The organism is Pseudonocardia sp. 73-21 (assembly GCF_001899645.1).
GTDB lineage: Bacteria > Actinomycetota > Actinomycetes > Mycobacteriales > Pseudonocardiaceae > Pseudonocardia.
Window position 1 is genome coordinate 62,258 of the sequence record NZ_MKVV01000044.1, and the last position, 54,487, is coordinate 116,744.

At 72.7% G+C, this 54,487-nt stretch carries 64 protein-coding genes and 1 pseudogene (1 of these 65 only partly in view); 18 read left to right on the forward strand and 47 right to left on the reverse strand.

Translation table 11 applies throughout. The features are described from left to right. Both BGP03_RS12625 and lysS read right to left on the reverse strand, forming a co-directional pair. On the reverse strand, positions 1-334 hold a 334-nt coding region (locus BGP03_RS12625), incomplete at its 3' end, for an Lsr2 family protein (protein ID WP_299736372.1). A gap of 117 nt (positions 335-451) precedes the next feature. Beyond that, the gene (gene lysS / locus BGP03_RS12630) at positions 452-1,906 is read right to left on the reverse strand and encodes a lysine--tRNA ligase (RefSeq protein WP_296373614.1); all 1,455 of its coding nucleotides are present in this window, start codon (positions 1,904-1,906) and stop codon (positions 452-454) included. A gap of 105 nt (positions 1,907-2,011) precedes the next feature. Here lysS and BGP03_RS12635 point away from each other — a divergent pair, with 105 nt between their 5' ends. Beyond that, a complete protein-coding gene (locus tag BGP03_RS12635) occupies positions 2,012-2,188 on the forward strand; it encodes a hypothetical protein (RefSeq protein ID WP_298800015.1) in 177 nt (58 codons plus the stop codon). A 52-nt stretch (positions 2,189-2,240) separates the two neighbouring features. On the opposite strand, the gene BGP03_RS12640 is transcribed toward BGP03_RS12635, so the two are convergent. From BGP03_RS12640 to ftsH, 11 genes are all read right to left on the reverse strand, one after another. Continuing rightward, positions 2,241-3,089, reverse strand: coding sequence for a type III pantothenate kinase (locus BGP03_RS12640; protein WP_296373358.1), 849 nt, complete (start codon positions 3,087-3,089; stop codon positions 2,241-2,243). After that, positions 3,089-3,496, reverse strand: a complete 408-nt coding sequence (panD, locus tag BGP03_RS12645; RefSeq protein WP_296373360.1) for an aspartate 1-decarboxylase — start codon at positions 3,494-3,496, stop codon at positions 3,089-3,091. Before panD ends, BGP03_RS12640 begins: the two co-directional genes overlap by 1 nt. A gap of 11 nt (positions 3,497-3,507) precedes the next feature. Next, the gene (gene panC, locus BGP03_RS12650; protein WP_296373362.1) at positions 3,508-4,398 is read right to left on the reverse strand and encodes a pantoate--beta-alanine ligase; all 891 of its coding nucleotides are present in this window, start codon (positions 4,396-4,398) and stop codon (positions 3,508-3,510) included. Positions 4,399-4,429: 31 nt separating this feature from the next. Next, the gene (locus BGP03_RS12655) at positions 4,430-5,320 is read right to left on the reverse strand and encodes a DUF2520 domain-containing protein (RefSeq protein WP_296373364.1); all 891 of its coding nucleotides are present in this window, start codon (positions 5,318-5,320) and stop codon (positions 4,430-4,432) included. A gap of 156 nt (positions 5,321-5,476) precedes the next feature. After that, complete coding sequence (locus tag BGP03_RS12660; protein WP_298800013.1) at positions 5,477-6,745, reverse strand: PrsW family intramembrane metalloprotease; 1,269 nt, start codon at positions 6,743-6,745, stop codon at positions 5,477-5,479. 53 nt (positions 6,746-6,798) lie between these two features. Beyond that, positions 6,799-7,254, reverse strand: coding sequence for a DUF3180 domain-containing protein (locus BGP03_RS12665; RefSeq protein WP_296373367.1), 456 nt, complete (start codon positions 7,252-7,254; stop codon positions 6,799-6,801). A 37-nt stretch (positions 7,255-7,291) separates the two neighbouring features. After that, the gene (gene folK, locus BGP03_RS12670) at positions 7,292-7,786 is read right to left on the reverse strand and encodes a 2-amino-4-hydroxy-6-hydroxymethyldihydropteridine diphosphokinase (RefSeq protein WP_298800012.1); all 495 of its coding nucleotides are present in this window, start codon (positions 7,784-7,786) and stop codon (positions 7,292-7,294) included. 64 nt (positions 7,787-7,850) lie between these two features. Further along, positions 7,851-8,246, reverse strand: a complete 396-nt coding sequence (folB, locus tag BGP03_RS12675; RefSeq protein ID WP_296373372.1) for a dihydroneopterin aldolase — start codon at positions 8,244-8,246, stop codon at positions 7,851-7,853. Positions 8,247-8,256: 10 nt separating this feature from the next. Further along, complete coding sequence (gene folP, locus BGP03_RS12680; RefSeq protein ID WP_298800022.1) at positions 8,257-9,096, reverse strand: dihydropteroate synthase; 840 nt, start codon at positions 9,094-9,096, stop codon at positions 8,257-8,259. Positions 9,097-9,146: 50 nt separating this feature from the next. Next, positions 9,147-9,734, reverse strand: coding sequence for a GTP cyclohydrolase I FolE (folE, locus tag BGP03_RS12685; protein WP_298800011.1), 588 nt, complete (start codon positions 9,732-9,734; stop codon positions 9,147-9,149). A 35-nt stretch (positions 9,735-9,769) separates the two neighbouring features. Continuing rightward, positions 9,770-12,133: an ATP-dependent zinc metalloprotease FtsH gene (ftsH, locus tag BGP03_RS12690; RefSeq protein WP_296373375.1), complete on the reverse strand. Its 2,364-nt coding sequence runs from the start codon at positions 12,131-12,133 to the stop codon at positions 9,770-9,772. Between the two features lie 281 nt (positions 12,134-12,414). Here ftsH and BGP03_RS12695 point away from each other — a divergent pair, with 281 nt between their 5' ends. Beyond that, positions 12,415-13,389: a serine protease gene (locus BGP03_RS12695; protein WP_296373378.1), complete on the forward strand. Its 975-nt coding sequence runs from the start codon at positions 12,415-12,417 to the stop codon at positions 13,387-13,389. Here BGP03_RS12695 and hpt read toward each other — a convergent pair. The 4 genes from hpt to dacB form a co-directional block, all read right to left on the reverse strand. Continuing rightward, positions 13,380-13,925: a hypoxanthine phosphoribosyltransferase gene (gene hpt, locus BGP03_RS12700; protein WP_296373380.1), complete on the reverse strand. Its 546-nt coding sequence runs from the start codon at positions 13,923-13,925 to the stop codon at positions 13,380-13,382. The two genes, BGP03_RS12695 and hpt, sit on opposite strands and share 10 nt — an antisense overlap. A 23-nt stretch (positions 13,926-13,948) precedes the next feature. Continuing rightward, positions 13,949-14,911 carry a tRNA lysidine(34) synthetase TilS gene (gene tilS / locus BGP03_RS12705; RefSeq protein WP_298800010.1) on the reverse strand — a complete coding sequence of 321 codons (963 nt, stop codon included), beginning with the start codon at positions 14,909-14,911 and terminating at the stop codon, positions 13,949-13,951. Positions 14,912-15,096: 185 nt separating this feature from the next. After that, positions 15,097-16,164: a zinc-dependent metalloprotease gene (locus BGP03_RS12710; RefSeq protein WP_298800009.1), complete on the reverse strand. Its 1,068-nt coding sequence runs from the start codon at positions 16,162-16,164 to the stop codon at positions 15,097-15,099. An 82-nt stretch (positions 16,165-16,246) separates the two neighbouring features. Further along, entirely contained in the window at positions 16,247-17,668 is a 1,422-nt protein-coding gene (gene dacB / locus BGP03_RS12715; RefSeq protein WP_298800008.1) for a D-alanyl-D-alanine carboxypeptidase/D-alanyl-D-alanine-endopeptidase, read from the reverse strand. Positions 17,669-17,803: 135 nt separating this feature from the next. Between dacB and BGP03_RS12720 the strand changes: the two genes are divergently transcribed. Next, a complete protein-coding gene (locus tag BGP03_RS12720; RefSeq protein WP_296373388.1) occupies positions 17,804-18,292 on the forward strand; it encodes an inorganic diphosphatase in 489 nt (162 codons plus the stop codon). Between the two features lie 4 nt (positions 18,293-18,296). Here the strand turns inward: BGP03_RS12720 and BGP03_RS12725 are convergent, their stop codons facing one another. The 4 genes from BGP03_RS12725 to BGP03_RS12740 all read right to left on the reverse strand — a co-directional run bounded on the left by BGP03_RS12725 (position 18,297) and on the right by BGP03_RS12740 (position 20,935). After that, positions 18,297-18,785, reverse strand: a complete 489-nt coding sequence (locus tag BGP03_RS12725) for a MarR family transcriptional regulator (RefSeq protein ID WP_296373389.1) — start codon at positions 18,783-18,785, stop codon at positions 18,297-18,299. 112 nt (positions 18,786-18,897) lie between these two features. Then, positions 18,898-19,152, reverse strand: a complete 255-nt coding sequence (locus BGP03_RS12730; protein WP_296373390.1) for a hypothetical protein — start codon at positions 19,150-19,152, stop codon at positions 18,898-18,900. Between the two features lie 97 nt (positions 19,153-19,249). Further along, positions 19,250-20,461, reverse strand: coding sequence for an acetyl-CoA C-acetyltransferase (locus BGP03_RS12735; protein ID WP_296373392.1), 1,212 nt, complete (start codon positions 20,459-20,461; stop codon positions 19,250-19,252). Between the two features lie 21 nt (positions 20,462-20,482). Beyond that, on the reverse strand, positions 20,483-20,935 hold the full coding sequence (locus tag BGP03_RS12740; RefSeq protein ID WP_296373616.1) for a MaoC family dehydratase: 453 nt from the start codon (positions 20,933-20,935) through the stop codon (positions 20,483-20,485). Between the two features lie 127 nt (positions 20,936-21,062). Between BGP03_RS12740 and BGP03_RS12745 the strand changes: the two genes are divergently transcribed. Then, complete coding sequence (locus tag BGP03_RS12745) at positions 21,063-21,971, forward strand: ATP-binding protein (RefSeq protein WP_296373394.1); 909 nt, start codon at positions 21,063-21,065, stop codon at positions 21,969-21,971. Here BGP03_RS12745 and BGP03_RS12750 read toward each other — a convergent pair. Further along, positions 21,964-22,986: an NADP-dependent oxidoreductase gene (locus tag BGP03_RS12750; protein ID WP_298800007.1), complete on the reverse strand. Its 1,023-nt coding sequence runs from the start codon at positions 22,984-22,986 to the stop codon at positions 21,964-21,966. The two genes, BGP03_RS12745 and BGP03_RS12750, sit on opposite strands and share 8 nt — an antisense overlap. A gap of 60 nt (positions 22,987-23,046) precedes the next feature. Here BGP03_RS12750 and BGP03_RS12755 point away from each other — a divergent pair, with 60 nt between their 5' ends. Further along, positions 23,047-23,829 carry a transglutaminase-like domain-containing protein gene (locus tag BGP03_RS12755; RefSeq protein ID WP_298800005.1) on the forward strand — a complete coding sequence of 261 codons (783 nt, stop codon included), beginning with the start codon at positions 23,047-23,049 and terminating at the stop codon, positions 23,827-23,829. Here the strand turns inward: BGP03_RS12755 and BGP03_RS12760 are convergent. The 3 genes from BGP03_RS12760 to BGP03_RS12770 are packed head-to-tail and all read right to left on the reverse strand — an operon-like array spanning position 23,826 to position 26,492. Beyond that, complete coding sequence (locus BGP03_RS12760; RefSeq protein ID WP_298800020.1) at positions 23,826-24,725, reverse strand: aldose 1-epimerase family protein; 900 nt, start codon at positions 24,723-24,725, stop codon at positions 23,826-23,828. The two genes, BGP03_RS12755 and BGP03_RS12760, sit on opposite strands and share 4 nt — an antisense overlap. A gap of 23 nt (positions 24,726-24,748) precedes the next feature. Further along, the gene (locus BGP03_RS12765; RefSeq protein ID WP_298800004.1) at positions 24,749-26,068 is read right to left on the reverse strand and encodes an alpha/beta hydrolase-fold protein; all 1,320 of its coding nucleotides are present in this window, start codon (positions 26,066-26,068) and stop codon (positions 24,749-24,751) included. Between the two features lie 34 nt (positions 26,069-26,102). Further along, positions 26,103-26,492: a VOC family protein gene (locus BGP03_RS12770; RefSeq protein ID WP_296373402.1), complete on the reverse strand. Its 390-nt coding sequence runs from the start codon at positions 26,490-26,492 to the stop codon at positions 26,103-26,105. Positions 26,493-26,543: 51 nt separating this feature from the next. On the opposite strand from BGP03_RS12770, the gene BGP03_RS12775 reads away from it, so the two are divergent. Further along, positions 26,544-27,338 carry a 5'/3'-nucleotidase SurE gene (locus BGP03_RS12775; RefSeq protein ID WP_296373404.1) on the forward strand — a complete coding sequence of 265 codons (795 nt, stop codon included), beginning with the start codon at positions 26,544-26,546 and terminating at the stop codon, positions 27,336-27,338. A 61-nt stretch (positions 27,339-27,399) separates the two neighbouring features. After that, on the forward strand, positions 27,400-27,576 hold the full coding sequence (locus BGP03_RS12780; RefSeq protein ID WP_296373405.1) for a hypothetical protein: 177 nt from the start codon (positions 27,400-27,402) through the stop codon (positions 27,574-27,576). 6 nt (positions 27,577-27,582) lie between these two features. Here the strand turns inward: BGP03_RS12780 and BGP03_RS12785 are convergent, their stop codons facing one another. The 7 genes and pseudogenes from BGP03_RS12785 to BGP03_RS12805 form a co-directional block, all read right to left on the reverse strand. Then, positions 27,583-27,972, reverse strand: a complete 390-nt coding sequence (locus BGP03_RS12785; protein ID WP_296373411.1) for a hypothetical protein — start codon at positions 27,970-27,972, stop codon at positions 27,583-27,585. Continuing rightward, positions 27,872-28,375, reverse strand: a complete 504-nt coding sequence (locus tag BGP03_RS35890) for a fused MFS/spermidine synthase (protein WP_363093735.1) — start codon at positions 28,373-28,375, stop codon at positions 27,872-27,874. The genes BGP03_RS12785 and BGP03_RS35890 overlap by 101 nt, the downstream gene beginning before the upstream one ends. A gap of 8 nt (positions 28,376-28,383) precedes the next feature. Next, positions 28,384-28,557: pseudogene (locus BGP03_RS35895) on the reverse strand (hypothetical protein); the annotation flags it as partial. Positions 28,558-28,609: 52 nt separating this feature from the next. Further along, positions 28,610-29,230 carry an HtaA domain-containing protein gene (locus BGP03_RS12790; RefSeq protein WP_296373414.1) on the reverse strand — a complete coding sequence of 207 codons (621 nt, stop codon included), beginning with the start codon at positions 29,228-29,230 and terminating at the stop codon, positions 28,610-28,612. Between the two features lie 79 nt (positions 29,231-29,309). Further along, entirely contained in the window at positions 29,310-30,446 is a 1,137-nt protein-coding gene (locus BGP03_RS12795) for an acyl-CoA dehydrogenase family protein (protein WP_296373415.1), read from the reverse strand. Continuing rightward, entirely contained in the window at positions 30,436-32,418 is a 1,983-nt protein-coding gene (locus BGP03_RS12800; RefSeq protein WP_298800002.1) for a biotin carboxylase N-terminal domain-containing protein, read from the reverse strand. Before BGP03_RS12800 ends, BGP03_RS12795 begins: the two co-directional genes overlap by 11 nt. Before the next feature lie 96 nt (positions 32,419-32,514). After that, a complete protein-coding gene (locus tag BGP03_RS12805) occupies positions 32,515-34,056 on the reverse strand; it encodes a carboxyl transferase domain-containing protein (RefSeq protein ID WP_298800001.1) in 1,542 nt (513 codons plus the stop codon). A 235-nt stretch (positions 34,057-34,291) separates the two neighbouring features. Here BGP03_RS12805 and BGP03_RS12810 point away from each other — a divergent pair, with 235 nt between their 5' ends. Continuing rightward, complete coding sequence (locus BGP03_RS12810; RefSeq protein ID WP_298800000.1) at positions 34,292-35,161, forward strand: site-specific integrase; 870 nt, start codon at positions 34,292-34,294, stop codon at positions 35,159-35,161. Between the two features lie 2 nt (positions 35,162-35,163). Here BGP03_RS12810 and BGP03_RS12815 read toward each other — a convergent pair whose 3' ends face one another. Next, complete coding sequence (locus tag BGP03_RS12815) at positions 35,164-35,352, reverse strand: MerR family transcriptional regulator (protein ID WP_298799999.1); 189 nt, start codon at positions 35,350-35,352, stop codon at positions 35,164-35,166. A gap of 122 nt (positions 35,353-35,474) precedes the next feature. Between BGP03_RS12815 and BGP03_RS12820 the strand changes: the two genes are divergently transcribed. The 4 genes from BGP03_RS12820 (at position 35,475) to BGP03_RS12835 (ending at position 36,654) form a co-directional block, all read left to right on the forward strand. Beyond that, entirely contained in the window at positions 35,475-35,687 is a 213-nt protein-coding gene (locus BGP03_RS12820) for a hypothetical protein (protein WP_298799998.1), read from the forward strand. 65 nt (positions 35,688-35,752) lie between these two features. Next, the gene (locus BGP03_RS12825) at positions 35,753-35,974 is read left to right on the forward strand and encodes a hypothetical protein (protein WP_298799997.1); all 222 of its coding nucleotides are present in this window, start codon (positions 35,753-35,755) and stop codon (positions 35,972-35,974) included. Continuing rightward, a complete protein-coding gene (locus tag BGP03_RS12830) occupies positions 35,971-36,150 on the forward strand; it encodes a hypothetical protein (RefSeq protein WP_298799996.1) in 180 nt (59 codons plus the stop codon). Before BGP03_RS12825 ends, BGP03_RS12830 begins: the two co-directional genes overlap by 4 nt. A gap of 177 nt (positions 36,151-36,327) precedes the next feature. Continuing rightward, positions 36,328-36,654 carry a hypothetical protein gene (locus BGP03_RS12835; protein ID WP_298799995.1) on the forward strand — a complete coding sequence of 109 codons (327 nt, stop codon included), beginning with the start codon at positions 36,328-36,330 and terminating at the stop codon, positions 36,652-36,654. A gap of 5 nt (positions 36,655-36,659) precedes the next feature. On the opposite strand, the gene BGP03_RS12840 is transcribed toward BGP03_RS12835, so the two are convergent. Beyond that, positions 36,660-37,142 carry a hypothetical protein gene (locus BGP03_RS12840; protein WP_298799994.1) on the reverse strand — a complete coding sequence of 161 codons (483 nt, stop codon included), beginning with the start codon at positions 37,140-37,142 and terminating at the stop codon, positions 36,660-36,662. Next, the gene (locus tag BGP03_RS12845) at positions 37,139-37,438 is read right to left on the reverse strand and encodes a helix-turn-helix domain-containing protein (protein WP_298799993.1); all 300 of its coding nucleotides are present in this window, start codon (positions 37,436-37,438) and stop codon (positions 37,139-37,141) included. The genes BGP03_RS12840 and BGP03_RS12845 overlap by 4 nt, the downstream gene beginning before the upstream one ends. A 220-nt stretch (positions 37,439-37,658) precedes the next feature. On the opposite strand from BGP03_RS12845, the gene BGP03_RS12850 reads away from it, so the two are divergent. From BGP03_RS12850 to BGP03_RS12875, 6 genes are all read left to right on the forward strand, one after another. Next, entirely contained in the window at positions 37,659-37,853 is a 195-nt protein-coding gene (locus tag BGP03_RS12850) for a DUF4236 domain-containing protein (RefSeq protein WP_298799992.1), read from the forward strand. Next, complete coding sequence (locus BGP03_RS12855) at positions 37,853-38,161, forward strand: ParB-like protein (protein WP_298799991.1); 309 nt, start codon at positions 37,853-37,855, stop codon at positions 38,159-38,161. The genes BGP03_RS12850 and BGP03_RS12855 overlap by 1 nt, the downstream gene beginning before the upstream one ends. Next, positions 38,158-38,940: a DUF2637 domain-containing protein gene (locus BGP03_RS12860; protein ID WP_298799990.1), complete on the forward strand. Its 783-nt coding sequence runs from the start codon at positions 38,158-38,160 to the stop codon at positions 38,938-38,940. The genes BGP03_RS12855 and BGP03_RS12860 overlap by 4 nt, the downstream gene beginning before the upstream one ends. After that, positions 38,937-41,153 (forward strand): FtsK/SpoIIIE domain-containing protein, encoded by a 2,217-nt coding sequence (locus tag BGP03_RS12865; RefSeq protein ID WP_298799989.1) that lies wholly within the window; start codon positions 38,937-38,939, stop codon positions 41,151-41,153. Before BGP03_RS12860 ends, BGP03_RS12865 begins: the two co-directional genes overlap by 4 nt. 157 nt (positions 41,154-41,310) lie before the next feature. Continuing rightward, positions 41,311-42,207, forward strand: a complete 897-nt coding sequence (locus BGP03_RS12870) for a tyrosine-type recombinase/integrase (RefSeq protein WP_298800018.1) — start codon at positions 41,311-41,313, stop codon at positions 42,205-42,207. Then, positions 42,204-42,710, forward strand: coding sequence for a hypothetical protein (locus tag BGP03_RS12875; protein WP_298799988.1), 507 nt, complete (start codon positions 42,204-42,206; stop codon positions 42,708-42,710). The genes BGP03_RS12870 and BGP03_RS12875 overlap by 4 nt, the downstream gene beginning before the upstream one ends. A 64-nt stretch (positions 42,711-42,774) precedes the next feature. Here the strand turns inward: BGP03_RS12875 and BGP03_RS12880 are convergent, their stop codons facing one another. The 12 genes from BGP03_RS12880 to BGP03_RS12935 all read right to left on the reverse strand — a co-directional run. After that, positions 42,775-43,434, reverse strand: a complete 660-nt coding sequence (locus tag BGP03_RS12880) for an HNH endonuclease family protein (protein ID WP_298799987.1) — start codon at positions 43,432-43,434, stop codon at positions 42,775-42,777. Further along, positions 43,431-43,757 (reverse strand): hypothetical protein, encoded by a 327-nt coding sequence (locus BGP03_RS12885; protein WP_298799986.1) that lies wholly within the window; start codon positions 43,755-43,757, stop codon positions 43,431-43,433. The genes BGP03_RS12880 and BGP03_RS12885 overlap by 4 nt, the downstream gene beginning before the upstream one ends. A gap of 33 nt (positions 43,758-43,790) precedes the next feature. Next, the gene (locus BGP03_RS12890; protein ID WP_298799985.1) at positions 43,791-44,648 is read right to left on the reverse strand and encodes a hypothetical protein; all 858 of its coding nucleotides are present in this window, start codon (positions 44,646-44,648) and stop codon (positions 43,791-43,793) included. A gap of 3 nt (positions 44,649-44,651) precedes the next feature. Beyond that, positions 44,652-44,933, reverse strand: a complete 282-nt coding sequence (locus tag BGP03_RS12895; RefSeq protein WP_298799984.1) for a hypothetical protein — start codon at positions 44,931-44,933, stop codon at positions 44,652-44,654. Positions 44,934-44,944: 11 nt separating this feature from the next. Continuing rightward, entirely contained in the window at positions 44,945-45,568 is a 624-nt protein-coding gene (locus BGP03_RS12900; RefSeq protein ID WP_298799983.1) for a hypothetical protein, read from the reverse strand. Then, positions 45,568-45,786: a hypothetical protein gene (locus tag BGP03_RS12905; RefSeq protein WP_298799982.1), complete on the reverse strand. Its 219-nt coding sequence runs from the start codon at positions 45,784-45,786 to the stop codon at positions 45,568-45,570. The genes BGP03_RS12900 and BGP03_RS12905 overlap by 1 nt, the downstream gene beginning before the upstream one ends. Before the next feature lie 26 nt (positions 45,787-45,812). Next, the gene (locus BGP03_RS12910) at positions 45,813-46,484 is read right to left on the reverse strand and encodes a tail fiber protein (RefSeq protein WP_298799981.1); all 672 of its coding nucleotides are present in this window, start codon (positions 46,482-46,484) and stop codon (positions 45,813-45,815) included. A 9-nt stretch (positions 46,485-46,493) separates the two neighbouring features. Next, the gene (locus BGP03_RS12915; protein ID WP_298799980.1) at positions 46,494-48,599 is read right to left on the reverse strand and encodes a hypothetical protein; all 2,106 of its coding nucleotides are present in this window, start codon (positions 48,597-48,599) and stop codon (positions 46,494-46,496) included. Positions 48,600-48,664: 65 nt separating this feature from the next. Next, positions 48,665-49,195, reverse strand: a complete 531-nt coding sequence (locus BGP03_RS12920) for a hypothetical protein (RefSeq protein WP_298799979.1) — start codon at positions 49,193-49,195, stop codon at positions 48,665-48,667. Positions 49,196-49,223: 28 nt separating this feature from the next. Beyond that, complete coding sequence (locus BGP03_RS12925; RefSeq protein ID WP_298799978.1) at positions 49,224-50,864, reverse strand: hypothetical protein; 1,641 nt, start codon at positions 50,862-50,864, stop codon at positions 49,224-49,226. A gap of 3 nt (positions 50,865-50,867) precedes the next feature. Beyond that, complete coding sequence (locus tag BGP03_RS12930) at positions 50,868-51,290, reverse strand: hypothetical protein (protein ID WP_298799977.1); 423 nt, start codon at positions 51,288-51,290, stop codon at positions 50,868-50,870. Between the two features lie 36 nt (positions 51,291-51,326). Then, positions 51,327-54,487: the 3' portion of a hypothetical protein gene (locus BGP03_RS12935; RefSeq protein WP_298799975.1), read on the reverse strand. It continues 958 nt past the right edge of the window; the window shows 3,161 of its 4,119 coding nt (coding positions 959-4,119); the start codon falls outside the window, past its right edge; its stop codon occupies positions 51,327-51,329.

Here is a 54,487-nt window from a genome sequence, read left to right on the forward strand (position 1 = left end):
GGTGGTAGGCCTCGAGCACCTCGGCCGGAATGCGGCCGCGGTCGGAGACCTTCATGCCACGCTTGCGGGCCCATTCCCGGATGGCCTGGTTCTGCTCACGGTCGATCGTGGGACGACGGGCCGGAGCAGCCGATGCGGCGGGCCGACGGCCGCGGCCGCCACTGAGGCGACGGGCGGAGGCGATGAACTCCGCGAGGGCGTCGCGCAGCTTACCGGCGTTATCCTCCGACAGGTCGATCTCGTAGGTCTTGCCGTCGATACCGAACTCGAGGGTCTCGTCGGCCTCGTTGCCGTCGAGGTCGTCGACCAGTCGAATCTCCTGGATCTGCGCCACCGTCGCAGCCCTCCGTCACTTCTCTCGCAGTAGTTGTGCGGCGACGCCGCATGGCCGCACGATATAACTATTACAGCGACACTGTCGAGTCGATCGGGATGTGTCACCCCGGCGTAGCTACTCGGAACGTACCAGTGGGAACAGAATGGTGTCGCGGATTCCGAGACCGGTGAGTGTCATGAGCAGGCGGTCCACTCCCATGCCCATCCCACCGGTGGGCGGCATGCCGTACTCGAGGGCCCGGATGAAGTCGTCGTCGAGCTGCATCGCCTCGGGGTCGCCGGCCGCCGCCTTCAACGACTGCGCGGTGAGCCGCTCCCGCTGGACCACGGGATCCACCAGCTCGGAGTAGCCCGTGGCCAGCTCCGTGCCGAACACGTAGAGGTCCCAGGCCTCGGCGAGCCGCGGGTCGTCGCGGTGCTGGCGGGTGAGCGGCCGCACCTCGACGGGATAGTCCCGGACGAACGTCGGAGCCACCAGAGTGTGCTCGACCAACTCCTCGAACAGTTCGAGGACGATCTCGCCCGCGGTCAGGCCGTCCTTGAGCTCGATGTCGTTCTTGACGGCGATCTCGCGCAGATCGGCAATCGGTGTATCCGGCGTCACATCCGTTCCGATCGTGTCGGACAGGACACCGTGCAATGTCACCGAACGCCACTCCCCGCCGAGATCGTGTACCGATCCGTCGACATGGTGCACGGTGGTGGAACCGAACACCGCGCACGCCGCCGCCTGAATCATCGCGCGGGTGACGTCGGCGATGTCGTCGTAGGTGGCGTAGGTCTGGTAGGCCTCGATCATCGTGAACTCGGGCGAGTGGGTGGAGTCGATGCCCTCGTTCCGGAACACCCGGTTGATCTCGAAGACCCGCTCGACTCCGCCGACCACCGCGCGCTTCAGGTAGAGCTCGAGCGCAATACGCAGGTACAACTCCTGATCCAGCGCATTCGCCCGGGTCACGAACGGGCGGGCGGTGGCCCCGCCGTGCAGCAACTGCAGGATCGGCGTCTCGATCTCGACGTAGTCGCGGCCGTGCAGGACATCACGCAGGGCCCGGAGCACCTGGGCCCGGCGGCGCACCATTTCGCGGGTCTGGGGGCGCACGATGAGGTCGACGTAGCGCTGGCGGACGCGCATCTCCTCGGACAGCTCGGTGTGGGTGTTGGGCAGCGGCCGGACCGCCTTCGACGCCATCTGCCACGCGTCGGCCATCACCGACAGCTCACCGCGGCGCGAGGTGATCACCTCGCCGTGCACGAACACCTGGTCGCCGAGGTCGACGGAGGCCTTCCAGCGGGCGAGCTCGTCCTCACCGACCAGGGCCAGGCTCAGCATCGCCTGCAGCTCGGTGCCGTCGCCCTCGCGCAGGGTGGCGAAGCACAGCTTGCCGGTGTTGCGCAGGAACATCACGCGCCCGGCGACCCCGACCAGCTCACCGGTGGCGACGTCCACGGCGAGGTCGGGATGGGCCTCCCGCACCTCGCGGAGGGTGTGGGTGCGCTCGACCGACACCGGGTAGGGCTCGACGCCCGCGGCGAGCATGTCCGCGCGCTTGGCCAGGCGGACCCGCATCTGCTCGGGAAGCTCGGACTCGGGCGGCTGCGGAGTTTCGGTGCTCACGCACAGAGGTTAGTAATGGCGTCGAAGCCATTCGTCGGCGGCCATAGGGTCGGGGTCGTGCTGATCGCCCGGATGTGCACGCAGTCCTGGGCGCTGGTCGCCGACCCCGCCGACCGCGACGCCGCGATCGGGGCCGTCCGCACCTACCCGGTGACCCGCCCCGAGACGTCGTCGGGCGCGTTCGACCTGCCGCTCCGGATCGAGGTCCTCAGGGCCGTACGGTCGAGCCCGTGATCTGGTCGGCGACCCGGCCGACCGCGACGCCGCACCCGGGCGCGATGCGCGACTACCTGGCCGCCCGGCCCGAGACCTCGGCCGGGGAGTTCGAGCTGCCGCTCGTCACCGACGTGCTGCGCTCGTTGCGCAGGTAGACCAGGCGCAGCCCGAGCAGCGTCAGGTCGGGCACGTACTCGGTGATCGTCTCCGACTCGCCCATCATCAGCGGGGCCAGCCCACCGGTGCCCAGCACCGTGACGGGCCCGGCCTTCGGCCCGAGCTCGCCGCGGATGCGGTTGACCAGGCCGTCCACCTGCCCGGCGAAGCCGTAGAGCACGCCGGCCTGCAGGCACTCGACGGTGTTCTTCCCGATCACCGACCGCGGCCGCACGAGCTCGACGCTGCGCAGCGCGGCCGCCCGGGTGGCCAGCGCGTCCATGGAGATCTCGATGCCGGGCGCGAGCGCCCCGCCGAGGAACTCACCCTTGGCCGAGACCACGTCGATGTTGGTGGAGGTTCCGAAGTCGACGACGATGCAGGCCGTGTCGAACAGCCGGTGCGCGGCGAGCGTGTTGACCACGCGGTCGGCGCCGACCTCACGGGGGTTGTCCACGAGCAGCGGCACACCCGTGCGCACCCCCGGGCCGACGATCACGTTCGGGTCGCCGCGGCGCTCGATGAGCAGCTTCAGCTCGCGCAGCAGGCTCGGCACCGTCGAGAGCGCGGCCACGCCCGTGACCTTGTCGGCGTAACGGCCCAGCAGCCCCCCGAACGCCACCTCCAGCTCGTCGGCGGTGATGCGCCGGTCGGTGCGCATCCGCCAGTCCCGGACCAGCGGCGGGTGGGGGTCGTCGGGCGCGGTCTCCTCGTAGAGGCCCAGCGCGATCTGGGTGTTGCCGACGTCGACGCAGAGCAGCACTAGGCCGCACCGGACAGGAGCCCGGAGCCCTCGGGGGCGTGGGCCGGGTCCGACCCCAGCTCGACCACGCGGTTCCGGTCGTCGACGAACACGACGTGCGGCGCGTAGGAGGCGAGCTCGGCCTCGTCGAGCTGGCCGTAGGCGATGAGGATGACCAGGTCACCGGGGTGCACGAGGTGCGCGGCTGCCCCGTTGATGCCGATGACGCCGCTGCCGCGGGCCCCGGGGATCACGTAGGTCTCCAGGCGGGCGCCGTTGGTGATGTCGACGATGGCCACCTGCTCGCCCTCCAGCAGGTCGGCGGCGTCCATCAGGTCGCGGTCGACGGTGACGGAGCCGACGTAGTTCAGGTCGGCCTGCGTCACGGTCGCGCGGTGGATCTTGGACGTCATCATGGTGCGCAGCATCGTTGCTCCTGTCAGAACCGGACGGCGACGTTGTCGATCAGGCGGGTGGTGCCGAGCCGGGCCGCGACGAGCAGCCGCGCCGGGCCCTCGGCCGGCACCGGCCCCAGGTCGGGATCGCGCAGCTCCAGGTACTCGACGTCGATCGTGGGCTCCTGCGCGAGGACGTCGCGGGCCGCGGCGAGCACCGCCTGCGGCCCGCGCACCGACACCGACGCCCCGGCGGCCAGAGCCCGCTGCAGCGTGGCGGCCCGCACCCGGTCCTCGGGTGAGAGGTAGACGTTGCGCGACGACAGCGCCAGCCCGTCGGCCTCCCGGACGGTGGGCACGCCGACCACGTGCACGGGGAAGTCCAGGTCCCGCGCCATCTTCTTGACGAGGATGAGCTGCTGGTAGTCCTTCTCGCCGAAGAACGCGACGTCGGGCCCGATGATGTGGAACAGCTTCGCCACCACCGTCAGCACACCGGCGAAGTGGCCGGGCCGGACCGTTCCCTCGAGCTGGTCGGCGAGGCGTCCGGGCACGATCGTGGTGCCTGAATCGGCTCCGGCGCCGTCGGGGTACATGTCTTCGACCTGCGGGGTGAACACCAGCTCCACGCCCTCCTCGCGGCAGGCCTCGAGATCGGCCTCCAGCGGGCGGGGATAGCGGGAGAGGTCCTCGCTCGGCCCGAACTGCAGCGGGTTCACGAAGATCGATACCGCGATCACGGTGGAGCCCGGCGTCATCCGGGCGTGCCGGATCAGCTCGCGGTGTCCCTCGTGCAGCGCGCCCATCGTCGGGATGAGCAGCACGCGCCGCCCCGCGGCCCGCAGCGCCCGGGTGACCGGAGCGATGGCGGCGGGCGAGGAATGCACCTTGAGCGCCCCGGTGGCGAATCCCCCGCGGGTCCGGGAGGCGGTCACGAGACACCCCGACGGACGACGTCGGTGGGGATCATATTTCCTCCAGGAGTGCGCGCACATCTTTGTGGCCTTGTTCGGGCAACAGGCCCGCCGCCGCCGCCCGGTCCGCGGTGCGGGCGGCCAGCACGCGGTAGGTGTGCCCCAGGTCGGGGTCGACCGCGTCCAGCTCGCGCAGGTGCGTGCGGACCGTGCCGACGTCACCGCGGGCGACGGGGCCGGTGAGGGCGCGGTCGCCGTGGCGCAGGGCGTTGTCCAGCGCCGCCGACAGCAGGGGCGCGACGAGCTGTTCGGCCGGGCTGATCCCGGCCCGTTCCAGGGTGTCGACGCAGTCGCGCACGAGCGTGACCAGGTGGTTCGCCCCGTGGGCGAGCGCCGCGTGGTAGAGCGGGCGGACCGCCTCGGGCACCCGGACGGGATCGGATCCCATCTCGACGACGAGCGCCTCGCCGACGCTCCAGGCGGCCTCGTCGCCCTCCGCGGCGGTGACGCCGACCGAGGCCCCGGCCAGCCGGGCGACGTCCTCGATCCGCCCGGTGAACGTCATCACCGGGTGCAGGGCCAGGGGCAGCACGCCGAGCCCGGTGGCGGGGGCGAGGACGGCGACGCCGTGGGCGCCGGAGGTGTGCACGACGATCTGGCCCGGGCGGAAGCTGCCGGCGGCGGCGAGTCCGCGTACGAGGCCGGGCAGCACGTCGTCGGGGACGGCGAGCAGGGCGAGGTCCGCGCCGGCCACGACCTCGTCGGGCGGCAGCAGCGGCACGTCCGGGAGGAGGGCGGCGGCGCGCTTGAGGGACTCGCGGGAGACGCCCGATGTGGCGACGACGTGGTGGCCGGCCGCGGCCCACGACGCGCCGACGACGGCCCCGACCCGCCCCGCGGACACCACGCCCACGGCGAGCCGGGCAGGCCTGGCGGCGTTCATGCCGCCTCCGCGGGACCGAACACGTCGGCGGTACTCATGCGATCTCCTCGCTCGTTCCAGTCCTGCCGGGCAGGTACCGGACGATGGCCACCCTCGTCGGTGACCCGCACAGGCTAGGTCCACGCCCGCCGCGACCGCGACCACGCGTGACACGGTTCACCGTGGTGGGGGCCAGCTCTGCGGCGGCTGGTCGCGACCCGGGGCCTGCATCGGGCGCGGCGGCGGCCCGGCCGGCGGCGGCGTCCATCCGCCGGGGGTCGGTCCGTGGTGGCGCAGCGCCACCGTCAGCGCCTCGGGGTGGCCGACGGCCTTGTGGCGGGCGCGGACCAGCTCGTCGAGGGCTTCCTTGCGCCAGATCAGCCCGGTGTCGCCGACGGCGCCGCGCGCCATCCGCGACTGCAGGAACGCCAGCTCCGTGACGGCGGCCTGGTAGTCGGTGACGGCCTTGGCCACCTGCGGGCCCGACCGGCGCCGCACCGCCGTCCGCCAGCCGCGCCGCCCGGCCAGGCTGGAGAGCAGCGTGATCTCGCTCGGGGCGATCCAGCCGGCCTGCGCGAAGCCGGGCAGCTGGTCGGCGATCACCCGCTGCTCGCGTCGGCGCTGGTAGAGCACGAGCGCCACCATGCCGGCGAACACCGGGACCATGACGAACCCGTAGATCCCCTGGAAACCGGTTCCGCCGAACAGCGACGCCGAGGAGTTCCACAGCGCGTGCAGCAGCACGGCCCCGGCGTAGCCGATCAGCACCGCCACCACCCGGACCCCGACGTTGCGGTTGTTGGCCGCGATGCCCGCCCCGATGCCCGTCATGGCCGTGAACAGCGGATGCGCGAACGGCGAGAGCAGCCCGCGCAGCACCAGGACCGCCAGCACACCGCTGCTCGCGCCGTTGCCGGCGTCGTCGACGAAGGCGCTGCCGAAGTAGAGGATGTTCTCGGTGAAGGCGAACCCCGCTGCCACGAGCCCGGCGTAGACGATGCCGTCGATGATGCCGTCGAACTCGCGGCGCCGGAAGATCAGGATGAGCACGAGGAACGCGCCCTTGAGCCCCTCCTCGACGAGCGGCGCGATCACGACCGAACCGACGAGGTCGCCGCTGCCGCGGCCGAGCAGCTGGTCCACCACGAGCGACGCGCTGGAGTTGATCAGCAGCGCCGACAGCGCGGCGAAACCGGCGCCCCAGAGGAACGCTAACAGCAGCAGCCGTGGCGGCTCGGGCTCCCACCGGTCGATCCAGAGGAACGTGGCCACGACGGGCCCGACGGGCAGCAGCGCGCACAGTGCGCCGACCAGCACCCCGCCGAACCCGATGCTGCTGCCCAGCAACCCGATCGCGACCAGCGCGCACATCCCGAGGAGCACGAGCCCGATGACGGGCAGGAGCACCCCGCGGCGCTGCCGCTTCTGCGTCGGCAGGAGCATCATGGTCCTGCTCCCCGGTCCCCACCCACCCGTGAGCTGCGCCATGGGCAGTGAGCCTAAGGGTGGCGGGGATCCCCGTCGTCCGGGGCACGGCAGCAGTGCTCCAGCCACAACGCACCGCCGACCAGCGCGAGCGCGCACACGAGGCCGACCGCACCGGACGCGGTGTCGCTCGCCGCGGCCGAGACGGTGGACGCGCGGGGCAGCACGTAGGCCAGCAGCCCCGCCCACGCGCCCGCGACGACCGCACCGCCGAGCGACGAGGCCTTCGCCAGCACGACGGCCCGGGCGGCCACCAGCGGCTCGACGGGGCGGGTGCCGGGCTTGCGCCGGATGCGTGCCCGCAGCAGGTTGCCACCGACCAGCTCGGCCACCCCGAGCACGCCCAGCGTCACGCCGGCGAGCAGCGGGAACCCGGGCAGCGACTCGTAGGACAGCCGCACCGCCAGGTTGGCCAGCACCGCGACGACCAGAGCGACGACGAGCAGGTCGCGAGGCCTGGTGGCGGTCATGCCGGGTTCTCCTCGACCGGTGCTGCGGCCGGCCCGATCACCACAGCCCCAGGTCGTCGCGGCGCCGCATCCCGTCCTGCGCGTCGGGGCCCAGCGCGGCCAGCAGGGCGGCCACCGGCCCGTGGCCGGGCAGGACCGCGTCGGGGTCGACGTCGAGCCAGGGGCGCAGCACGGTGGCCCGCTCGACGGTGCCGGGATGCGGGAGCAGCAGGTCGGGGTGCTCGCTGCGGACCCCGTCGACACAGACCACGTCGACGTCGAGGGTGCGGGGGCCCCAGCGCACCTCGCGCACCCGGCCCGACGCGTCCTCGAGGGCCTGGCCGCGGTGCAGCCAGCCCCACTCGTCGGTGCCGGGATCCTCCACGATCAGCACGGCGTTGAGGAAGTCGGCCTGCTCGACCCCGCCCCACGGCGCCGTCTCGTAGACCGGCGACGCGGCGACGAGGACGTCGGCGAACCCGGCGACGGCCCCGCGGAGGTGGCCGATCCGGTCGCCGAGGTTGGAGCCGAGCGACAGCACCGCCCGGGTCATGCGACTCGGCCTCCGGAAAGCGCCGACTCGCGCATCCGAAACTGCCGACTCGCGGGGGTGGGGGTCATGCCGGCACGATCCTTCCCCGTTCGTCGGCGCCCTTCCGGGAGCGGCGGGCCACCACGGCGACGTCGCGGAACTCCAGCGGGATCGGAGCGTGGGGCTTGTGCAGAACCACCTCGACGGCCTGGACGCGGGCGTCGGTCATGACGTCCTCGGCCACCAGCGCGGCGACCGTCTCGATGAGGTCGTAGGGCTTCCCTCCGACGATCCCGGCGACGTTCTGCGCCAGCTCGCCGTAGTGCAGGGTGTCGGCCAGGTCGTCCGACGCGGCGGCGGGAGCCAGGTCCATCCAGACCGTCACGTCGACGACGAAGTCCTGGCCGTCGCGGCGCTCGTGCTCGAACACGCCGTGGTGGCCCCGGACCTTGAGGCCGCGGAGCTCGATCCTGTCCGTCATTGCGCCGTCCTCACTGCGGGTCCCCCAGCCACGGCCCGGCCACCCGGGCCTTCGACGCCCCCAGCTGCAGACCCGTGGCCACCGCCACCGCGTCCATGGAGGTCGGCACGTCGTGCACCCGCACCCCCCACGCGCCGGCGTGGGCGACCATCGCGGTGATCGCCGCGGTGGCGATGTCACGGTCGCGGGCGGGGCGGACCGTGCCGTCGGCGTCGGCGAGCAGGGCCCCGAGGAACCGCTTACGCGACGCCCCGACCAGCACCGGGAAGCCCAGCGCGATGAGCACGTCGAGGCGGCGCAGCAGCGCCCAGTTGTGGGAGGCGGTCTTGGCGAACCCGAGCCCGGGGTCCAGCACGAGCAGCGATGGGTCGACCCCGGCCATGACGGCCGCGTCGACCCGGGCCACGAGCTCCGCCCGGACCTCACCGATGACGTCCTCGTAGCCCGCGTTCTCGCTCATGTGCGCGCTCGGGCCGCGCCAGTGCATGAGGATCCAGGGCACCCGCGCCGAGGCCACGACGGCGGCCATCGACGGGTCGGCCAGCCCGCCGGACACGTCGTTGACGACGCACGCCCCGGCCCCGATCGCCGCCTCGGCGACGGCGGCGCGGGTGGTGTCGACGCTGACGCGGACACCGGCCGCCACCAGGTCGTGCACCACCGGCACCACGCGCGCCCGCTCGACGTCGGCGTCCACGCGTTCGGCACCGGGCCGGGTGGACTCGCCGCCGACGTCGACCAGGTCGGCGCCGGCCTCGTGCATGGCCACGCCGTGGGCCACCGCGTCGTCGCGGTCGAGGAAGCGCCCGCCGTCGGAGAACGAGTCGGGCGTGACGTTGAGGATGCCCATGACGGCGCACCGCCCCAGGTGCAGCAGGGGGGACGTGGGACCCACGGTCGTCACGAACCCCGGATCAGCGAGAGCGCCTCGGCCCGCGACGACGGCGAGGACTGGAACAGCCCGCGCACCGCCGAGGTGAACGTGCGCGAGCCCGGCTTCCGGACGCCGCGCATGCCCATGCACAGGTGCTCGGCCTCGATCACCACGATGACGCCGCGCGGTTCGAGCTTGCGCACGATCGCGTCCGCGACCTGCGCGGTGAGCCGCTCCTGCACCTGCGGCCGCCGGGCGTAGAGATCGACCACGCGGGCGATCTTCGACAGCCCCGTGACCCGGCCCGACGTACCCGGGATGTAGCCGACGTGGGCCATCCCGTGGAACGGCACGAGGTGGTGCTCGCACGTGCTGAAGATCGGGATGTCCTTGACGAGTACCAGCTCGTTGTGGTGCTCGTTGAACGTCTTCTCCAGCACCGAGTCGGGCTCGGTGTAGAGCCCGGCGAAGATCTCCTCGTAGGCCCGGGCCACCCGGGCCGGGGTGTCGCGCAGCCCCTCGCGGTCAGGGTCCTCCCCGACCGCGATGAGCAGCTCACGCACCGCCGCCTGTGCCCGCGCGTGGTCGACACCACGGTGGCCGTTGCCGGCCACCGTGGGCACCACCTGATCGCCGGGTGCCGTCGCGCTCAGCGCGGACCGTCCTCGGTCGAGCCGTTGCCGTCCTTGCTGAGGTTGGGCGGAGCTTCCGTGTGCCCGTTGCCGTTCTCGGGCTGCTGCGCGGGAGGCGTCCAGCCCTGCTGCGGCTGCTGCCCCTGCTGGGGCTGGCCCTGCCACTGCCCGGCGGGCGGCCACTGCTGCCCGGACGGGGTGGTGGCCGGGCGCCAGTCCGGCGGGGCGCCGTAGTTGTGCGGCACCGCGTTGGGGTGCTGCCCGGGCTGCGGCACCGGGGTGCCCCAGCTCTGCTGCGGGGGCGTGGCGCCCTGCTGCGGGTAGCCGCCCTGCGGGTAGGGCTGCGGGGTCGGGTAGCCGCCGTTGGACGGGCCCGGCTGGGGCACACCGTTGGCGCCACCCGGGTAGGACCCGACGGGCGTGGGCTCGCGGACCGGCTCGATCTGCGGCGGCCACGGCTCGCCGCGCTCCTGGGCCCGCTCGGCGGGCGTCAGGATCGGCGGCTTGTCGGACGGCGTGCGCCCACCGAAGTCGTTGAACGCCGTGATGCGCGGCCGCTTCTCCACCCGGTCGAAGATGCGCTCGAGGTCCTTGCGGGTGAGCGTCTCCTTCTCGAGCAGCTCGAACACCAGGTCGTCGAGGACGTCACGGTAGGTGTTGAGGATCTCCCACGCCTCGGTGTGCGCGGCCTCGATCAGCGCACGCACCTCCTCGTCGATCTCGTGCGCGACCTCGAGCGAGTAGTCGGCCTTGTTGCCCATCGAGCGACCCAGGAACGGGTCGCCCTGCTCCTGGCCGTAGCGGACGGCACCCAGGCGGGCGCTCATGCCGTACTCGGTGACCATCGCGCGGGCGATCTTGGTGGCCTGGTCGATGTCGGACGACGCGCCGGTGGTGGGCTCGTGGAAGACGAGCTCCTCGGCCGAGCGTCCGCCCATCGCGAACACCAGCCGGCCGATCATCTCCGAACGGGTCATGAGGCCCTTGTCGTCCTCGGGGACGACGAGCGCGTGGCCGCCGGTGCGGCCGCGCGGCAGGATCGTGAGCTTGTAGACCGGCTCCAGGTCGGGCATGGCCCACGCGGCGAGCGCGTGGCCGCCCTCGTGGTAGGCCGTGATCTTCCGCTCGTTCTCCGAGATGATCTTACCCTTGCGCCGCGGCCCGCCGACGACGCGGTCGACGGCCTCCTCGAGCGCGGCGGCGGTGATCAGCGTGCCGTTCTCGCGGGCGGTGAGCAGCGCGCCCTCGTTGATGACGTTGGCGAGGTCGGCGCCGGACATGCCGACGGTGCGCTTGGCCAGGCCCGCGAGGTCGACGTCGGGGCCGAGCGGCTTGCCCTTGGAGTGCACCTCGAGCACCTTGCGACGGCCGGCCATGTCGGGCGCGCCGACGGGGATCTGCCGGTCGAAGCGGCCCGGGCGCAGCAGCGCGGGGTCGAGGATGTCGGGCCGGTTGGTGGCCGCGATGAGGATGATGCCGCCGCGGGCGTCGAAGCCGTCCATCTCGACGAGCAGCTGGTTGAGCGTCTGCTCGCGCTCGTCGTGGCCGCCGCCGAGGCCGGCGCCGCGCTGGCGGCCGACCGCGTCGATCTCGTCGACGAAGATGATGCAGGGGCTGTTCTGCTTGGCCTGCTCGAACAGGTCTCGCACGCGGGACGCGCCGACGCCGACGAACATCTCGACGAAGTCGGAGCCCGAGATCGTGTAGAACGGCACGCCCGCCTCACCCGCGACCGCGCGGGCGAGCAGCGTCTTGCCGGTGCCGGGCGGGCCGTAGAGCAGCACGCCCTTGGGGATCTTCGCGCCCAGGGCCTGGTAGCGGCCCGGGTTCTGCAGGAAGTCCTTGATCTCGTAGAGCTCCTCGACGGCCTCGTCGGCCCCCGCGACGTCGCCGAACGTGGTCTTCGGCATGTCCTTGTTGAGCTGCTTGGCCTTCGACTTGCCGAACGACATCACCCGGTTGCCGCCGCCCTGGGCGTTGTTCATCATCCAGAAGAGGATGAGCAGGACGATGCCGAGCGGCACGATGAAGATCAGCATCTGCGTCAGGAAGGACTCCTGGTGCACCGCAGTGTCGAACGTCGGCTTGTTCGACGCGTTCTCGAGCTTCGTGACGATCGTGTCGCCGCTCTGCGCCGGGTACTGCGTGATGATCTGGGTGCTGCCGTCGACCGGGGTGTTGAGCGTGAGCCGCAGCTGCTGCTCGCGGTCCTCGACCAGCGCGGACTTGACGTTGCCGCTGTCGATCTGGGTGAGCGCGACGGACGTGTCGACCTGCTTGTAGCCGCGGGTGTCGTCGAACAGGACGCTGAAGGTGAAGTAGACCAGGATCGCAGCGAGGATCCAGATCAGCGGGTTTCGGAGCAGGCGCTTGCGGTCCATGCAGCTTCGGCCGGTGCGGCCTTCACCCTCCCAGACGAGTTGCTCGGGCGCGGTGCAGCGCGCTGACCGGCCCCGAGTCCGCCAGGATAGCGGTCCCCTGCGTGGTCTGCGTCGCGGCGCCGACGCGCCCACCCCGATCCCGGGGTGCGTGACGGTTCAACGAGCGGACGGGGACCGGTGTTCCCGCCACTCGAGGCACGCGCCATGATGCGCGCAACTCTTCCGGCGCGGCGTTCGTTGCACGGTTGCGGTGCAGGTTCGGCTCGGGGGAGAGACACAGAATGGTGCTCAGGACGCGCGGCCTCGTCGCAGCGGTGGCGACGGTCACGGCGGTACTCGTGGCGGCGCTGTTCGCCCCGGTCGCCACGGCGTCCACGTCCCTGACGGCGGCCCCGGCCGCGCCTGCGGCCTCCTCGAACGACTGGGCCCCGGCCGCGACGGCCGCCATCCGGCCGGGCGTGCTCACCGAGACCGCGGGCGGCGGGTCCTGCACCGCCAACTTCGTGTTCACCGCGGGCGGCACTGATGGTTCGACCCCGCAGGCGGGTCGGCGCCGCACGTTCATCGGCCAGGCCGCCCACTGCGGCGGCACCGGCGCGGAGACCGAGACCGACGGCTGCAGCTCCGGCACCGTCGGGCTCGGCGTGCCCGTCACCATCCGCGGCGCGGGTGGCCGCGACGTCACCGGCCACGTCGCCTACAGCTCGTGGGTCGCGATGCAGGCGAACGGGGAGTCCGATCCCGACAGCTGCGCCTACAACGACCTCGCGCTCGTCGAGATCGACCCCGCCGACGTGGCCCTCGTCAACCCCAGCGTCCCGTTCTTCGGGGGGCCCACGGGCATCGACACCGACGGTCTCGCCCCGGGCGAGCAGGTCTTCTCCTACGGCAACTCGCCGCTGCGGCTGGGCATCAGCGCGCTGTCCCCCAAGGTCGGCATCAGCGCCGGAGACACCGGCAGGGGCCGCAGCCACGTCGTCTACACGCTGAGCCCGGGCATCCCCGGCGACTCCGGCAGCGCCTACCTCGACGCGCGCGGGGCCGCGGTGGGCCAGCTCTCCACGCTCAACCTGGCCCCGCTGCCGGTCAGCAACGGCGTCGGCGACATCGCGAAGGAGCTCGCCTACGCCAACGCCGACGGCGGCCTGGGCGACATCGAGCTGGCCCTGGGCACGGAGCCGTTCACGCCGACACCGGCGGGCGTCGACCCGACCCAGCTGGCCACCCCGGCCGGGCCCCCGTTGGGTCAGGCGTAGACCTTGGGGTCGAGCGTGCCGATGAACGGCAGGTCGCGGTAGCGCTCGGCGTAGTCGAGGCCGTAGCCCACGACGAACTCGTTGGGGATGTCGAAGCCCACGTACTTCACGGGCACCTCCACCTTCACCGCGTCGGGCTTGCGCAGCAGGGTGCACACCTCGAGCGACGCCGGTGAGCGCGACTCCAGGTTCCGCAGCAGCCACGACAGCGTCAGGCCGGAGTCGATGATGTCCTCGACGATGAGCACGTGGCGGCCGGCGATGTCGCGGTCGAGGTCCTTGAGGATCCGCACCACACCCGACGACGACGTGGACGAGCCGTAGGAGCTCACGGCCATGAACTCCAGCTGCACGGGCACCGGCAGCGCGCGCGCGAGGTCGGTCATGAACATCACCGCGCCCTTCAGGACGCCCACCAGGAGCAGGTCCGAGCCGCCCGCCGGGTAGTCGCGGCCGATCTGCCCGGCCAGCTCGGCCGTCTTGTCGCGGATCGCCTGCTCGGTGACCAGCGTGGATGCGATGTCACCGTCGTACACGGCTGTGTGCCTCCCGGCGTCGGTCAACGGCCCCGCGCCCAGTCGAGCGGGCGCACCGAGAGCCTGCCATGCGCGCGGACCAGCTCCAACCCACCGGGGAGTGCGACTCCACCACGATCGGGGCCGTGAGCTGCGAGGTCGTCGGCGGCGCGGAGGTGGGTGTCGGTGAGTCCCCTCACACCCAGCCAGCTGCGCAGCACCCGGCGGCGCAGGGCGGGCGCCGTGCCGGCCAACCGGTCGACGAGCAGTGCGTCGCCGTCCCGGGCGCCCGCCAGGAGCTCGGCCGCGACGGCGTCGAGGGCCTCGACGTCCTCGCGCAGCTGGGTCGCCGTGCGGGCCAGCGACGCGGCCACCCCGCCGGACAGGACGTCCTCCAGCAGCGGCAGCACCTCGTGGCGCAGCCGGACGCGGGTGAACCGGGGGTCGTCGTTGTGGGGGTCGTCCCAGACCGGCAGGTCCAGCTCGGCGCAGGCGGCCCGCGTCACCGTGCGGCGCACCCCGAGCAGCGGGCGCAGCCATGGCGCGTCCCAGGTGCGCATGCCGGCCAGCGAGCGGGCCCCCGAGCCGCGGCCCAGCCCCAGCAGCACGGTCTCGGCCTGGTCGTCGAGGGTGTGGCCGAGCAGCACCGCCGAGTCCGGGTGCGGGAGCGCGGCGCGCAGGGCGGTGTAGCGGGCGCGGCGGGCGGCGGCCTCGATGCCACCGGGCCCCGTCACGTCGACGGTGTGGACGGCGGCGGGGATCCCCAGGCCGGCCAGCACGTGGACGGTGGCGGCCGCCCGCTGGGCGGACCCGTCCTGCAGCCCGTGGTCGACCACGGCGGCGCTGACGAGGGGAAGCTCCCGGACGGCGGCCGCGGCGAGCGCGAGCGAGTCCGCTCCCCCGGAGCAGGCGACGAGCACGGGCGCGGAGGTCGGCACGGCGGCCCGCACGGCCCGCCGCACCTCGCCGAACGCGCTCACCCCGCGTCCTCGCAGACCGGGCGGCATCCGCGCAGAGGTCGTGGGCCCTGCGAGGAGCGCACGGGGTCTGTGAGGACGGGTGATCGCCGCCGACCGCGCGGCATCGCCCCGGGGAGATCGACGGTGTGCGGCACGCCGCGATCATCCCCGGCCGGAGGCCGCGGGCGCACCCTCCCCGCCCGGCGGGAGTGCCGTTCGGCGGAGCGGGGGCGTCAGGGGTGGATGCGGGCCAGCCAGGCGCCCGGGTTGCCCAGCTCGTCCCTCGTCGGGAGCGTCTCGGGGCTCTCCCAGATCGTGTTGAAGCCGTCCATCCCGGCCGCCAGCACGACGTGGTCGGTGAAGGCCGCGCCCACCGCGTACTGCTTGACCTTGGCCTCCACCCCGAGCAGGGCGCGCAGGACGCGGTCGACGACGCCGCCGCCGCGACGCCGGACGGTGAAGCGGTCGCGGATGGTGGCGACGCTGGGCACGACGTCGGGGCCGACGGCGTCCATGACGTGGTCGGCGTGCCCCTCGAGCAGGGTGGTCATGGCCAGCAGCTTGTCGAGCACCAGGCGCTGCTCGGGGCCCTGCAGCAGCTCCACGACGGCGAGCGAGTCGCCCTTGGACTCCTTGAGCGTGCGCACCAGCTCGGGGAGCTTCTCCAGCGTCAGGGACACCTTGTCGGCGGCGTCGACGGACAGCAGCGCGCCGACCTGCTCGGCGAAGTAGTCCCGCAGCCACGGCACCGCGGTGAACTGGAGCCGGTGGGTGGCCTCGTGCAGACAGACCCACAGCCCGAAGTCCTTCGACGAGACGTCCAGCGCCTGCTGCGCGGCGTGGACGTTCGGGGCCACCAGCAGCAGCCTGCCCTCGCCGTCCGGGCCGCCGAAGGGGTCGTACTGGCCCAGCACGCGCCCGCCGAGGTAGGCCACGACCCCACCGATCTGCACGCCCGCCGTCCGCGACGTGACGGCCCGCGCGGCCCTGCCGATCTCGGGCAGCCGGGCGTCGGCCGTGAGCGCGGCCATGCCGGCCAGCGCGGCGGCGGACCAGGCGGGCCGGTCGACCACGTCGGCGGGCAGCAACGGCAGCCCGTGACCCAGCCCCGTGACCTCGCGGACGTGCCCCTCGGCGACGGCGGCGTCGGAGCGCAGGCGCCCGACCAGCTCCACGGCCTCGCTCCGGCTCACCTCCGGGCCGGAGCCGACCAGACGGGCGGCCGTGCGGCGGGCGAGGTCCCAGTCGACCGGGAGCCCGCTGGAGGTGCTGCTGGCGGAGGCGATGATCGAGGTCGGCACGCGTCCCACGCTACGCGGACCAGGGCCGGTCCGACGGATCTCCAACCGGCTGCGCGCTCGGTACGGACCCGTCAGGCGGGCCCTAGCGACACCCGCAGCCGCTCAGTTTCGCCGCGATGTCGTCCAGCCGCGGGCGGGCCTTCGACGGCAGCACCCCGTTGGACATGAACGCGAACACCAGCAGCCTGCCGTCGGCGTCGGTGACCACGCCGGCGAGGCTGCTGACGTTCGTCAGCGTGCCGGTCTTGGCCCGCACCACCCCGCGGCCGGCGGCCGAGTCGGCGTCGGGGGTGAAGCGGTCGTCGAGGGTGCCGTCGCCCCCGGCCACCGGCAGCCCGGCGATGATCGGGCGCAGGAACTCCGTGTCGTGGGGCCCCTGCGACGGCGCGGCGGCCGCCGCGAGGATCGCGCCGAGCAGCCGGGCCGGCACCCGGTCGTCGGTGGACAGGCCGCTGCCGTCGGACATCACGGCGCCGGTGGGGTCGAGGCCCGCGGCCGAGAGGGCGGCGAGGGTCTCCTTGACGGCGCCGGTGAAGCTCGGGTCGCCGCCGCGGGAGATGGCCGTCTCGCGGGCCAGCACCTCCGCGGAGACGTTGTCGGAGATCTGGATGGTGTTCTCGACGAGGTCGCTGATCGGCGCGGAGGACACGGACGCGATCTGCGTGGCGTCGGGGCTGGTCTTCACCACCTCGACGGTCTTCTGGTCGAGCCCGAGCAGCTTCGCGAACGTCAGCCCCGCGACCTCGGCGGGGTTGTCGACCCGCGCACCGTCCCGCGCGCCCGGGTCCATCCGCCCGCCGTCGAGCATCAGGGGCTCGATGGGGGTGAAGTTGCCGGCCGCGATGTCGGCCTGGTCCCAGCCCGACGCGCTGGTGGGCCCGGTGTAGCGGCTGGTGTCGATCTCCACCTTCGTGATGCCGGGCATCGCCGCCTTGACCCGCGTGGCCAGCGTGGTGAGGCGCGCAGGGTCCGGGTAGACGCCGGTCTTGCCCTGGGGCAGCGCGGTGAGCGTGGGGTCGCCGCCACCGACGAGCACCACCGTGCCCGGCGTGGAGCCCGCGACGACCTTCGTGGTGAGCGTGCCCGTGGGGTCGAGCGTGAGCAGCGCGGCCGCGAGGGTGATCAGCTTGGCGGTGGATCCCGGCGCCAGGGCCGTGGCGGCGTCGCGCTGCCACAGCACCTTCCCCGTGTCGGGGTCGAGCACCGTGCCGGTGAAGTCGCCGGCCATCGCGTCGGCCATCGGGCCGAGCGTCGACGTGAGCCCCGCCGCGGTCGGCGCCGGGGCCGTGGCCGGCAGGGGGCCCAGCATCCGCGCGGGGACCGGGGGCAGCGCCGGCGCCGCGGCCGGGCGCACCTGCGCGAGCAGGACCGGTGCCGTGAGCGCCACGGCCCCTCCGGTGGCCCCCGCCAGCGCCAGAACCACCACGACGACGACCGCGCGTCGCAGTCCGCGACCGGGCACACGCAGCGTGTCACCGATCCGCTGCCCGAACCCCAACGTCATCTCCTCCGGCTCGCCCGGCGCCAACTCCGGTCATGCGGTGTACGAGACTATCGGTCGAGGGGTCGGGGCCGATCGACCGACCGGGCCCCGGGCGACACGCCGACACGACACACCGACCACCAGGAGAGCGCGACAGTGGACTTCGACGTCACCATCGAGATCCCCAAGGGCGGCCGCAACAAGTACGAGGTGGACCACGAGTCCGGCCGTATCCGGCTCGACCGGACGTTGTTCACCGCCACGCAGTACCCGGCCGACTACGGCTTCATCGACGACACGCTGGGCGAGGACGGCGACCCGCTCGACGCGCTCGTCCTCGTGCAGGAGCCCACGTTCCCCGGCTGTCTGATCCGCTCCCGGGCCATCGGGATGTTCCGGATGAAGGACGAGAAGGGCGGCGACGACAAGGTCCTCTGCGTGCCCAGCGACGACCCCCGCCAGGAGCACCTGCGCGACATCCACCACCTGGCCGAGTTCGACCGGGCGGAGATCCAGCACTTCTTCGAGATCTACAAGACCCTCGAGCCCGGCAAGAGCGTCGAGGGCGCCACCTGGGTGGGCCGGGCCGACGCCGAGCGCGAGATCAAGGCGAGCCGCCTGCGCGCGAAGAAGGCCGGGCACTGACCGACTAGGGCGCGCCGTTCGTTCCTGCGACCACGGCCCTGGACGACTCGAAGTCGTCGGTGAAGCGCCCCAGGAGCTCGGTGAGGACAGCGCGGTCCTCCTCGCTCCAGCTCGACAGCATCCGCGCGATCGACTCGTTGCGCAGCCTGCGGTTGTGCTCGAAGATCCGGCGCCCCTCGTCCGTGGCGGCGAGCAGCGTGGCGCGACCGTCCTCCGGGTCGGCGGTGCGCTCGACGTAGCCCAGCTTGACCAGGTGCCCGATCTGACGGCTGATCGTGGACGGGTCGGAGTGCACGGCCTCGGCCAGCGCGCCCGCCCGCCGCGGGCCGTCCTTCACCAGGTGCACCAGCAGGTGGTAGGTGGCGCGTTCGACGGCGTCCGCATGGTCGGCCTGGTACTGGGCCTGGGTCCGCTCGATGAGGCGCATGAGCCGGATGAGCTGGGTGCCCACGGCGTCGGCGACCTCGAGGTCGGGCTCATGCTGGGACGACACTGGATGCTCCTCACGATCCGCCCGCAATACATGCGGCATGCAACAAGTTGCTGCGTGCAAGCATGTCTGGTCCGACGGGCGGAGGCAACTCCCGGAGATGTGATGCTGGCCGTCAGGCGCCGGCGGGATCCAGCGCGGCGCACCCGGCCGCGGTCAGCCGGGCCGGAGTGAGCACGCGCCGCCGGTCCGGGGCCTCCAGGAGCCCCGCGGCGACGAGCCGGGAGCCGGTGGAGAAATCGGCGCACACGAGGCCGTCCACGAGCAGGACGGGCTCGCACCCGGCCCCGAGCTGGCCGCGTCCCGCCGCCACCGCGCGCAGCACGGCCCGATCCCGTCCACTCAGCGTGGACACCCCCACGACTGCCATCCCGACTCCCCTGGTGCGGTTGCTGCGACAACCTTCTCCAGGGGAATCGCGCGGAACCGGCATGGCGTTTCACCCGGTCCGCCGGCCCCGGCCGGGGTCAGACGCGCTCGAAGACCGCCGCCAGGCCCTGGCCTCCACCGATGCACATGGTCTCGAGGCCGTAGCGCGCCTCGCGCCTCGCCATCTCGCGGGTGAGGGTGGCCAGGATCCGGCCGCCGGTGGCGCCGACGGGGTGCCCGAGCGAGATGCCCGACCCGTTGACGTTGACGCGGTCGAAGTCCTCCGGCACGAGCTTCCACTCGCGCGTGACCCCCAGCACCTGGGCCGCGAAGGCCTCGTTCAGCTCGATCAGGTCGATGTCGGCCAGGGTCAGCCCGGCGGCGGCGAGCGCCTGGGCGGTGGCCGGGACCGGCCCGATGCCCATGGTCTTCGGCGGCACCCCGCCCAGGCCCCACGAGACGAGGCGGGCGAGCGGGCGCAGCCCCAGCTCCTCGGCCTTCGCCGGGTGGGTGACCACGCAGATCGACGCGCCGTCGTTCTGGCCGCTGGCGTTGCCGGCGGTGACCGTGGCGTCCGGGTCGTTCTTGCCCAGGATCGGGCGCAGGGTGGCGAGCTTCTCCACCGTGGAGTCGGCGCGGATGTGCTCGTCGGCGTCGACCACCGTGTCGGACTTCCTGCCCTTCACCGTGACGGGCACGATCTCGTCGGCGAACCGGCCGGCGTCGCGCGCGGCGGCCGCGCGCTGGTGGCTGCGCACCGCGTAGGAGTCCTGCTCCTCCCGCGGGATGCCGTAGTCGCGGCGGACGTTCTCGGCGGTCTCGATCATGCCGCCGGGCACCGGGAAGTTGACGCCGCCGGCCGTGACGCGGCCGCGGGCGAGCGAGTCGTTGAGCATGACGCCGGGCCCGGCCTTGGTGCCCCAGCGCATGGCCGTGGAGTAGAACGACGCGTTGCTCATCGACTCGGCGCCGCCGGCCAGCACCACCTCCGACGCGCCCGACTGCACCTGCATCGCCGCGTAGAGGACGGCCTGCAGGCCCGAACCGCAGCGGCGGTCGATCTGCAGCCCGGTGACGGTGATCGGCAGGCCCGCGTCGAGCGCGGCGACCCGGCCGATCGCCGGCGCGTCCATCGACGGGTAGCAGTGCCCGAGGATCACGTCGTTCACGGCGTCGGGGGCGAGGCCGGTGCGCTCCAGGAGCCCGCGGATCACCGTGGCCGCGAGCTCGTGCGCCGGCACGTCCCGCAGGGAGCCGCCGAAGCCGCCCACCGGCGTCCGGAGGGGCTCGCAGATCACGGCGTCACGCATGGGGGATCTCCTTCGATCAGGTCAGACGTACTGGCGCGTCAGCCACTCGGCGACGAGCGCGGGACGCTCGGAGCCCTCGATCTCCACGGTGACCTTGTTGGTGATCTGGACCCCACCGTCCACGTCCGCGACGTCGACGAGCTCGATGCTGCCCCGGACCTTGCTGCCGACGGGCAGGGGGGAGGTGAACCTCACCTTGTTGAGCCCGTAGTTGATGCCCATCTTGACGCCGTCGACCTTGTAGACCTGCGCGATCAGCACCGGCAGCAGCGACAGGGTGAGGAACCCGTGCGCGATGGTGGTCCCGAACGGCCCCGACTTCGCGCGCTCGGCGTCGACGTGGATCCACTGGTGGTCACCCGTGGCGTCGGCGAACGTGTCGATCTGGCTCTGCTCGACGGTGACCCAGTCGCTGGCCCCGATCTCGGTACCGACCGCGCTACGCAGGTCGTCCACTCCGTTGAAGACGCGCATCCTCGCCACTCCCTGATCGTCGCTCATCGCTGCCCGCCCACCCTGCCACACGGCGGCGACGCTCCACGCTGCTCCACACGGACGCTGGCCGTATCGTCCGGTCGGACGCAATCGGGGGACGGTGTTCATGACGACCGCAGTACGGCGAGCGCCGCAGCACGAGGCGGTGCTGCACTCCGGGCCCGCCGAGCTGGCCCGGCTGCTGGCCCCGCGGATCCGCGCGACGGCCGCGGCCCGGCACGTCGTCGTCGCGGTGCTGGACGGGGAGACCGAGGCGGCCGTGCGTGCCGAGCTGGGCACCGTCGCGGACGACGTCGAGTTCCGCGACCCGGCCGAGGTGCACGCCGTGCCCGCGTTCACCGTCGCCGTGCGCTTCGCCCGCACCAGCCGACGGGCCGAGCAGGCCGGCGGGCGGGCGCTGGTGATCGCGCAGCACCTGCCCGACCTGACCGTCGCCGACCCCCGCCACTGGGCCCGTCTCGACATCGCGCTGAACGTCGCGATCGCCGGACTGCCGGTGACCGTGCTGTGCGCCGGCCCCGCGGAGGCCGCCACGGCCCACCCGTCGATCACGACGGCCGCCGGCACGTCGGTGAGCGGGACGTTCCGGCCGCCGGCCGAGGCCGTGATCGACCACCCGCCGCCGCCCCCGCCCGACCTCGGCCCGCCGGCCGCGGAGATGGCGTTCGGCGCGGCCGAGCTGGCCCGGCTGCGCCATCGTGTCTCCGACGTCGCGGGACGGGCCGGGCTGGCGTCCGAGCGCGTCGCGGACCTCGTGCTCGCCGTGAACGAGCTGGCGTCCAACTCCGTCGAGCACGGTCCGGGCACCGGCCGGTTCCGACTGTGGACCGGCGATCACCCGGTGGCCGAGATCAGCGACGGCGGCGGCCCGATGGACGCGCCGTTCCCCGGCCTCACGCTCCCCCCGCCGGAGGGCGTGCGGGGCCGCGGGCTGTGGCTGGCCTCCGAGCTGTGCGATGTGCTCCAGGTGTGGAGCGACACCGACGGCACGGTGGTGCGGGTGACGATCAGCTGAGGGCGAGCACCAGCTTGCCGGTGTTCTCGCCGCGGAAGAGCTTCAGGAGGGTGTCCGGGAAGTCCGCGACGGACCCCTGGACCACGTCCTCCCGGCTGTGCAGCTTCCCCTCGCGGAGCCAACCGGCCATCTCGGCCCCGGCCTCGGCCCAGCGGGACGCGTACGTGGAGACGACGAAGCCCTCCATGCGGGCGCTGTTCACCAGCAGGCTCAGGTAGTTCTTCGGTCCGGGCACGGGCTCGGTGGCGTTGTAGCCGCTGATCGCCCCGCAGATCACGACGCGCGCGCCGTGGCGCAGGCGCGCGAGGGCGGCGTCGAGGATCTCGCCGCCGACGTTGTCGAAGTAGACGTCGATGCCGTCGGGCACGGCCGCGCGCAGGGCCGTGCCCACGTCCTCGGATCGGTAGTCGATCGCGGCGTCGAAACCGAGCTCGTCGACGATCCAGGCGCACTTCTCCGGGCCGCCCGCGATGCCGACCACCCGGCAGCCCTTGATCCTGGCGAGCTGTCCGACGACGCTGCCGACCGCACCGGCCGCGCCCGAGACGACCACGGTCTCGCCGTCGGAGAGCGCGCCGACGTCGAACAGGCCGAAGTAGGCGGTCATGCCGGTCATCCCCAGCAGGGCGAGGTAGGTCTCGATCGGGACGGCGCCCGGGTCGACCTTCTGCACACCCTTCCCGTCCGTCGTCAGGTACTCCTGCACACCGAACACGCCCGTGACGTGGTCGCCCACGGCGAAGCCGGGGTTCGCCGACGCGACGACCTCACCGGCCGCCAGCGCCCGCATGACCGCACCGATCTCCACCGGCGGGATGTAGCTGCGGCCCGCGTTCATCCAGCCGCGCATGGCGGGGTCGAGCGAGAGGTGGGTGACGCAGATGACGATCTGGCCGTCGGCGGGTTCCGCGACGGGCTCGGTGGTGTGCTCCCAGACCTCGGGGGTGGGGAGGCCGGTGGGGCGGGCGGCGAGGCGGACCTGGTGGTTGACGAGATCCGACAGAACGGTGCTCATGCCACATGCCTACCCCTGTGTGGTCTCGACGGGGACGACCGGGTCGCGCACGATGGGGGGATGGATGCCGTTGCACGGTTCACGGAGCTGGTCGGGGCGCCCGACCCGCCGCTGGACCGCGCCGCGCTGGCCCTCGCCGCCGGGGCGGCGCCCCGCGCCGAGCCGGGCCGCGACATCGAGCGCGGCCTCGCCGAGCTCGACCGCCTCGCCGTCGGCGTCACCTCCCTCGACGGTCTCGTGCACCGGCTGTTCGTCCAGGAGGCGTTCGCGGGCAACGGCAAGGACTACTACGACCCGCGCAACTCCCTGCTCCCGCACGTCCTGCGCCGCCGGCTGGGCATCCCGATCACGCTCGCCGTCGTCACGATCGAGGTGGGCAGGCGGGCGGGGATCGCCCTGGAGGGCGTCGGCATGCCCGGGCACTTCCTCGTGCGCGCCGTCGGCACCCACACCCTCCTGGATGTCTTCGCCGGGGGCACGCCGCTCACACCGGCCGAGTGCGAGGCCCGCTTCCGGGCGGCCGCCGGGCCGGAGGCGCCGTTCGGCCCGCACCTGCTCACGGCCACCCCCACCCGCGCGATCCTGGTGCGGATGCTGGAGAACCTCCGCGCCATCTACCGCAGCCGGCGCAGCGCGGCCGACCTGGAGTGGGTGCTGCGGATGCGGCTCGCCCTACCGGGGGCGGGCATGCCCGAGCGGCTGGAGCTGGCCGAGGCCCTCGGCGACCAGGCCCGCTGGGTGGACGGCGCCACGCTGCTGGAGCGCTACGCCGACGGCGCCGGCTCGGCGCAGGCCGAGAAGCTCACGAACGCGGCCAAAGGCCTCCGCGCGCACCTCAACTAGAAGGGGCGCAGGCCCCAGCGGCCCGACCACTCCTCGCCCGGCCCGACGGTGAGCAGGCCGGTGCCGGAGTTGAGGGCGTCGGGCGGGCAGGTCATCGGCTCGACGGCCACCGCGCGGCCGCGGCCGGGGTGGTCGTCGGGGGTGAAGACCTGGACCCAGCCGAACTCGGGTTCGGCCCACAGCTCCACGCCGGCCCCGTCCGCCTCCAGGCGGTGCCGCACGAGGGTGTCGCCGTCGGTGGGGACGGCCCCGCCGAAGGCGTGGTCGAGCTCCATCCCGGCGAGCTCGCGACCGCCGCGCAGGTCCAGCTCCCCGGCCACGGGCACGGCCGGGCCGGTGGGCAGGCCGAGCTCCAGCGGCAGCGACGAGGTGGCGGCCAGGGTCAGCGTGCAGTCGTCGGTGGGGACGTCGCCGACGCGCAGGTAGGGGTGCGCGCCGACGCCGAACGGCACCGCGTGCGTGCCGACGTTGCGCACGGTGTGGGTGACGGTGAGACCGTCCTCGTCGGACACCGCGAACCGGACGCTGGTGTCGAGCGGCACCGGCCAGCCCGGCTGCACCGGCACCACGGCGTGCAGCGTGACGGCGTCGGCGCTGCGCTCCCCGGCGGTGTAGAGGACGTGGCGCAGGAGGCCGTGGATGGCGTTGCCCGCCTCCGCCTCGGTGAGGGGCAGCTGCTGCGGGCCGCCGTTCCACGTCCAGCGGCCGTGGGCGGTGCGGTTGGGCCACGGGACGAGGACGGCGCCCGCCCCGCGCGGGGGCCGGGCGTCCTCGTCGTAGGTCTCGACGTAGTGCCGACCGGCGCGGGTCAGCGACCGCAGTCCGGCCCCCACCTCGGTGACGACGGCCCGGGTGTCCCCGGAGACGATCTCGAACTGCTCGCCCGTCGGGGGCATGGGTACGCGCACGGTGGGTGAGACTACGACGCCCCCGGGGCGGCGGGGGCGAGCAGGCCGGTGCGCGCCGCGATCCACGGCAGGACCCGTCCGAGCTCGTCGGACGCCATGCTCCAGGAGTGCCCGCCGGGCGGCTCGTCGAGCGCGACGGCCATGCCGGCCGCCCGCAGGGCCGTCGTGACCTGCTCGTCCTGCGGGCGGAAATCGGGGTCGTCGCGCCCGACGGCGAGGATCCCGGCACTGCGCGGGAAGCGGGTGTGCCGCAGCTCGTCGAGCGGGTCGACGCGGTCGAACGCGGCCTCGTCGCCCCCGAACGCGTCACCGACCGTCTGTGCGCGGTCCCCCAGCGACGGTTCGGACTGGCCGGAGATGTCGACGAACGTCGGGTAGACGTCGGGCCTGCGCACCGCGAGCTGCAGCGCGCAGGTGCCGCCGAAGGAGAACCCGCCGATGGCGAGCGGGCCCGGGGCCACCTGCAGGTGGGCGGCCACCCATTCGGGCACGTCGTCGGCGAGGTAGGTCTCGGCGGCGCCCAGCCGGGAGTCGACGCACAGCGGGTTGCCGAACGGCGAGCCGGTGGCGTCGGGGATCACGACCACCGGTGCGAGGCCGTCGTGGGCGGCCGCGAACGTGTCGACGACGTCGGCCAGCTTCCCGGCGAGCAGCCAGTCCTCCGGGCCGCCGGGCTGGCCCGGCACCAGCACCAGCACGGGCAGCTGCGCCCGGCGCGTGCCGAGGTAGGCGGGCGGGAGGTAGAGCCACGCGGCGCGCGACGGGAAGTGCGAGCGGCGGCCGGGGATGTCGACGTGGCTGATCCGGCCGGTGTGCGGCATGCCCTGCGGGGAGTGCCAGATCCGCGCCAGCGGCACGCCGGGCGGGGCCACCACCAGCGGCTCGGTCCGGGTGAGCGTCGCGAAGTCGATCTCGTTGTGGGCGGGGATGCCGAGCGCCGTGGCGAGCGTCGGGCGGTAGCCGTAGAACGCGTTGGCCTTGACCGCGCAGGTCGCGATCACCGCGACCAGCGCCACGAGGGCCGCCACCCGCCGCCACCGGACCTCGTCGCGGCGCGCCCACGCCAGCGCCGCACCGGCACCGGCCACCGCGATCCAGGTGAGCATCCGCAGCGGCAGCATGTCCGGGAACGGCCGCACGACCACGACGAACAGCTCGGCCAGCCCGGCGAGCCCCACCCCGACGGCGAGGGCGACCCAGAGCCGCCGCGTCCACCACGCGCGGTCGCGGCGCAGCAGCAGGTAGCCGGCTCCGAACGCGCCGACCACCGAGATCGTCGTCGGCAACGGGCCGGCGATCAGCGGCGCGTCGAGCAGGGGCGAGGCGAACACGGGTCCTCCGGGGAGCGGCGGGCGCACCGGAAGACTAGGACCGGTCGGGCCCCCGTCCGACGGGAGGTGCCCAGCCGGGGCGCGGAACCAGACAGAAGGGATGACCTGCCGGATCGGCGAAGACGTGGTCCCCCGGCAGCGGCCGGGCCCCGAGGGCGAGCACCGCGGACGCGGCGGCGGCCTGGTCGTCGACCATCACGTCGAGGTGCACCTGCTGCGGGCGGGCCGGATCGGGCCAGGCGGGCGGCACGTGGTCGGGGGCGAGCTGGAAGGCCAGGCCGGACGTCGTCGCGTCGCGGGCCACCACCACCCAGCCGGCGCTGCGGAAGGTGACCGGCAGCCCGAGCAACCCCGACCAGAATGCCGCGAGCCCCGCCGGGTCCGCGCAGTCGATCACCGTGTGGTGGAGTCGCCCGATCGCCATACGTGACGGTCGCCCCACCGACGGGCGCCGCGCAAGACCTACGGTGGAGGCGTGTCCTCCTCCCGTCAGCTGCGTGCCCTGATCACCAACGACGACGGCATCGACTCCCCCGGGCTGTGGGCCCTGGCCGAGGGCGCGCGGGACGCCGGGTTCGACGTCGTCGTGGCCGCACCGCACGTCGACGCGAGCGGGGTGGGCGCCTCCGTCGTCTCCGTGCGCGAGGGCGGCCGCACCCGTGTGCACCCCCGCGTGCTCCCCGGCCTGCCGGGCGTCCCGGCGTACGGCGTCGAGGGCCACCCGGCCTGGATCGTGCACGCGGCGGCCCGCGGCTGGCTCGACCCGCAGCCCGACGTGGTGCTCTCGGGCGCCAACCTCGGTTCCAACGTCGGACGGATGGTGCTGCACTCCGGCACGGTCGGCGCCGCGCTCACCGCGTCGCTCTACGGATTCCGCGCCCTCGCGGTGTCCCTCGACACGGGTTGGGAGCCGCCCGAGACGCCGCACTGGGAGGCCGTGCGGCACGTGCTGCCCGCGGTGCTGGACCTGCTGCTGGCCGGCCCGGACGGCACCGTCCTGTCGCTGAACGTGCCGGACCTCCCCGTCGCCGAGCTCGGTGCGCTGCGCGAGGCGGAGCTGGCGCCGTTCGGAGCGGTGCAGATCCGCATGGAGCACCGCACCGGTGAGGACGGCGAGGCGCTGCACGCGACGCTGGCCGAGCGGGAGGACGGGCCGGCGCCGGGCACCGACATCGCCCTGCTCGCGGGCGGTCACCCGACACTCACGGCCCTGCAGTCGGTGGCGGCACGACCCGGCGTCCTCGATGACCTGCGCATGTCACCTGTGTGACAGATGGTGTTCATGAGACCCCAGATGTGACGTGATCCGTGTCACAGGGCAGGATCTCACAATGCGTGATGGAGATACCCGGGCCGACTGGTCCACCCAGTTCGCCCGCACGGTGGCGGAAGAGATCAGGTCCGGAGTCCGGTCGGGCGCCCTGACCTGGGGCGAGGCCGACCAGCTCCTGGCCAGGCTGCGCGTGCTGGTGGACCAGGCGCTGGATCTCACACCGCAGTTCGGCTGACGACGGTCAGTGCTCGTCCGCGCCCGTCAGTTCGAGCTCGAGCCGGTCGGCCACGCCGACCACGAGCTGGAACGAGCGGTCGAAGCCGTCCAGCTCGGTGTCACCCAACGGGATCGAGTGGCGGAACAGCACAAGACCGTTCTCGGAGACGACGCCGCCCGTGACCGGCTCGGCGGCCATCTCGAGCACCTTCACCAGGTCGATCTGGCCGACGCGGCCCACCGGTGAGGTGATCTGCGCCCACGGGTGCCCGTCCTCACCGGTGACGAGGCGGACCACGACCACCTGGGTGCGCTCACCGGTGGTGGGCAGGTTGAACCAGAGCTCGTTCTCGCGCTGGCGCATGATCTCGTAGCGCACACGCACGAAGGACATCAGGTCGTCCCAGCCGGCCACGGCCACCTCCCGGTTCGGTCCCGGGACCGTACCGTGATGGGCGGTCACGACAGCAACTGGTCGACGGGGGCCCGGTCGTCGGTGAGCACCGCCGGTTCGCGTCGTGGTCGATCACGTTGGGCACGTAGACGCCCGGGCGCAGCACGGGGTGCACGTCGTCCGCGAACTCCGCAGTGGCCAGGTGCCACGGCACGGACCGCGACCCGAACGCGTCGCCCACCACCACGTCGGCCGACGCCGACGGCAGGCGGTCCAGGCTCGTGCGGGCGTCACCGATCCGGACGTCCAGGCCGGGGATGGTGTCGACGCCCAGCTCCCGGCGGCCCAGCTCCACCACGCCGGAGTCGACCTCCAGCACCGTCGCCGTGCTGCCCGGACGGGTCGCGGCCAGGTGGCGCGGCATGGTGAAGCCCACCGCCCACCGAGCGTCGCGCCCGCGGCGATGCCCGCGAGCGCGACGCCGATGACGGCGGTGGTGGACCGCAGCGTGAGCCCCACGTACGGCGCCACGAGCCGGGTCGCGGGGTCTCGACGACGAGGATCGCGGCGCCGCTGACGAGCACCCGATCCGGACGAACAGGGCATTCGCCCCGTTATCCTCCCGCGCCCGGCCCGAGGCCGCGCGATGCGGGCTCCGTCAGCCGCGGGCCTTCACCGTCGCGGTGCCGATCGGAATGCCCGCCTTGAACAGCGTCACGCCGAACGTCGAGTTCAGGGCCGCAGCCGCCTCCTTCGTGAGGGTGCCGTGCACGCCGCTGACCGTCAGCGACTTCCAGCCGCCCCTGATCGACACGCCGGAGGCGTCCAGGTTCAGCAGCGGCACGCGGGTCGTCGTCCCGCTCACGCGGGCGGTGAGCACGCCCTTGGTGGTGTCGATCGTGAAGTCCTGCACGCTCAGGGACTTCGTGCCGGCGCTGAACTTCAGGCCGCCGCGGTGGTAGATCACCCCGGCCGCGGTCTTGCGGTCCAGCGAGCCCCCGACGATCGGGAACGCGATGCCCTTGCCGGAGGCGTAGGCACCGGCGATCGGGGCGACCTCGACCCCGTTGGCCGTCAGGACACCCGCGGTACCGGCGTCCAGAACCAGGACGGTCCTACCGGACCTGACCTCCAGGACCCTCGAGTGCGGATGGTGGTGGGTGTGCTGGGCCGGCGTGGCGGCAGCGGGCGACGCCTGGGCGGGCGCGGTGAACGCGACACCGGCCGCGCCGACGGCGACCACCACGAGAGTGGCACGGAGAGCTCGACGGATCCACATGGTGACATCCCCTTCGATGGCGGCCACCCGAACGGGTGGCCTACCCGCTCTACCGGGGTAGTGGGCTCCGTGGATGCAGTTACCGCAGACCGAGTTGGCGGGCGATGAGCATCTTCTGCACCTCGCTCGTGCCCTCACCGATCTCGAGGATCTTCGCGTCGCGGTAGAAGCGGCCCACCGGGTACTCGTTCATGAAGCCGTAGCCGCCGAAGATCTGCGTGGCGTCGCGGGCGTTGTCCATCGCCGCATTCGACGACACGAGCTTCGCGATGGCCGCCTCCTTCTTGAACGGGGCACCCTTGAGCATCTTCGAGGCGGCCGCGTAGTAGGCCAGCCGCGCGGTGTGGGCGCGCGCCTCCATGTCGGCGATCTTGAACTGGATCGCCTGGTAGGAGCCGATGTGGTGGCCGAACGCCTCGCGCTCGTGGGCGTAGCGGACCGACTCGTCCACGCAGCCCTGCGCCAGGCCGACGCTCAGGGCGGCGATCGCGACGCGCCCCTCGTCGAGGATGGAGAGGAACTGCGCGTAGCCGCGGCCGCGCTCGCCGACGAGGTTGGCGGCGGGCACCCGCACGTCGTCGAAGAACAGCTCGTGGGTGTCGCTCGCGCACCAGCCGACCTTCGAGTACGGCTTCGCGACCCGGAACCCCGGCGTGCCGGACGGCACCATGATCGCCGAGATCTCACGGTCACCGGTCAGCGCGGTGACGGTGACGACGCTGGTGATGTCGGTGCCCGAGTTCGTGATGAACGCCTTGGAACCGTTGATCACCCACTCGTCGCCGTCGAGGCGGGCGGTGGTGCGGGTGGCGCCGGCGTCGGAGCCGCCCCCGGCCTCGGTGAGGCCGAACGCGCCGAGCTTCTCGCCCGCCGTGAGGGCGGGCAGCCACTCGGCCTTCTGCGCGTCGGTGCCGAAGCGGTAGATCGGCATCGCGCCGAGCGAGACGCCGGCCTCGAGGGTGATCGCGACCGACGAGTCGACGCGGGCGAGCTCCTCCAGCGCGAGGCACAGGGCGAAGTAGTCGCCGCCCATGCCGCCGTACTCCTCCGAGACGGGCAGGCCGAACAGCCCCATCGCACCCATCTTGGCGACGATCTCGTAGGGGAACTCCTCGCGCTCGTACAGATCGCCGATGACGGGGGCGACCTCCTTGCGCGCGAAGTCCTCGACGGTGGCCCGCAGGGCCTCGTGCTCCTCGGTCAGATCAAGATCCATTGCCGTCTCCCTCGACGATCAGCAGCACGGCGTCCCGGGCGACGGTGGAGCCCGCCCGGGCGCGGAGTTGGCGCACCACCCCGTCGACGGGCGCGGTGAGCACGTGTTCCATCTTCATGGCCTCGACCACGACCAGCCGGTCCCCGGCGGAGACCCGCTGTCCTTCGGTGACCTCGACGACCGTGACGGTGCCGGGCATCGGCGAGACCACGGGACCGCCGGCCCCGGCCTCGACCGCGGCCTCCTCCGGCCCCTGCTCGCGCACGGCCCACGCGTGCCCGTCGCGCCCGATCCAGAGCGTGGCCCCGTCCCGGACGACGACGTAGGAGCGGGCCACCCCATCCACCTGTGCGCGGAAATCGGTGCCCTGGCCCGGATATCCGCGCACGAGCACCGGAGGCCCGCCGGGGCCGACGGTGCACTCCGCCGCCGAGGCACGCCCCCGGACCGACACGTCGACGGCGTCGCCCCCGGCGACGACGAGCGTCCAGGTGGTCCAGGACGGTTCCCCGACCCGCCAGCCCCCGGGGATGTCGAACGGGTCGACGACGGCGCCGGCGGGCTCCAGCGCGGCCAGCGCGTGCACGGCGGCGACGGGGAGGACATCGTCGGGGAGCTCCGCGGACGTCCAGTCGTCGACGCGACGGCCGACGAGTCCGGTGTCCAGGCGCCCGGCCCGGACGTCGGTGTCGGCGAGCAGGGCGCGCAGGAAGCCGATGTTGGTGCCCAGCCCCAGCAGCACGGTGTCGCCCAGCGCGGCGTCGAGGCGCCGGATGGCCTCGGCCCGGTCGGCCCCGTGGGCGATGATCTTGGCGAGCATCGGGTCGTAGTCCGAGCCCACCGTGCCGCCCGCGACCACCCCGGAGTCGACGCGGACGCCATTCGGGAGCTCCAGCGCGAGGATCCGCCCGCCCGTGGGCAGGAAGCCGGCCGCGGGATCCTCGGCGTAGACGCGCACCTCGACGGCGTGCCCGGTGAGCGTGACGTCGTCCTGGGTGATCGGCAGCGGCTCCCCCGCGGCCACCCGCAGCTGCATCTCGACCAGGTCGAGTCCGGTGACCATCTCCGTGACGGGGTGCTCCACCTGCAGGCGGGTGTTCATCTCCATGAAGAAGAACTGGTCAGGATCGTCGGCGCCGACGATGAACTCGACCGTGCCCGCACCGGTGTAGCCGCAGGCCCGCGCCGCCTCGCACGCGGCCGCGCCCATCGTCGCGCGCTGGGCGTCGGTGAGCAGGGGCGACGGCGCCTCCTCGACGATCTTCTGGTGCCGTCGCTGCAGGGAGCACTCGCGTTCACCGAGGTGGATGACGGTGCCGTGCTGGTCGGCCATGACCTGGATCTCGATGTGCCGTGGGGTGGTGACGAGCCGCTCGACGAGCAGCGTGTCGTCGCCGAAGGAGCTGCGGGCCTCGCGGCGGGCCGTCGCGATCGACGCCGAGAGGTCCTCGGGGCGATGCACCTCGTGCATCCCCTTGCCGCCGCCACCCGCCGACGGCTTGAGCAGCACCGGGTAGCCCACCTGCTCCACGGCCAGGGCGAGCGCGGCGTCGTCGAGACCGGAGCCGTCGGAGCCGGGGACGACGGGTACCCCGGCCTTGGCGACGGTCTGCTTGGCGCGGATCTTGTCGCCCATCGCCTCGATCGCCGACGCGGGCGGCCCCACGAACGCGATGCCCGCCTCCTCGCAGGCGGCGGCGAAGGCGGTGTTCTCGCTCAGGAACCCGTAGCCCGGGTGGATCGCCTGCGCCCCGGTGGCCCGGGCGGCCGCGATGACGGCCGGGATCGAGAGGTAGCTCTCGGCGGCGGCCGCGGGCCCGATCCGGACGGCGACGTCGGCCAGCGCGACGTGCGGCGCGGACGCGTCGGCGTCGGAGAAGACGGCGACGGACCGGATCCCGAGCAGCCGGAGGGTGCGGATCACCCGCACGGCGATCTCGCCCCGGTTGGCGACGAGCACGGTGTCAAACACGCGGGAACTCCCTCGAAACGACCGACGAGCGGCACTGTCGTCGCACAGGTTCCGACGATCGTGCCGTTCGTCGGGATTCGGGCAAGCGCATCGGGGTCACATCCGGAAGACGCCGAAGGCGGGATCCGCCAGGGGCGCGTTCGCGGCTGCGCTCAGCGCCAGGCCCAGGACCGTTCTCGTGTCCTTCGGGTCGATCACGCCGTCGTCCCAGATCCGGGCGGTCGAGTAGTACGGATGGCCCTGGCGTTCGTACTGGGCCCGGATCTCTGCGCCGTTGTCCCCACCCGCCCCGGAACCCGAGCCGACCGTGCCCAGCACCATCGCCGCCTGCTCCCCGCCCATCACCGAGATCCGGGCGTTGGGCCACATGAACAGGAAACGGGGCGAGTAGGCGCGGCCGCACATCGAGTAGTTGCCGGCGCCGAACGAGCCACCGATGATCACCGTGAGCTTCGGGACCCGCGTGGACGCCACGGCCGTGACCATCTTGGCGCCGTTCTTCGCGATGCCGCCGGCCTCGTACTCGCGGCCGACCATGAACCCGGAGATGTTCTGCAGGAACACCAGCGGGATGCCGCGCTGGTCGCACAGCTCGATGAAGTGCGCACCCTTGAGCGCCGACTCGGAGAACAGGATCCCGTTGTTCGCGACGATCCCCACCGGGTGCCCGTGGATGTGTGCGAAGCCGGTGACCAGCGTGGTGCCGTACTCGGACTTGAACTCATGGAAGCGCGAGCCGTCGACGACACGGGTGATCACCTCGCGCACGTCGTAGGGCGTCCGGGAGTCGGTCGGCACGACCTCGTACAGCGACTCCGGGTCGACGGCCGGTTCCTCGGTGGGGAGCACGTCCCACGGCCGCGGAGCGCGCGGGCCCAACGTGCCGACGATCGAGCGGACGATCGAGAGCGCGTGCGCGTCGTCGTTCGCGAGGTGGTCGGTGACCCCGGAGACCTTCGAGTGCAGGTCGCCGCCACCCAGCTCCTCCGCCGTGACGACCTCGCCGGTGGCCGCCTTCACCAGCGGCGGACCGCCCAGGAAGATCGTGCCCTGGTTGCGCACGATCACGGCCTCGTCGCTCATCGCCGGCACGTACGCGCCGCCCGCGGTGCACGAGCCCAGCACGGCGGCGATCTGCGGGATCCCCCTGCCCGACATCTGGGCCTGGTTGTAGAAGATCCGGCCGAAGTGCTCGCGGTCGGGGAAGACGTCGTCCTGCTCGGGGAGGTACGCGCCCCCGGAGTCGACGAGGTAGATGCACGGCAGCCGGTTGTGCAGCGCCACCTCCTGCGCGCGCAGGTGCTTCTTGACCGTCATCGGGTAGTAGGTGCCGCCCTTGACCGTGGCGTCGTTGGCCACGATCACGCACTCGCGCCCGGCCACGCGCCCGACGCCGGTGATGACACCGGCACCCGGCGCGTCACCGCCGTAGAGGCCGTGCGCGGCCAGCGGGGAGAGCTCCAGGAACGGCGACGACGGGTCGACGAGCCGGTCGACGCGGTCGCGGGGCAGCAGCTTCCCGCGCTCGACGTGCCGCGCCCGGGAGCGTTCGGGGCCGCCGAGCCGGGCCTCGGCCAGCTTCTCGCGCAGATCGGCCACCAGCACCTCGTGGGTGGCCGAGCCCAGTGTTGCCGTCATGCCGCCGAGGTTAACGTTCATTCACTGGAGTGTGAAGCGGACCGGGTAACCGGATCGCCCCTGCTCACGCTCGTACCCGACCTCGACACCCGCTGTCCAGTTGTGCCCAACACGGCATCCGATCAAGACGCCGCAGAGGTCCCCCACCGGGCGAACCCTGATCGGACCAGCCACCTTGCACCGGTCGCCTAAAATGCGCAATGCAGACGGATGCGCCACACGGAATATTCAGCCCGTGACCACCAAAACACTCTCCGACAATGACAAGCGTGTAATTCGCATCCACGCTGACTGGGCCCGACGAACCGGCGTCACCACCGCCACACTCCACCACCGACGCGAGAACCTCCGGCGCCTCGCCGAACAACTCCCCGTCGAACTCCTCGACGCCACCGCGCAACACCTCGACACCTGGCAGGCATCCCTCACCGTCAGCCTGTCCTCCGTGCGCACCTACACCGCGCACGTCAAGAGCTTCTACCGCTGGGCCGTCGAAGCCGGACACCTCGACGGCGACCCCTCAGCACGCCTGCCCTCCCCGAAGATCCCGCCCCGCACCGCCCGACCCATCAGCGAGTCCGACCTCGCCCTGCTCCTCGAGGTCGCCCAGGAGCCGCTGCGCACATGGCTGCTGCTCGCCGGCTACATGGGCCTGCGCTCAGCGGAGATCGCGCAGATCCGTCGCGAGGACATCACCGAGCACGACGGCCGCATGTACCTCGCCGGGATCGGGAAGGGCCAGAAGCCCTACACGATGGCCGTGCCCGCGCAGGTCGTGCCATACCTCGCCGCCCACCTCGGGACCGCGCGCGGCCAGCTGTGGCGCGCACCCCAGGGCGGGCCGCTGCGAGCCACGCACTGCACCGGCGAGGCGGGGAAGCTGATGCGCTCGCTCGGGATGAGCTACACCCTGCACTGCCTGCGGCACCGCTTCGGCACCGCGATGTACGCGCAGACCCGGGACCTGCTGGTCACGCAGGAGGCGATGCGGCATGCGTCGCCGCAGAACACGCGGCTGTACGTGCTGACGAGCCGACCGGAGACAACGGCCGCGATTGACCGGCTGGCGAGTGCGTCGCTGCGCGGCCGGAAGGGGGCGGCGTGATGTCACCGGCCGCGGCGTCGCTTCGCCACCTCGATCAGCTCCAGGCGCAGACGCTCCACATCCCAGCGGGCGTGGCCACCGGCGGTCATGGCGTGGGGCTCGATGTCGTTGGCGCGGACCCAGCGCTGCAGCGAGCGGATGTGCATGCCGAGCGCGCGGGCAGCTTCGCCCGTGGGCACGTAGTCCGGCACGGGCGCGGACGATCCGGTCCGGTGTCGCGGTTGCTGCCTTCTTCGTGTCGTGGTTGGTGCCGTCTGCTGCTGCTCGCTACCCGATCGGACCATGCACTGAACACGAGCGAGAGGACGTTCCGATGACCGTCACCGACACCATCGACGCGGTGACCCTGCCGTCCGAGGCCGTCGTCGAGCTGCGCCAGCGCCTCGCCGACGAGATCGAGCTGACCGCCCGGATCACCGCCGGGGTGCGCGAGGGCCTGGCCGTGGACGAGCTACGCGAGGACCGGGAGATGGTGCGCTACCGCATCGTCGGCCTGGTCGAGCAACACGTCGGCCGACCGGCCTGACGTGAGACGGCCCGGGCAGGTGCTGCGAACACCTCGCCCGGGCCTCGACGCCCCGGAGGCGCCGTATGTCCGAACCTACCCAGCCCATCGAGTGGCGCGACCTCGCCACCGTCGTCGCCGCCATGGACGGCGTCGCCGACCGGCTCCTCACCGCCCACATTCCCAACGACGCCGGCCACTGCCGCGCCTGCACCACCGGCGGCACCGGCACCTGCGCCAAGCCGTGGCCGTGCGCCATCCACCGGCTCGCCTCCATGGCCGCCCAGACCCGCGGACGGCCCGGATGAGGTGCGCGCGGGGGGACTGCGGCCGGCTCGCCGAGGTGGCCGTCGACGGCGGCACGCTGGTGCTGCTGCTGTGCGTCGCCGACGGGCTCGTCGCGGTGTCGCGGCAGCCGGGCGCGCGGGTGGTGTCGCTGCACCGGGTCTCAGCAGAAGTGATGAACCGGCCACGGCGGGCGTAACGGGACGGGCGCGGTGCGCGACGATCGAGGAGATCGCCGCCCGCCATCACTGGAGTCGTCATGCGCGCCGTCGCGTCCGTCCTCGTCATCGCCGCTGCGCTCGCGCTTGCCGGATGCTCAGCGGCTACGCCCGCAGCTGCTCCGGCGCCTGCCGTGACAACGACCACTCCACCAGCGGTGACTACAACCGCTCCACCGCGGGCCGTGCTCGCCTCCCTGCCGCCAGCTCCGCCGGTCGACACCTGGGTCGTCAAGGGCAGCGACTTCCAGCAGACGCTCGACCTGCGGATGCAGACCGAGCTGATCGAGCTGGGCATCGCGCCCGCTCTCGGCAACGAGTCGGCGGCACGCGACCTGGCCTACATGATCTGCACCGCGAAGCGCACGGGGGCCACCGCCGACGCCGTGCAGGAAGCCGTGCAGGCGGCCTACCCGACCACCGACCAGTACAGCCGCCTCAGCATCATCTTGACGGCCAGCTCGTACTGCGTCGACACGGTCTGACACCTCTACTGGAGGTGCTGCTCCATCAAGAAGTCACCGAGGTCGAGAGCCACGGCACGCGCTCGACGGCGCGCCATCTGCGGCATGCGCCGACGCCACGTGGGCCCCGGTACGACAACAGGCCCGGACGCCAGGTAGGCAGCCTCCCGCTCCGGCTGGTCCGTGCCGTTCTGCACTGTGCGGTTGAAGACCGGGTGCTCGGACCGGATCGCGACTGGCTCAGCCCGGGAGGCGTCCCGACGAGTGGGCATCTCCTCGTAGTCGATGCGGTCCACGTAGGGCCACCAGCGCGCGGTGCGCGCGTGCGACTTCTGGCGCTCCCGGTTCTTGTAGACGTCGCTGATGCCGATGTAGAGCAGCACGCCATCGCGGTCACGGTGGCGGTAGAGCAGGCCCGCAGCGGGCGGTTCGTCCCCGTACGCGGCGAGCATGGCCGAGGCGAACTTCAGCGCCTGCATCTCCTCGGCGCTGATCGTGTAGCTGCTCACGACTCGGCCTGGTCGTCGTCCTCGCCGGCGCGCAGGTAGGGCTTCGCCCAGCGGTGCACGCTTGACTGGTTGATCGGCGGGAACTCGGCCGCGATCTGCGGCCAGGTCCAACCGCGGCGGTGCAGCTCGGCCGCGCCTTCGCCGACGAGCTTCTGCGCGGCCTTGAGGATTTCGGGGCCTGACCGGCCGAACCGCATCTGGTCGAGGATGTCCTGCTCGGACAGATCGGTCATCACGACTTCGTCCTTCATGAGACGGACCAGCGCATTCATCACCTCGGGGGTCAGCTCCGCCACGGCGGGCAGCCTAGGGCACCTGGCGCCTTGCGTGGGTCGCAAGACTGTGGGCAGACTATGCCTTGCGCACCGCGCAAGACAACGGCCCACACGAGGAGTCGACCATGCCGAAGCCGGACGTCCCCCGCACCCGCCCTGCCCCGTGGCTGTTCGAGCGCGTCCAGATCGCGCTCATGGTCGGCGGGTTCGTGCTCCTGCCCATCGCCATCTGGTGGCCGCTGTGAGCTGGGGATTCCGCGCACGCAAGACCGTCCGCCTCGGCCCCCTGTTCTGGACCTTCAGTCAGAACGGGTTCACCTCGTGGGGCATCCGGGTCGGACCGATCACCCGCAACTTCACCCGCGGCTCGACGACCATCGACACGCCCGGGCCGGGGAGCCTGCACCGGCCGGGACGTCGGCGAGGTGGTCGGTGATGGGCTGGTTCTCGAAGTCCCACGACGGCATGCCCGACGTCGGCCAGGGCGGCGGCTGGACGAAGGCCGAGTGGCGGCGCGCCCCGAAGAAGCGGGTCCGCGTCGACAAGCTGGAGTCGACCAACAAGGGCGGTTACCTCGACGAGAAGCGGGCTGCTCGGTACGCGAAGGGCGGGAAGCGCGGTACCCCGTACGTCGTCGAGTCCGGCGGGAAGCTCTACGTCGCCGACGGGCACCACCGCGCGGCCGCAGCGAAAGCGCGCGGCGAGAAGACCATCGTCGTGCGGGTCAAGCGGGGCGGCCGGTGAGCGGACCAGCGATCGCGAGGTGGGTCCGCTTCCTCGGTCTCGCCGTGGTGCTCGCCGCGGCCGCGGTGCTGTCCTTCCACGGGCTGCGCGACCTCGCGCTCGCCGTGTCCATCCCCGTCGAGCTGGCCTGGCTGCTCCCGGTCGCGGTCGACGCCGGCGCTGGCGTGTCGTGCGCGTGCTGGCTGTCGCGCGGCATCCCTACCGACGCCGCCCGGTTCGCCCGCACCCAGACGTGGCTCCTGCTCGGCGGCACGGTCATCGGGAACGCCGCCCAGCTCGGGATGCACGCGGCCGGGATCGTGCCGCCGTGGTGGGTGGCGGTGCTCGTCGGTGCGATCCCGCCGGCGGTGGTGGGCGGCACGATCCACCTCGCTGTGCTCGTCGGGCGCCCGGGCGCGACCGCTACTCAAGTAGCGGTCGAGGGACTTGCGAGTGAGCTGCAAGTAGCCCCCGATTCTGCAGGTGACGCGGGCGACGACGACCTTTCGAGCGGCTTGGGAGCCGCCTCGTCCGCCGATCACCACCTGGGCGAGGACCGGGCGCCCGCCGTGGGCGATTCGCCCGGGCCGGAACACCAACCGGGCGAAGAGCCGCCCGCCCACGTCGCCCTGCACCTGGCGCCCACACCCGCCGTGGCGCCCGGGCCGGGTGACGCCCGCCCGGAGGTGGGTGAGCTGCTCGCCCAGGGCGCCGGGCGCCGCACCGTCGCCCGCGAGCTGGGCGTCACCGAGTACGCCGCCCGCCAGCTCATCGACGCCCGCCGCGGGGTGAGCGGGTGACCGTCGACCTCGCCAAGCACAACCCCGACGACGCCTCGGACGACGAGACCGGCGCCGAGCTGGAGCTGCGCCCGCTCGGCGAGGTCGAGCAGTGGACGCCCACCGTGCAGACCCTCGTCGTGCGCGCCCGCCAGGCCGCCGCCCGCAGCATGGTCACCGTCGTCGACACACCCGCCGTCGCCCGGTCGCTCGCCGTCACCCGGCAGGCACCCAAGGCGGGCGCCCGGCTCGTCGTGTGGAGCCCCCGCGGCGCCCGGAGAGCGGTCGGGCTCGCCCGGGACTGGCTGTTCGCCACCCACGCCGCCGCCCACGTCGCCCGCCTCGCCGACGCCGACCACCCGGAGTGGGCGAAGGCGTCGGGTCAGCTCGACAACACCGTCGCCCGGCTCGCCACCCGCCGCTGGGTGGTCGGTGTCGCCGTCGCCCTGGCCGTGCTCGCCGCGCTCGCGTGGTGGGCGCCGGGCGCGTTCGCCGGGCTGCTCGGGATCGCCGCGCTCGCAGGCGTGGGCGCGCTCGCCTACCCGGTGTGCCGGACACCCGGCCAGGTGGCGGCGTGCGCTGCCGTCGCGCTCGGGCTGGGGTGGGTGGCGTGGCACTTCGGGCCTGACCTGGCGGGGCTCGTCCCGCGGCCGCCCGGGTGGGTGTGGATCGTCGCCGGCGGGCTCGCGGTCGTCGGCCTGGGGTGGCTCGGACGCAAGGAGGACCAGCACCTCGTCGAGCTCCCACAGCTCGCCGTCGACGTCAACGAGGCCAAGCGCCCCACCGCCGACATGGTCATCGACGCGCTCTGCAGACTCGGCATCAAGGACCTCACCCCCGCCAACCTCGACAAGGTCCGCGAGGAGACACGGGTCATCGCGCCCGGGGTTGGGCGCTCCCGCCGCGGCTACCACCTCCAGCTCGAGCTGCCGTGGGCTGTCACCGCAGGGTCGGTGATGGAGAAGCGGGAAGGGCTCGCCGGCGCGCTGAAGCGCGAGCTCGGCACCGTGTGGCCGTCGCAGGGCCCCCGCCACCCCGGACACTTGGTCCTGTTCCTGTCCGACCGGCCCATGTCGACCGCGCCGCAGGAGCCCTGGCCCATCGCCGAGACCCGCCGCGTCGACATCTTCGAGTCGATCCCCATGTTCACCGACCAGGAAGGGCGCTGGATCACCCTGAAGATCGCCTACAAGCGCATCCTCATCGGCGGCGAGTCCGGCAGCGGGAAGTCGTTCTACGTCCGCCAGATCGGCGTCGCGTGCGCCCTGGACCCGCGCGTCCGCCTGCTCGTGTTCGACGGCAAGGCCAACGGCGACATGGACCCCCTGATGCCGGTCGCTCACGGCTTCTACGTCGGCGCCCAAGCGGAGGAGATGGCCGAGCAGCTCGTGGCGCTGCAGCGGCTGGAGCGCGAGATGGACCGGCGCGCCCGGTTCCTGCGCACGCTGCCGCGCGAGGAGAACCCGGAGAACAAGGTCACCTCCGCGCTGGTCGACCGGTACCCGCACCTCGCTCCGTACGAGGTGATCGTCGACGAGCTGCAGGAGTACACCCAGAACGAGGACAAGACGATGGCGAAGGAGTTCACCCGGATCTTCACGCGGCTCTCGCGCCTCGGCCGGTCCGCGGGGATCTGGCTGCTGATCGCCACCCAGTACCCGGCCGATGGCGTCGTGCCGGTGGCGATGCGCTCGAACTTCTCGACGAAGTTCTGCCTGCGGGTCGAGGGCCACCAGCAGGTCGAGGTCATCCTCGGCACCGGCTCGTACGCGGCCGGGCTGAAGTCGAACCTGTTCACGGCGTCGGAGGCCGGGCTGTCCTGGCACAAGGGCGACGGCCAGGACCCGGCGATCGTGCAATCGGTTCGCGGCTTGGACGGGCCGGCGTGTGACGAGCTGGTCGAGGTGGCCCGGGCGATGCGCGCGACCCGCGGCCTGCTGTCCGGGCAGGCCGCCACCGACGAGGTCGAGGACGCCGAGGTGGTCATCGACATCGTCGAGGACGTCGAGGCTGCGATGCGGCAGCGCCAGCGGGGGAAGGCCCAGTGGGCCGAGCTGGTCCCGTGGCTCCGTGAGCTGCGGCCCGGGCAGTACGTCGACCTCGTCGAGGACGAGCTGTCGGCGCGTATTCGAGCGGCTGGCATCGAGCCGCGGCAGGTGAAGGTAGAGGGAGTGAACCGCAACGGTGTGCACCTCAGTGACCTGCGGAAACGCGGTGGCGACGACGACGCCTAGAGCCTCTACCGCCTCTACCTGGTGACGTATCCGCAGGTCAGACCGGTAGAGGCGTCGGTAGAAGCAGCTCTACCACCTGGCGAGGCTCTACCACGCCTCTACCCGGGCCCGATGACAGAAACGCACCAGAACTAGGAGACTGAGAACGTTGGAGCGAGTGGAGCGGATCGCCCGAGAGACGGTGCGCGGGTGGTGGCTGGACGCGCAGGAGTCCGACCACACGAAGACCGCCTACGGGCATGTCGCCGACCGCTGGTTCGAGTGGTGCGATCGGCGCGGCCTCGACGTGTGGGACGCGCGGCGCCCCGACGTCGACGCGTGGCGGACGCAACTGCGCCGACGGCTGGCCGTAGGGACGGTCGGGAAGTACCTCGCCGCGCTGTCGAGCTTCTACCGCTACGCCGCGCGCGACGTCGACGAGGCGCCCGTCGAGCACAACCCGGTGGCGAACGTGCGCCGGCCGAAAGTCGAGAACAAGTCGCACGCCGACGGCCTGACCAACGTCGAGGCTCGCGCCCTGCTCGCCGCGGCGGACGCGGACGGGTTGCGTTCGGCCGCGCTGGTGCACCTGCTGCTCGGCACCGCGGCGCGGGTGAGCGAAATCGTCAACGCCGCGGTCACGGATCTGGGGTGGGACGAGGAGCGGCGGGTACTGAAGGTGACCCGCAAGGGTGGCATGGAGGGCGCGGTGCTGATCAGGCCGTCGGTGTGGGCGACGGTGGAGCGGTACCTCGCCGAGCGGCCGGAGGTACCCAACGGCTGGTTGATCGCGACGACGGGCGGGCGCCGGATGACGCGGCACACCGCCTACTCGGTGGTGGCTCGGCTCGCCCGTGGTGCGATCGCCCGCGACGTGAAGATCGGCCCGCACGACCTGCGGCACACGGCGATCACGCTGGCGCTCGACGAGGGGATCCCCTTGCACGAGGTTCGGATGTTCGCCGGGCACGCTAGCTCCGCGACGACGGAGCGGTACGACCGGCGGGCGCACACCCGTGGGTCGTCGTCGGCGGGTGCGGTGGAATCGGTGCTCTGGGGCGAGGGCCCGGCGTGACGGCGCCGTGGGCGACGGGGAAGCACAAGCCGCGCCGGAAGACGGCCAGCGGCCGCGGCCTCGGCAAGATGGCGGGCCGGGCGAGGCGCGGGGCCCGGAAGGCGCTGCGGAAGCACCCGATGCTGGGTGTGCTCCTGCAGGTCCTGATGGGCGTCATCGCCGTAGTAGCGCTGGTGCTGGGCCTGGTCCTCGAGTCGGCCCTCTACTACCTCGTGATCGCGATGGCTGGGCTGGGGACGCTGGCGATCCGGCGGGCCCAGCAGGCGGAGCGGACGCGGCAGGGGCCGGCGCCGAAGCCGTCGACGGGCAGCCCGCGCACACCCTCGCCGCCGAAGCCGAGCGCGGGCCCGGAGCCGGCCGCTGGCGGGGTGGTGAAGTGCACGGCGACGGGCAGGCCGGCGACGGAGTGCGACTGCTACTCGCGGCACGTGGCCACCCAGGAGGGCGTGAAGCGGTACGGGCGCCCGCTCGGTACGCCGTTCGGGCGGGCGAAGGCGAAGTAGCCCGGGCACGACGAAGCGCCCCCCGCTCACGAGGAGCGGGGGGCGTTCGCGTGCCGGGGAGCGTTCAGGCGGGCGGCGGGGTGCGGCCGCAGTCGCTCGCCGCCGCGGCCGCGGGCTGAGCGGGGGGATCGAGCTGGTACTTCGTGCGGACCGCCACCCAGCGATCGAGGTAGGCGCAGGTGTACGCCTGGGCCGGGGGGAGCCACTCGTCGGGCCCCGAGTCGCCCTTCGCCGCGTTCAGCCGCCCCAGCGTGGCCTGCAGGTTCTCCGGGTCGTTCGCGAACTCCAGCCGGTGCTGAGCCGTCCAGGAGTAAGCGCCGTGGCGCCAGGCCCACGACAGCGGCACCACGTGGTCGATCTGCACCTCGTTCGCCCGCTCCTTGACGAACTGGACGACGGTGCCGGAGTAGGGGTCGGCCAGCTGGCCCGAGATCACCACGCAGTCGTGCGTGCCGGGCCGGAACTGCTCGCCGGTCAGGTCGCGCGCCAGCATGTCGTTGCGGGTGTCGCAACCGTTCTGGTCGACGTCGGCCCAGGCGGGCCCGAACGCGGTCCGTGCGTAGTCCGGTACGACCGCGGGGCCGAGGGGGACCGGCTGGAAGGCCACCGCCGGGGTCGTCGTGACCTCCGGGCCACTCATCGGGGCCTGCAGGCCGGTACAGCCCCCCACTACCAGCGCCACGAGGGCCACGACGGCGACACGGGGCGGGTGGTGCACGGTCACGCGGTCACCCGGTTTCCGTTCGGGATGGCGCCCACACCGAGCGCGGCCGCCGCGGCCAGCACCATCTGGATGATGTCGGCGGTGTCGATGCCACCCGACAGCGACGACGCCAGCACCACCGCCACCGCGGCGACCGCGGACACGATCAGCTTCGCGTAGTCGAAGCCGGGAATGTTGGCCGCCGAGTACACGGTGACGACGCCCGCGGCGAGGATGACGACGTTGATCCATGCCGCGGCGTCGAGGGGCCCGGCGACGAGCGCGGGGACGACCGCGGCGAGCACGGTCATGACGAGCTGGACGATGGACTTGGCGACGCTCATTCGTGGATCTCCTGACCTGTGAGGGGTGGGGGTCTAGCGGCCGGCGAGGGCGGCGACGAGCTGCGGGAGCAGCACCGCGGCGAGCTTCTGGTAGTCGATCGGCGCGGACGCCTGCGCCCCGACCAGCGCCGTGACCTGCGCACGCAGGGCGTCGACCCCGCGGGCGGCGTCGTCGGCGCGGCCCGCCCCGGTGAGCACCCAGCCGAACGCGTCGTCGACGACCTGCGCCTGCCCGGCGGACCGGCCCGGGAGCCGACCCTTCCCGATGCCGGCTGCGCGCAGCCCGTCGCGGACCTCGAGCAGTGCTGCGCGTTCGTCGGGCTGCATGTCGTCCACCTCCGTCACGGCCGGGGCCGTGCTCGTCGAGCCTGCGCCGAGCCGGTCGGCCCAGCGCGCGTACTTGCCCATCGCCTGCTGCTCGTAGGAGTGCGCGGCCGGGGACGGGTAGCGGGCCGGGTCGGTGACGGTGCCCGCTCCGCCGTTGTAGGCGCGGAACGCCCGCGGGAGGTCCCAGCGGCGCATGTAGCCGGCGAGCAGCCGGAACCCGACGGTCGTCGAGCAGCGCGGCAGCCAGCAGCCGCCGAGCGCGTCGGCGGCGTCCTGGTAGCCGACGGCGGTGAGCTGCACCGGCCCGACGCCCTGCTGTCCGGCGGTGCCTGCGGCGAGGGCGCGCCGGTAGGCCCGGTAGGTCTGCTCGGTGACCTCGGCGCCCTTGACGTAGGCGCCCCCGGTGGGCACGGCGTCCGACCCCCACACGTTGCGGCCGCCGCCGGACTCCTGCTCGAGCAGTGCTGCGGCGGCGGCGAGGGGGAGCCCGGCCGCGTCGGCGAGCTCGGCGACTTCGGGGGCGCGGAGCACTCCCCACAGGGCGAGGGTTTCGACGGTGCCCATCGGTCAGCCTCCTGATCGTCGTCGCTGGCCGGGGATGCGTGGGATGGGGCCGGTGTGGGCGTCGCGTTCGGCGCGGGCCACCCGCAGCTGCAGGCGCAGCGCCCGCTCGACGGCGGCGAACTCGTCGACGACCTGACGCAGCCGCACGTTCTCGCGGTGCAGGTGTAGCCACGCCCGCGGGCTCCACGGCGGCACCGCCCGGTATCCGGTGCAGTCGCAGCGGCTGCAGTCGCAGCCGGGCCGGTAGTGCTCGTGTGCGTCCTCGGGGTGCCCGCAGCGGCACATGGCGCCTCGTCTCAGGTCGGGAAGAACATCCGCATGGCCGCCGGGGTGTCCGACGTCGTGCACGTGTAGGTGGCCGCGTCGTCCGGGGACCCGGCGTCCCGGGTGCACGTCTGCGTGCGGCCGCGGTTGTCGACGAACGTGAACCCCGCCGGTGGCGGACCCGCCGGACCTGCCGGGCCCGTCGCCCCCGGCGCCCCATCCGCGCCGTCCTGCCCGTCCTGACCGTCCTGCCCTGCAGGACCGGCCGGGCCCGGCACCGTCGAATCCGCACCAGTAGGACCCGCAGGACCGGGCACCGTCGAATCCGCGCCCGGAGATCCCGCCGGTCCCACCGCACCCGCCGGTCCCGCGATCTCCGCCGGCGTCACCACCGGCACCGCCCCCAACGACCGCACTTGATCCGCCAGCGCCGACGACGACGACAACAGCGACCGGATCGCGTCACCCTGCGCCGACAGCCGCTGATCCTGCGACTCCCCGCGCTGCAGCTGCGCCGCGAACCCCCATGCCAGCGCCAGCACACCGAGCAGCGTCAACGCCACCAGCGCGATCAGCACCCGATGCCCGAACCCGTCCCGGGCCCGCACCGCAGGGCGCGGCAGCCTGCGGTGCCGCCGCATGTGGGACGTCTCCATCAGCCCTCCTCGCCGTCCTGCTGCTCGGTCAGCGCCCGCAGCTGCTCCCGCAGCTCCGCGATGCGCTCGTCCTGCGCGGTGTCGGTCGCGTTGGCCACGGCGTCAGCCCTTTCCTTCGGCGACACCCGGCGCAGCGTCACGACGAGCCCGCCCACAGCGGACAGGATCGCCACGATCGCGCCACTGATCGCGGTGACCAGGGCCGCAACATCGCTCACCCACTGCTCCCCCCTCGTCGTGCAGCTCAGACGTAGATCAGCCAGTTCACGTTGATGCTGGCCTGGCGCACATCGAACGCCGTACCCGAACCCGTCGCGGTGGTGACGCCGCCGTGGTTGTGATCCGCCACGTTCGTGGTGCCACCGGTGTGGGAGTGGAAGCCGTCAGAGGTGTTGCCGTTCGACGACACTGCGCCAGCCGTGCCGCCGGCGACACCGAACGAACCCGAGTTGTGGCCGCCGTGGGTGCCTGCCCCGTCGGTGGAGAACGAGTGGCCGTGGTTGCCGTCACCGTTCAGGCCGTGGGTGTGGGACGGCAGGTTCGTGGTGGCGATCGCCTTCGTGTCCGCCCCCGACAGCAACCCCACCGCCTCCCCCGTCGGGGTGCCACGCACCACCCGACCCCGGTAGTCCGGCACCCCGAACGTCGTCGAACCATCCCCCACCGTGAACAACCCGGCCGCGACAAGCCCCTGGTCCTGCACCCACTGCCACAGCACCGGATAGGCCGCGCGGGACACCGACTGACCCTGCAGCAGCAGCGTGTCCGGTTTCGCCGACGTCCGGATCGTCGGCTCGATGTCCCCGGTCGGGCGCCGCGACGTGCGCGCCATCAGCGTTGTCCGCATGTCCTCGACGACCTTCTTCAGCGTCGCGAGCTCGTCGACGACATCGCCGACCGGACGGTCATCAGCCACAACTGCTCCTCACACGAACGACGGGGACACGGTTTCCAGCCCGGACGCCGACACCTGCACGCGCACCGACCGCAGCCGGAAGCTCCCAGCGATGCCGAGCTGGTCGTCGAGCTCGTAGCGGACGAGGTCGCCGGCGTCGTAGGCGGAGATGTCGGCGTCGGGGGTGACCCGCACGTCCGGGCCCGGCACGAACAGCGCGTCGCCGCGCGCGGCCAGCAGACCGGCGACGTGCCCGTCGAGGGTGGGCTGCTCCGACACCGAGTCCCAGGTGGCGGTCACCCCGGACGCCCCGTACTGGGCGAGCAGCTCCGCGTTGGTCGCCGACCCGTACAGGGCGCCCGCATCGCTGGTGGAGGTGCCGGTGCCGAACGCGACCGTGGCGACGTCCTCGGCGGCGACGGAGAACATCGTCGACGCGGTGGTGATGTTGCGGCTGTCGAACACGATGGCGTCCTCGCCGGCGGAGCGGTCGACGCCGCGCTGCGGGAACCACAGCTGCAGCCGGCGCGACGCCGGGTCGACGTCGATGTCGAACCCGGACAGGCGTTGCCCCATCTCCTGGACGCGCTGCAGCACCTTGTGCAGCTCCGTCTTGAGGTAGGTGGCGTCCCGCAGCACCCCGGACGTCCCGACCGTGGATGTGTCGATGCCGAAGTCGCCGTAGGGGCGGGCACGCCAGTGCTCGACGAGCGCCTTCACGATCGCGAACTGGTCAACCTGGGAGAACACGAGGTCGGAGTAGACGACCATGCGGGCGAGGTAGGCGAGCAGCCCGTCCGCGTTGAGCGTGAGTTGTTCGCCCTGGCGGCGGCCGGCGGTGAGCGGGCCCGCGAACACGATCTGCCCGTCGCGGAGCAGCCATAGTTCGGTGGCGAGCGCGGCGGGCCCGCGGAGCCGCTGCAGCACCGCCTCCGACACCGTGGACAGTGCGCAGGTGAGGGTGAGGGTCTGCGGCTTGGACAGCTCGGTGGTCCAGTCCAGTGAGGTCCACAGGATGGGGTCGACCACCAGGAATGTGGGCGGGCCGGCGGCGGCGGGGACGCGGGCGATGACGAGGAGTTCGTAGTCGGGGCCGGGGCGCAGCGGCAGCAACGTCGAGGGGAACACGTCGATGACCGCGGCCGCGTCACTGGCGCTGGCGGTGTCGGTGGCGGGCAGGAACGCGGTGTCCCCGGCGCTGGCCGTGTCGCTCGCGGTGGCGGTGTCGGCGATCGGGGCGGTGGTGTCCCCGAGAGCCACGGTGTCGGCGGCGGTGGCGGTGTCGGCGATCGTGACCAGGTCGGTTACCGAGGTGATGGCGTCGGTGCCGGTGGCGGTGTCGGCGCTCGGCGTGAGGTCCGCGTCGAGGGTCGTGACCGCGTCAGCGGCGGTCGCGGTGTCGGTGATCGTGGCGAGGACGTCGGTGACCGCCACCGTGTCGGACGCGGCGGCGGTGTCGTCGACGGTGATGTCGCCGCCGCCGATGAGCAGCACCGAGTAGGCGGCGGTCTGCTGGCTGGTGGTGTCGGTCTGGTTGATGGTGCCGGTCGACCCGGCCGACGCGAGGACCCCGTAGCAGTAGGGCTGTATCGCGGCCGTGGACACCACGAACGTGATGCCGGTGCCCGACCCGGACGCGGACGGGGACCCGCCGGAGCCGACGGTGCCGTTGCCGATGTACAGCTCACCCGCGCCCGCCGCGGTCAGGGTGGGGTAGAGCACCCCGGTCGCCGCCGCGTTGGTCTGCTGCCCGGTGACATCAACAGTCCAGGTGGTGGCCGCGCCGGCGCCGGTCGTCCACTCCCCGAGCGGCACGAACCCGCAGTAAATGCCGGAATTGCTGGCGGAGAACGTCGCGGTCTGGGTCTGCGCGGTCGACTGGACGCTGGTGACCTTGCCGACCCATATCTGCAGGTAGCCCGCCCCGCCGGGCACACCCGACCCGTAGGAGTAGCCGGTCCCGGCCTCGGTCCAGGTGAACCCGGTCCCCGTAATCCCGGTGACCTTGACCGTGGCGGACGCGGTGAACGTGCACACCACGACGGCGTTGCCCAGCGCCGTCGACGCCGCCGCGAACGTGGACTGCCCGGTGTTCGCGGTGTCGGTGTAGGTCTTGGCGGTCTTCGTGATCGCCACGCGCACACCTCCGACTCACAGGGGAAAGGAACGTCGAACCCGGGCAGTGCCCGGGGAAGGGGAGGTCAGGCCAGCGTGATGGTCGCGGTGATCACGCGGCTGATGCTCGAGGTCTTCACCCCGATCGCCTGCGTCTTGCGGTTCAGCATCCGCCCGGTCGCCGCGGTCGCCGAGTTGAAGATCCCCACCTCCTGCCAGTCGAAGTTGGCCTCCGCCGTCCCGAACGTCGACCGGAACGTGATCACGTTCGACGCGGAGGTGACGCCGTCGGTGTGCAGCGGATAGGTGGCGTCCATGCCCTTGCGGAGCTTGTTCGTCGCCGCCTGCAGATCGGTCTGGGTCGCCGCGGCCGCCGTCGTCGAGTCGCCCGCCCCGATCGCGGCGTTGGCGTTGTTGAAGTAGGTCAGCGCCCCACCCGCCGCCCCGGAGCCGTTCCCGATGAGGGACTGGAAGATGCAGGACATCCCGCCGTACATCAGCAGGTTCTCGAACTCGCACCGGTCGAGCGGGGTGTCGCCGGGGGCGACGTCACCCGCGAACGACTCGACCTCGAACACGCAGCGCCACAGGCCCCGCTCACGCACGACAGCAGACATCAACCCACACCTTCCGAAGAGGACAGCATCAGCCCGGCCAGGTGGACCGGAACTCGATCGAGCACACCGCCGCGGCCCCGGCCGGCTCGACCTCGAACATCAGCTCGTTGAGGCCCGGCGCCAACGCCAGCGGCAGCCGCGGCGGCTGCCACGCCCCGTACTTGCTGGTGCCGTCGACCGTCACCGGCGACACCGGCGCCCCCGTGACCCGGGCCTGCATGTCCCCGACCAGCGACGCACCCACCCCCAGCGCGGCGGCCACATCGAACCGGGCGCCCGTCGTGACGTTCGTCAGCACCACACGGGTCGCCGCCGGACCCGACACAGGCCCCGCGACCCGGATGATCGGGTACGCCCACCCCGAGCCGGCGTTGACCGCGGTCGCCAGCACCGGCGACTCCCGCACCGCAGTCACCGGCACCGACAGCGTCGACACCGCTGCCGCGTAGTGCCGCGGATCCGCCGCCCGCAGCGTGAACGCCTGCTGGTGCAGCAGCACCTGCAGCGGGTCCAGGCCCCGGACCAGGTTCGTCGGCCGGCAGTACACGCTCTTGAGCGGCTGCCCGGGGAGCCGGTAGATCAGCTCCCAGTCCTGGTCACGCTGCGGGACCAGTGCCCGCAGCAGCGTCGCCGCCCGCTCCTCGATCTGTGCGCGGTCCCCCGACCAGTTGCACTTCACCAGGATCTGCCGGGCCGCGGCGAGGTCGACCCCGCGCAGCGCGCCGTCCCCGCGCGGGAGGTCGTCGTCGGATGTGCGGACCTCCCACCCCTCCAGGCCCTCGACGGACTCGATCAGGTAGTCGGTGCCCGCACCGATCAGCAGCCCCGACCAGCCACCCAACCGCATCTGGTAGTCGCTGGGCCCGATCCGGGCCCGCACCCCGATCCCGGCGACGTACAGCGCCGGCTGCGCGGCCGACGCCAGCCGGCCGAACACCGTCAGACTGGAGCCGCGGTTTCCGCCGACGGTGTACAGCGGCGGCTGCTGCGTCGAGTACAGCTTCGCCGGGCCGGTGGTGCCGCCCTTCAGGGTGATCAGCCCGGCGATCCACCGCCTGGTCGTCGACAGCGACGCCGACAGCGAGAAGCTCCCCACGGCCGAGGTCACCAGCTGGTGCACGGTGGTGCGTGAGCGTTCCCAGTCCTGGGTGCCGCCGTCGGGGGTGACGTCCTCGAACACTTTCGCCAGGCCGCCGGAGAACCCCGACTGTGTGGTGGAGGCGTACTGGTTGGCCAGCACCGCGATCACGGTCTCGTCGGCGCGGGTCGTCGTCCCGGACGAGCCGGTGCCGGCACTGCCGGACTCACCTGAGGAGGCCACGTTGCGGTCGACCGCGGAGGCTTGGGCGATGCCCTGGTACTCCAGCATCCGCACCGTCATGCCGCGGTAGGCGTCGGCGTGCGCGGTGACGCTGGTGGTGGCCGGCGCGTTCGCGAGTCCCCAGATGGAGACCTGCAGGTCGCGGACGGCGACGTCGCGGAGGCGCGTGAACGTCGACGGCGACAGGGAGTGGCCGATACCGAGACCGCCGGCGGTGACGACGACGACGAGCAGGTACGAGCCGGGTGTCGACGGGGCGAGGAATGTGGCCTTGACCGAGGTGGAGCCCTGGTCGCCGGGGCCCTGCTTCCTGGTCGCGTTGTACGCGGTCTGTGCTGGTGTGGCCACGGGTCAGCTCGGGCGGGCGTTCGCGATGATCAGCTGCCCGATGTCGTACTGCACCGGCGTCAGGCCGGACTTCACGGTGATCGAGGAGTCGAGCAGGTTGGAGTACTGGCACACCCCGCCGGTGGACACGGTGAACGCGCCCCAGCCGATGACGAGACCCCAGTCGCCGGTCGGGTTGGGGTGGGCGTAGGCGACACCGTTGGCCTTCGACGTCACCCCGGCGACGGTGGCCGCGGCGGGCCAGTTCGTGACGTTGTTGGTGACCGCGACGCGGCCGTAGGAGCCGCCGGACGGCTCGGTGTAGCCGGTGCCGTCGACACCGGGCAGCGCCAGCAGCGCGCCGATGTACCAGGTCGCGGGCGTGCCGGAGCCGAAGTCGGCGTCGAGCAGCGTACGCAGCCGTGGGTCGGAAGCACCAGCAGGCATGAAGCACCCCAGTCCGGGTTGTGGTGATGGGTCAGGTCAGGAGATGCGCAGGGCGAGCGCGGTGGCGCGCGCGGTTTCGACGGGGTTGCCGGAGCGGTCCTCGACGGTGAACGGCCGCTGCTTGCGGATCTCCGTGGCGAGGGTTTGGATGTCGCCGCGCAGCTGTGCCACACCGGAGGCGACCGCGCTGATACCGGCCCACGCCGCGCCTTGGGCGGTGCTGGCCGAGCCGGTGCGGGCGGGGCCGAGCGCGGAGGAGATCCGCTGCGCCACACCGCCACCGGACGGCACCAGGTCGAGCCCGCGGTTGCGCGCCCACTCGGCGCCGATCTTCATCGAGCGTGGTGCGGAGTCGTCGGGCAGGAAGTACTCCAGCCCGCGCGGCCGGTCCCCGATGACCCGCCACGTGTTCGCCGGGACCCGCTGAGCGATGTCACCGCGCATCGGAGTCAGCGGCCGGACCCCACCGGCGGCGTACTGCTCGACGACCGCGCCTCGGGCGTAGGGGTGCACGATGCCGCCGGCCGCGCCGCCCGCGATCCGCTTCACCCCGGTCGCGGTCGGGACCGCGGTGGACTGGCCGGCCACGACCGTGGCGATGATCGTGGTGTATCGGGTGCGGGCGAGGTTCGCGAGCTGCGCCTCCGCCGCCCCTGCCTGGACTTGCGGGATGACCTTCGGCAGGCCGGTCGTGGCGTCGGAGCGGGCCTTCCACGCCGCGAGGATCTGGTTGGCCAGGCCCGGGTTCGAGTCCAGCGCCGGAATGCCGGTGGTGCCGTTCGCCAGGGCCTTCCACGCTGCGAGGACACCTTCGGCCTTGCCGGAGTTCGCGTCGATCGTCGGCAGACCGGTGGTGGCGTCCGAGGTGGACTTCCACAGCTGCAGCACGCCGTTCGCCGCGGCCGGGTTCGCGTTGAGCTGCGGGATCCCGGTGATGCCGTCGGCGAGCGCCTTCCACGCGGCGACCGTGGTGTTGGCCTGTGTCGGCTCCGCGCTCAGCTTCATCTGGCCGGTCGTCGAGTCGACCAGCAGCTTGAGGCCGTTCAAGCTGGTCTCGCCGGGCGCGACGTCGCCGAGGACCTTGAGTGTGCCGGTGGTCTGGTCGATCGTGTACTTCGTCGCCCCGACGGTGAGGATCGCCGGGCCGCCGTCGGCGTCGATCTTGACCGTGCCGCGGCTGCCGTCGGCGAGCTGCACGGTCTGCAGGATGTCGCCGCGCGCCGTGGTGGTCTCGGCGAGGATCGTGATGGAGCCGATGTACTTCTTGCTGGCCAGGTCCTCGACACCCTGCTTGACGCTGTCGAGCTTCGCCCGGTCGGCCTCGACGACGACGGTGACCTTGCGCCCGTCGGGGAGCGTGATGATCTCGGTGCGCAGGTTGGACATCTCGGCCGCCGTCGAGATGGCCTTCAGTCCCGCGTCGTCCAGGCCGGAGGCCAGCTGCGCGAACGCATCCCGCCCGGCCTGCGTGGACAGGTCCGCCGCCCGCAGGATCTCCGTGTTGTAGGCCTGCACCCCGGCCTCGGTGCCGCCGAGCGCCTCGGCCTGCTTCCGGGCCGCGTCCGCCTGCGACGACATCGCCGACGCCAGCGACAGGACCGCGCCCTTGTACTCCTCGGACTTGGCGCCGCTGTTCTTCAGCGCGTCGTTGGCCGCCTTCTGCGCCTCCGCGGTGCGCTGCACCGCCTGGCTGTAGGCCAAGGCGGTGTTGATCTGCGAGTTCATCTGGTCGGCCTGGGCCTTAAGGCCCTCGGTCGTGTTCCTCAGCGCGCCAGTGAGCAGGTCCTGCTTCTGCTTGAGGTCGGCGGTGTCGCGGGCCAGTACCTGCGCAGCAGCCGCCGCCTGCGGGGAGGACTCCCCGTACGTCAAGATCGCGTCCGCCAGGTTCTGCGTGCTGACCTTCACCCGGGTCTGCGCGCCCTCCAGTGCAGGCATCGCCTGGATCAGGCTCTCGACCTTTGCCCGGAAGTTGTCCGAGGCCCGCGCGGCCTCGTCCATGGTGCCGTTGAAGTTGTTGTTGACCAGGTCGCCGTTGAAAAGGTTGTCCAGGACTCCGGTCCACCAGCCGGAGAAGCCCTCGAACTGCGCCTGGGTCTTCTTCAGCCCCGACGCCATCGTGTCGGTCCCGGCGATCACCGACTTCGCGAAATCCTCCGACTTGTCCCGGGCCGCGTCGTAGGCGAACCCGACCGCGATCAGCGCCACCCCGATCAGCGGCAGCGCGTTACCCAGCTTGCCCAGCGCTGTGCCGAGCCCTGTCGTTGCGGTCTGCGCCGCCCGACCCGCCGCCAGCGAGCCGGTCAGCCCGGCAGCGTAGGTGCCGATGGCCGGGGCCAGCGCGGTCAGCCTGGACGCCAGCGTCGCGAAGCTCCCCGCGATCGCCGCCGACCCGAGCGCCTTGAACGCCACCACCGCCGCGAGCGCCAGCGCCGGCAACGGCCCGAGAGCGCCCACGACGCCGGTCACGATCCCGACCAGCGGACCCAGCGCACCCGCCGCGACCGCCGCCCCGTTCGACAGGTCCCGCAGCACCCCGCCGGCCAGGTTGCCCAGCATCGGCAGCAGCGGCGCCAGCGACTGCGCGATACCCGACACCGTCGTCGCGAAGGTCTGCAGCCCACCCGAGGTGGAGAACGACTGGATCATCTTCAGCACGCCGGTAGCCAAGGCCTCCACCCCAGGCAGCAGGGCGTCGATGGCCTGCCGCGACTCCTTGAAGAACGCCGTGAGCGCAGACTGCCCGGTGCTCGACGACAACAGGTCAGCGAGCTTCCCCGTGACCTTGTCCAGGGTCGTGAGGAAGTCAGCGCCGCTGGCCTTCGCCGCGGTGAACACCGACCCCAGCACTGACCCGACGTTCCCCGCGATCGACCCGAGGGTCCGCAAGGTGTCGACGCCGTCCTGGATCCACACCTTCAGCTGCCCGGACTGGCGGGCCTCGCTGATGAACGTCTGGAAGCGCTGGGTGACGTTCGTCAAGCCGGTGGCCAGGCCGGGCAGGAAGCCCGACCCGACGACGGCGATGTCGCGGAACGCCCCGAGCAGGTTGTTCGCCGCCGGCGCGGCGTTGCGCAGCGCGACCCGCGTGTTGTCGAAGATCGCGTTGACGTCCTGCATGGTCTGCGACGACCGGGCGAACGCCACCACGTTCTTCGCGACACCGTTCAGCTCGGTCGCGACCCCACCGAGCCCGCTGC

Bases quoted from the DNA above. Each gene is read 5' to 3' on its own strand.
- BGP03_RS12780 (WP_296373405.1), top strand. From the start codon at position 27,400: ATGCGTGATGGAGATACCCGGGCCGACTGGTCCACCCAGTTCGCCCGC.
- BGP03_RS12805 (WP_298800001.1), bottom strand. From the start codon at position 34,056: ATGACGGCAACACTGGGCTCGGCCACCCACGAGGTGCTGGTGGCCGAT.
- BGP03_RS12790 (WP_296373414.1), bottom strand. From the start codon at position 29,230: ATGTGGATCCGTCGAGCTCTCCGTGCCACTCTCGTGGTGGTCGCCGTC.
- lysS (WP_296373614.1), bottom strand. From the start codon at position 1,906: ATGCGGGTCCGCCTGGCCAAGCGCGCGGACATGCTCGCCGCGGGCGTC.
- BGP03_RS12830 (WP_298799996.1), top strand. From the start codon at position 35,971: ATGAGGTGCGCGCGGGGGGACTGCGGCCGGCTCGCCGAGGTGGCCGTC.
- BGP03_RS12755 (WP_298800005.1), top strand. From the start codon at position 23,047: ATGGATGCCGTTGCACGGTTCACGGAGCTGGTCGGGGCGCCCGACCCG.
- BGP03_RS12665 (WP_296373367.1), bottom strand. From the start codon at position 7,254: ATGACCGCCACCAGGCCTCGCGACCTGCTCGTCGTCGCTCTGGTCGTC.
- BGP03_RS35890 (WP_363093735.1), bottom strand. From the start codon at position 28,375: ATGCCGCGCCACCTGGCCGCGACCCGTCCGGGCAGCACGGCGACGGTG.
- folK (WP_298800012.1), bottom strand. From the start codon at position 7,786: ATGACCCGGGCGGTGCTGTCGCTCGGCTCCAACCTCGGCGACCGGATC.
- BGP03_RS12770 (WP_296373402.1), bottom strand. From the start codon at position 26,492: ATGGCGATCGGGCGACTCCACCACACGGTGATCGACTGCGCGGACCCG.
- BGP03_RS12695 (WP_296373378.1), top strand. From the start codon at position 12,415: ATGGTGCTCAGGACGCGCGGCCTCGTCGCAGCGGTGGCGACGGTCACG.
- BGP03_RS12745 (WP_296373394.1), top strand. From the start codon at position 21,063: ATGACGACCGCAGTACGGCGAGCGCCGCAGCACGAGGCGGTGCTGCAC.
- BGP03_RS12730 (WP_296373390.1), bottom strand. From the start codon at position 19,152: ATGGCAGTCGTGGGGGTGTCCACGCTGAGTGGACGGGATCGGGCCGTG.
- BGP03_RS12740 (WP_296373616.1), bottom strand. From the start codon at position 20,935: ATGCGCGTCTTCAACGGAGTGGACGACCTGCGTAGCGCGGTCGGTACC.
- BGP03_RS12930 (WP_298799977.1), bottom strand. From the start codon at position 51,290: ATGCCTGCTGGTGCTTCCGACCCACGGCTGCGTACGCTGCTCGACGCC.
- BGP03_RS12655 (WP_296373364.1), bottom strand. From the start codon at position 5,320: ATGAACGCCGCCAGGCCTGCCCGGCTCGCCGTGGGCGTGGTGTCCGCG.
- BGP03_RS12750 (WP_298800007.1), bottom strand. From the start codon at position 22,986: ATGAGCACCGTTCTGTCGGATCTCGTCAACCACCAGGTCCGCCTCGCC.
- BGP03_RS12920 (WP_298799979.1), bottom strand. From the start codon at position 49,195: ATGTCTGCTGTCGTGCGTGAGCGGGGCCTGTGGCGCTGCGTGTTCGAG.
- BGP03_RS12735 (WP_296373392.1), bottom strand. From the start codon at position 20,461: ATGCGTGACGCCGTGATCTGCGAGCCCCTCCGGACGCCGGTGGGCGGC.
- ftsH (WP_296373375.1), bottom strand. From the start codon at position 12,133: ATGGACCGCAAGCGCCTGCTCCGAAACCCGCTGATCTGGATCCTCGCT.
- folP (WP_298800022.1), bottom strand. From the start codon at position 9,096: ATGGGCATCCTCAACGTCACGCCCGACTCGTTCTCCGACGGCGGGCGC.
- BGP03_RS12760 (WP_298800020.1), bottom strand. From the start codon at position 24,725: ATGCCCCCGACGGGCGAGCAGTTCGAGATCGTCTCCGGGGACACCCGG.
- tilS (WP_298800010.1), bottom strand. From the start codon at position 14,911: ATGCCGCCCGGTCTGCGAGGACGCGGGGTGAGCGCGTTCGGCGAGGTG.
- folB (WP_296373372.1), bottom strand. From the start codon at position 8,246: ATGACGGACAGGATCGAGCTCCGCGGCCTCAAGGTCCGGGGCCACCAC.
- BGP03_RS12820 (WP_298799998.1), top strand. From the start codon at position 35,475: ATGACCGTCACCGACACCATCGACGCGGTGACCCTGCCGTCCGAGGCC.
- panD (WP_296373360.1), bottom strand. From the start codon at position 3,496: ATGCTGCGCACCATGATGACGTCCAAGATCCACCGCGCGACCGTGACG.
- BGP03_RS12885 (WP_298799986.1), bottom strand. From the start codon at position 43,757: ATGAGCGTCGCCAAGTCCATCGTCCAGCTCGTCATGACCGTGCTCGCC.
- BGP03_RS12890 (WP_298799985.1), bottom strand. From the start codon at position 44,648: ATGGGCACCGTCGAAACCCTCGCCCTGTGGGGAGTGCTCCGCGCCCCC.
- BGP03_RS12795 (WP_296373415.1), bottom strand. From the start codon at position 30,446: ATGGATCTTGATCTGACCGAGGAGCACGAGGCCCTGCGGGCCACCGTC.
- dacB (WP_298800008.1), bottom strand. From the start codon at position 17,668: ATGACGTTGGGGTTCGGGCAGCGGATCGGTGACACGCTGCGTGTGCCC.
- BGP03_RS12855 (WP_298799991.1), top strand. From the start codon at position 37,853: ATGGGCTGGTTCTCGAAGTCCCACGACGGCATGCCCGACGTCGGCCAG.
- BGP03_RS12895 (WP_298799984.1), bottom strand. From the start codon at position 44,933: ATGTGCCGCTGCGGGCACCCCGAGGACGCACACGAGCACTACCGGCCC.
- BGP03_RS12825 (WP_298799997.1), top strand. From the start codon at position 35,753: ATGTCCGAACCTACCCAGCCCATCGAGTGGCGCGACCTCGCCACCGTC.
- BGP03_RS12660 (WP_298800013.1), bottom strand. From the start codon at position 6,745: ATGATGCTCCTGCCGACGCAGAAGCGGCAGCGCCGCGGGGTGCTCCTG.
- BGP03_RS12900 (WP_298799983.1), bottom strand. From the start codon at position 45,568: ATGGAGACGTCCCACATGCGGCGGCACCGCAGGCTGCCGCGCCCTGCG.